This window comes from Herpetosiphon gulosus, assembly GCF_039545135.1.
Taxonomy (GTDB): Bacteria; Chloroflexota; Chloroflexia; order Chloroflexales; family Herpetosiphonaceae; genus Herpetosiphon; species Herpetosiphon gulosus.
Map to the genome: position 1 here is coordinate 1 of NZ_BAABRU010000009.1, position 57671 is coordinate 57671.

The 57671-nt window shown below is 50.2% G+C and carries 53 protein-coding genes and 1 rRNA gene; 22 read left to right on the forward strand and 32 right to left on the reverse strand.

Features of this window, described 5'->3' with window-relative positions:
- Window positions 1-98 (reverse strand): 16S ribosomal RNA (locus ABEB26_RS13275); the annotation flags it as partial.
- 636 nt (window positions 99-734) lie between these two features.
- Between ABEB26_RS13275 and ABEB26_RS13280 the strand changes: the two genes are divergently transcribed.
- From ABEB26_RS13280 to ABEB26_RS13295, 4 genes are read left to right on the forward strand one after another with little or no spacing between them, the layout of a single operon-like run.
- Window positions 735-971, forward strand: coding sequence for a hypothetical protein (locus ABEB26_RS13280; protein WP_345722504.1), 237 nt, complete (start codon window positions 735-737; stop codon window positions 969-971).
- On the forward strand, window positions 941-1609 hold the full coding sequence (locus ABEB26_RS13285) for a hypothetical protein (protein WP_345722505.1): 669 nt from the start codon (window positions 941-943) through the stop codon (window positions 1607-1609). The genes ABEB26_RS13280 and ABEB26_RS13285 overlap by 31 nt, the downstream gene beginning before the upstream one ends.
- 34 nt (window positions 1610-1643) lie before the next feature.
- Window positions 1644-2003, forward strand: coding sequence for a hypothetical protein (locus ABEB26_RS13290; RefSeq protein ID WP_345722506.1), 360 nt, complete (start codon window positions 1644-1646; stop codon window positions 2001-2003).
- A gap of 21 nt (window positions 2004-2024) precedes the next feature.
- Window positions 2025-2408 carry a hypothetical protein gene (locus tag ABEB26_RS13295; protein WP_345722507.1) on the forward strand — a complete coding sequence of 128 codons (384 nt, stop codon included), beginning with the start codon at window positions 2025-2027 and terminating at the stop codon, window positions 2406-2408.
- 66 nt (window positions 2409-2474) lie between these two features.
- On the opposite strand, the gene ABEB26_RS13300 is transcribed toward ABEB26_RS13295, so the two are convergent.
- From ABEB26_RS13300 to ABEB26_RS13370, 15 genes are all read right to left on the reverse strand, one after another.
- Window positions 2475-2879, reverse strand: coding sequence for a DoxX family protein (locus tag ABEB26_RS13300; RefSeq protein ID WP_345722508.1), 405 nt, complete (start codon window positions 2877-2879; stop codon window positions 2475-2477).
- 44 nt (window positions 2880-2923) lie between these two features.
- On the reverse strand, window positions 2924-3433 hold the full coding sequence (locus ABEB26_RS13305) for an SRPBCC family protein (protein WP_345722509.1): 510 nt from the start codon (window positions 3431-3433) through the stop codon (window positions 2924-2926).
- A 2-nt stretch (window positions 3434-3435) separates the two neighbouring features.
- On the reverse strand, window positions 3436-3771 hold the full coding sequence (locus ABEB26_RS13310) for an ArsR/SmtB family transcription factor (protein ID WP_345722510.1): 336 nt from the start codon (window positions 3769-3771) through the stop codon (window positions 3436-3438).
- Between the two features lie 241 nt (window positions 3772-4012).
- Entirely contained in the window at window positions 4013-4303 is a 291-nt protein-coding gene (locus tag ABEB26_RS13315; protein WP_345722511.1) for a DUF2218 domain-containing protein, read from the reverse strand.
- A gap of 217 nt (window positions 4304-4520) precedes the next feature.
- Complete coding sequence (locus ABEB26_RS13320) at window positions 4521-5321, reverse strand: ABC transporter ATP-binding protein (RefSeq protein WP_345722512.1); 801 nt, start codon at window positions 5319-5321, stop codon at window positions 4521-4523.
- On the reverse strand, window positions 5318-6424 hold the full coding sequence (locus ABEB26_RS13325; protein ID WP_345722513.1) for a FecCD family ABC transporter permease: 1107 nt from the start codon (window positions 6422-6424) through the stop codon (window positions 5318-5320). Before ABEB26_RS13325 ends, ABEB26_RS13320 begins: the two co-directional genes overlap by 4 nt.
- A 9-nt stretch (window positions 6425-6433) precedes the next feature.
- Window positions 6434-7444, reverse strand: coding sequence for a FecCD family ABC transporter permease (locus ABEB26_RS13330; protein ID WP_345722514.1), 1011 nt, complete (start codon window positions 7442-7444; stop codon window positions 6434-6436).
- Window positions 7445-7650: 206 nt separating this feature from the next.
- Window positions 7651-8742 (reverse strand): ABC transporter substrate-binding protein, encoded by a 1092-nt coding sequence (locus ABEB26_RS13335; protein ID WP_345722516.1) that lies wholly within the window; start codon window positions 8740-8742, stop codon window positions 7651-7653.
- Window positions 8743-8770: 28 nt separating this feature from the next.
- Window positions 8771-13012, reverse strand: a complete 4242-nt coding sequence (locus tag ABEB26_RS13340) for an amino acid adenylation domain-containing protein (RefSeq protein WP_345722517.1) — start codon at window positions 13010-13012, stop codon at window positions 8771-8773.
- Window positions 13005-13862 (reverse strand): isochorismatase family protein, encoded by an 858-nt coding sequence (locus ABEB26_RS13345; RefSeq protein WP_345722518.1) that lies wholly within the window; start codon window positions 13860-13862, stop codon window positions 13005-13007. The genes ABEB26_RS13340 and ABEB26_RS13345 overlap by 8 nt, the downstream gene beginning before the upstream one ends.
- A gap of 11 nt (window positions 13863-13873) precedes the next feature.
- Window positions 13874-15502, reverse strand: coding sequence for a (2,3-dihydroxybenzoyl)adenylate synthase (locus ABEB26_RS13350; RefSeq protein ID WP_345722519.1), 1629 nt, complete (start codon window positions 15500-15502; stop codon window positions 13874-13876).
- Window positions 15502-16689 (reverse strand): isochorismate synthase DhbC, encoded by a 1188-nt coding sequence (dhbC, locus tag ABEB26_RS13355; protein ID WP_345722520.1) that lies wholly within the window; start codon window positions 16687-16689, stop codon window positions 15502-15504. The genes ABEB26_RS13350 and dhbC overlap by 1 nt, the downstream gene beginning before the upstream one ends.
- 37 nt (window positions 16690-16726) lie before the next feature.
- Window positions 16727-17584, reverse strand: a complete 858-nt coding sequence (gene aroF, locus ABEB26_RS13360; RefSeq protein ID WP_345722521.1) for a 3-deoxy-7-phosphoheptulonate synthase — start codon at window positions 17582-17584, stop codon at window positions 16727-16729.
- A gap of 19 nt (window positions 17585-17603) precedes the next feature.
- Complete coding sequence (locus ABEB26_RS13365; protein WP_345722522.1) at window positions 17604-18398, reverse strand: 2,3-dihydro-2,3-dihydroxybenzoate dehydrogenase; 795 nt, start codon at window positions 18396-18398, stop codon at window positions 17604-17606.
- Window positions 18399-18860: 462 nt separating this feature from the next.
- Window positions 18861-19847, reverse strand: coding sequence for an aldo/keto reductase (locus ABEB26_RS13370; protein WP_345722523.1), 987 nt, complete (start codon window positions 19845-19847; stop codon window positions 18861-18863).
- Between the two features lie 305 nt (window positions 19848-20152).
- On the opposite strand from ABEB26_RS13370, the gene ABEB26_RS13375 reads away from it, so the two are divergent.
- Genes ABEB26_RS13375 through ABEB26_RS13385 form a run of 3 tightly spaced genes read left to right on the forward strand, consistent with a single transcriptional unit; the run spans window position 20153 to window position 22307 of the window.
- Entirely contained in the window at window positions 20153-20695 is a 543-nt protein-coding gene (locus ABEB26_RS13375; RefSeq protein WP_345722524.1) for a hypothetical protein, read from the forward strand.
- A gap of 8 nt (window positions 20696-20703) precedes the next feature.
- Window positions 20704-21438, forward strand: coding sequence for a DUF2071 domain-containing protein (locus tag ABEB26_RS13380; protein ID WP_345722525.1), 735 nt, complete (start codon window positions 20704-20706; stop codon window positions 21436-21438).
- 8 nt (window positions 21439-21446) lie between these two features.
- Window positions 21447-22307: a complex I NDUFA9 subunit family protein gene (locus tag ABEB26_RS13385; protein WP_345722526.1), complete on the forward strand. Its 861-nt coding sequence runs from the start codon at window positions 21447-21449 to the stop codon at window positions 22305-22307.
- Window positions 22308-22443: 136 nt separating this feature from the next.
- Here the strand turns inward: ABEB26_RS13385 and ABEB26_RS13390 are convergent, their stop codons facing one another.
- Window positions 22444-23667: a S8 family peptidase gene (locus ABEB26_RS13390; RefSeq protein ID WP_345722527.1), complete on the reverse strand. Its 1224-nt coding sequence runs from the start codon at window positions 23665-23667 to the stop codon at window positions 22444-22446.
- A 448-nt stretch (window positions 23668-24115) separates the two neighbouring features.
- On the opposite strand from ABEB26_RS13390, the gene ABEB26_RS13395 reads away from it, so the two are divergent.
- The 4 genes from ABEB26_RS13395 (at window position 24116) to ABEB26_RS13410 (ending at window position 30412) form a co-directional block, all read left to right on the forward strand.
- Window positions 24116-25123, forward strand: a complete 1008-nt coding sequence (locus ABEB26_RS13395) for a sugar ABC transporter substrate-binding protein (protein WP_345722528.1) — start codon at window positions 24116-24118, stop codon at window positions 25121-25123.
- Between the two features lie 101 nt (window positions 25124-25224).
- Window positions 25225-26520 carry a hypothetical protein gene (locus ABEB26_RS13400; RefSeq protein WP_345722529.1) on the forward strand — a complete coding sequence of 432 codons (1296 nt, stop codon included), beginning with the start codon at window positions 25225-25227 and terminating at the stop codon, window positions 26518-26520.
- 36 nt (window positions 26521-26556) lie between these two features.
- Window positions 26557-27660, forward strand: coding sequence for an STAS domain-containing protein (locus ABEB26_RS13405; protein WP_345722530.1), 1104 nt, complete (start codon window positions 26557-26559; stop codon window positions 27658-27660).
- 67 nt (window positions 27661-27727) lie between these two features.
- Window positions 27728-30412, forward strand: coding sequence for an ATP-binding protein (locus ABEB26_RS13410; RefSeq protein ID WP_345722531.1), 2685 nt, complete (start codon window positions 27728-27730; stop codon window positions 30410-30412).
- 9 nt (window positions 30413-30421) lie between these two features.
- On the opposite strand, the gene ABEB26_RS13415 is transcribed toward ABEB26_RS13410, so the two are convergent.
- The 5 genes from ABEB26_RS13415 to ABEB26_RS13435 all read right to left on the reverse strand — a co-directional run bounded on the left by ABEB26_RS13415 (window position 30422) and on the right by ABEB26_RS13435 (window position 35358).
- Window positions 30422-31291 carry a PHP domain-containing protein gene (locus tag ABEB26_RS13415; protein ID WP_345722532.1) on the reverse strand — a complete coding sequence of 290 codons (870 nt, stop codon included), beginning with the start codon at window positions 31289-31291 and terminating at the stop codon, window positions 30422-30424.
- A gap of 18 nt (window positions 31292-31309) precedes the next feature.
- A complete protein-coding gene (locus tag ABEB26_RS13420; protein ID WP_345722533.1) occupies window positions 31310-31597 on the reverse strand; it encodes a DUF1905 domain-containing protein in 288 nt (95 codons plus the stop codon).
- Between the two features lie 68 nt (window positions 31598-31665).
- Entirely contained in the window at window positions 31666-33408 is a 1743-nt protein-coding gene (locus ABEB26_RS13425) for an STAS domain-containing protein (RefSeq protein WP_345722534.1), read from the reverse strand.
- 24 nt (window positions 33409-33432) lie between these two features.
- A complete protein-coding gene (gene torT / locus ABEB26_RS13430) occupies window positions 33433-34572 on the reverse strand; it encodes a TMAO reductase system periplasmic protein TorT (RefSeq protein WP_345722536.1) in 1140 nt (379 codons plus the stop codon).
- 138 nt (window positions 34573-34710) lie between these two features.
- Window positions 34711-35358 (reverse strand): RidA family protein, encoded by a 648-nt coding sequence (locus ABEB26_RS13435; RefSeq protein ID WP_345722537.1) that lies wholly within the window; start codon window positions 35356-35358, stop codon window positions 34711-34713.
- A 298-nt stretch (window positions 35359-35656) separates the two neighbouring features.
- Between ABEB26_RS13435 and ABEB26_RS13440 the strand changes: the two genes are divergently transcribed.
- From ABEB26_RS13440 to ABEB26_RS13450, 3 genes are all read left to right on the forward strand, one after another.
- The gene (locus tag ABEB26_RS13440) at window positions 35657-35971 is read left to right on the forward strand and encodes a hypothetical protein (protein ID WP_345722538.1); all 315 of its coding nucleotides are present in this window, start codon (window positions 35657-35659) and stop codon (window positions 35969-35971) included.
- A gap of 146 nt (window positions 35972-36117) precedes the next feature.
- Entirely contained in the window at window positions 36118-36513 is a 396-nt protein-coding gene (locus tag ABEB26_RS13445) for a cupin domain-containing protein (RefSeq protein ID WP_345722539.1), read from the forward strand.
- Window positions 36514-36576: 63 nt separating this feature from the next.
- Window positions 36577-37245 carry a VOC family protein gene (locus tag ABEB26_RS13450; RefSeq protein ID WP_345722540.1) on the forward strand — a complete coding sequence of 223 codons (669 nt, stop codon included), beginning with the start codon at window positions 36577-36579 and terminating at the stop codon, window positions 37243-37245.
- 61 nt (window positions 37246-37306) lie between these two features.
- Here ABEB26_RS13450 and ABEB26_RS13455 read toward each other — a convergent pair whose 3' ends face one another.
- The 4 genes from ABEB26_RS13455 to ABEB26_RS13470 all read right to left on the reverse strand — a co-directional run bounded on the left by ABEB26_RS13455 (window position 37307) and on the right by ABEB26_RS13470 (window position 40237).
- Window positions 37307-37747: a hypothetical protein gene (locus ABEB26_RS13455; RefSeq protein WP_345722541.1), complete on the reverse strand. Its 441-nt coding sequence runs from the start codon at window positions 37745-37747 to the stop codon at window positions 37307-37309.
- A gap of 9 nt (window positions 37748-37756) precedes the next feature.
- Window positions 37757-38740, reverse strand: a complete 984-nt coding sequence (locus ABEB26_RS26940; protein ID WP_486348308.1) for a J domain-containing protein — start codon at window positions 38738-38740, stop codon at window positions 37757-37759.
- A gap of 6 nt (window positions 38741-38746) precedes the next feature.
- Entirely contained in the window at window positions 38747-39721 is a 975-nt protein-coding gene (locus tag ABEB26_RS13465) for a hypothetical protein (protein ID WP_345722542.1), read from the reverse strand.
- A 75-nt stretch (window positions 39722-39796) separates the two neighbouring features.
- Window positions 39797-40237 (reverse strand): hypothetical protein, encoded by a 441-nt coding sequence (locus tag ABEB26_RS13470; protein ID WP_345722543.1) that lies wholly within the window; start codon window positions 40235-40237, stop codon window positions 39797-39799.
- A gap of 243 nt (window positions 40238-40480) precedes the next feature.
- On the opposite strand from ABEB26_RS13470, the gene ABEB26_RS13475 reads away from it, so the two are divergent.
- Window positions 40481-47956, forward strand: a complete 7476-nt coding sequence (locus ABEB26_RS13475; RefSeq protein ID WP_345722544.1) for an RHS repeat-associated core domain-containing protein — start codon at window positions 40481-40483, stop codon at window positions 47954-47956.
- A 60-nt stretch (window positions 47957-48016) separates the two neighbouring features.
- Here ABEB26_RS13475 and ABEB26_RS13480 read toward each other — a convergent pair whose 3' ends face one another.
- A complete protein-coding gene (locus ABEB26_RS13480) occupies window positions 48017-48553 on the reverse strand; it encodes a DinB family protein (protein WP_345722545.1) in 537 nt (178 codons plus the stop codon).
- A gap of 206 nt (window positions 48554-48759) precedes the next feature.
- Between ABEB26_RS13480 and ABEB26_RS13485 the strand changes: the two genes are divergently transcribed.
- The 4 genes from ABEB26_RS13485 (at window position 48760) to ABEB26_RS13500 (ending at window position 53155) form a co-directional block, all read left to right on the forward strand.
- Window positions 48760-49395 carry a TetR/AcrR family transcriptional regulator gene (locus ABEB26_RS13485; protein ID WP_345722546.1) on the forward strand — a complete coding sequence of 212 codons (636 nt, stop codon included), beginning with the start codon at window positions 48760-48762 and terminating at the stop codon, window positions 49393-49395.
- 30 nt (window positions 49396-49425) lie between these two features.
- Window positions 49426-50790, forward strand: a complete 1365-nt coding sequence (locus tag ABEB26_RS13490) for a cytochrome P450 (protein ID WP_345722547.1) — start codon at window positions 49426-49428, stop codon at window positions 50788-50790.
- 126 nt (window positions 50791-50916) lie between these two features.
- Window positions 50917-52659 carry a protein O-mannosyl-transferase family gene (locus ABEB26_RS13495; protein ID WP_345722548.1) on the forward strand — a complete coding sequence of 581 codons (1743 nt, stop codon included), beginning with the start codon at window positions 50917-50919 and terminating at the stop codon, window positions 52657-52659.
- Window positions 52660-52942: 283 nt separating this feature from the next.
- Window positions 52943-53155, forward strand: coding sequence for a hypothetical protein (locus ABEB26_RS13500; RefSeq protein WP_345722549.1), 213 nt, complete (start codon window positions 52943-52945; stop codon window positions 53153-53155).
- Between the two features lie 21 nt (window positions 53156-53176).
- On the opposite strand, the gene ABEB26_RS13505 is transcribed toward ABEB26_RS13500, so the two are convergent.
- The 5 genes from ABEB26_RS13505 to ABEB26_RS13525 all read right to left on the reverse strand — a co-directional run bounded on the left by ABEB26_RS13505 (window position 53177) and on the right by ABEB26_RS13525 (window position 56601).
- Window positions 53177-53977, reverse strand: coding sequence for a hypothetical protein (locus ABEB26_RS13505; protein ID WP_345722550.1), 801 nt, complete (start codon window positions 53975-53977; stop codon window positions 53177-53179).
- A 2-nt stretch (window positions 53978-53979) separates the two neighbouring features.
- On the reverse strand, window positions 53980-54273 hold the full coding sequence (locus tag ABEB26_RS13510) for a hypothetical protein (protein WP_345722551.1): 294 nt from the start codon (window positions 54271-54273) through the stop codon (window positions 53980-53982).
- Window positions 54274-54392: 119 nt separating this feature from the next.
- Complete coding sequence (locus ABEB26_RS13515) at window positions 54393-55550, reverse strand: RNA-guided endonuclease InsQ/TnpB family protein (RefSeq protein WP_345722552.1); 1158 nt, start codon at window positions 55548-55550, stop codon at window positions 54393-54395.
- Window positions 55551-55552: 2 nt separating this feature from the next.
- On the reverse strand, window positions 55553-55960 hold the full coding sequence (gene tnpA / locus ABEB26_RS13520) for an IS200/IS605 family transposase (RefSeq protein WP_345722553.1): 408 nt from the start codon (window positions 55958-55960) through the stop codon (window positions 55553-55555).
- A 2-nt stretch (window positions 55961-55962) separates the two neighbouring features.
- Window positions 55963-56601, reverse strand: a complete 639-nt coding sequence (locus tag ABEB26_RS13525) for a hypothetical protein (protein ID WP_345722554.1) — start codon at window positions 56599-56601, stop codon at window positions 55963-55965.
- Window positions 56602-56789: 188 nt separating this feature from the next.
- On the opposite strand from ABEB26_RS13525, the gene ABEB26_RS13530 reads away from it, so the two are divergent.
- The 3 genes from ABEB26_RS13530 to ABEB26_RS26950 all read left to right on the forward strand — a co-directional run bounded on the left by ABEB26_RS13530 (window position 56790) and on the right by ABEB26_RS26950 (window position 57566).
- Window positions 56790-57050 (forward strand): helix-turn-helix domain-containing protein, encoded by a 261-nt coding sequence (locus ABEB26_RS13530; protein ID WP_345722555.1) that lies wholly within the window; start codon window positions 56790-56792, stop codon window positions 57048-57050.
- Window positions 57051-57184: 134 nt separating this feature from the next.
- Window positions 57185-57391: an HNH endonuclease gene (locus ABEB26_RS26945; RefSeq protein WP_407928474.1), complete on the forward strand. Its 207-nt coding sequence runs from the start codon at window positions 57185-57187 to the stop codon at window positions 57389-57391.
- On the forward strand, window positions 57375-57566 hold the full coding sequence (locus ABEB26_RS26950) for a helix-turn-helix domain-containing protein (protein ID WP_486348309.1): 192 nt from the start codon (window positions 57375-57377) through the stop codon (window positions 57564-57566). The genes ABEB26_RS26945 and ABEB26_RS26950 overlap by 17 nt, the downstream gene beginning before the upstream one ends.
- Window positions 57567-57671: the final 105 nt, after the last annotated feature.

Here is a 57671-nt window from a genome sequence, read left to right on the forward strand (position 1 = left end):
TCAGCCGTGCGCCACTCATTCCGAAGAATGCGTTCGACTTGCATGCATTAGGCACGCCGCCAGCGTTCGTCCTGAGCCAGGATCAAACTCGCCGACAAGTGACCGTGGTCACTGCGTGTTCTCCTTGATTAATGAGCCGGAGAACGGTGGCTCTGCTTGGTAGATCCCTACCAAAGCGTGACGGTGACAAAAAACAAAAACTATGATGCATGGAATGTGCTGCGGACGCAGCACCCATCAGTTGGAAAGGTGCGATTTTGGCGATAAAAAATCCGCCGCTGCGATTGAAGCAGGAAAGCGGAGCATTTTCGTCAAATGTGTGATGTTGAGCAAACATCGTGCTGTCGGTCAACAGCCTGTGGATTCTACCACCATCGCCAGTTTTTGTCAAATTAGCGTGTGTGGGTGAGTGCAGCAGGTTGGTGTGTCGTGACTGGCGAAACCAGGCATGCGTTGACAGCTCGGGGATTCTACCGCAGATTAAGACCCTTGTCAAATCCCACGAAGCTAGCCGAAACCGCGAAGGCCACGCATTACCCAAATGACACGAATGCTTAGTATTTCAGCCACCGATTGACACAGCTGTTGATGATTATGCTGCTGTTCCTAACGTGCCTACCTCCATTCCCGCAGCCCCTCCTGATCCCTGACCTCTGAATCCTAGTCCCTACTCTTTTGCCTTTATAATTGGGTTACTACGGCGATTGAGAAATTTTGAAGGAGAGTAATGATCAATGAAACAGCGATTAAGCAAAGCGCTTTGGGGAATAGCATTGCTGTTTGGCATGCTCACAGGTTGTACATCTAACCAAATAGTGCTACCAAGCACAACTCCAACAAGCCAACCAACCGCACGAATATACCCAACTGCTTGGCCAACGACAACACCCTTTGTCAGTCAAGCACTGCCAACAGTAACAGCAACACCGATTCCTAGCGATTGGCCTTTGCCACCAATCCGATCTCAGTAACTGCGTATATCGATTTGTTGACCGATTTTGTCAATGCCCAGCCAACTAATTATGAGCATTTGGGTGAGGTATTGGAGCTATGGACAACCTCCAGCAACCAAACCATCATTCAGCAGCCTGAGGGCGAATATTATCGCAAATTTGATTTTAATCGTGATGGGCAAGCTGAAATTCTCATCACGTTACCGACAAATCATCCAGCCATCTTGATCCTACTAACACCTGATAGTAATGGGATGTATCAGCCAATGTGGAAACTCGTAAGTGATTACCCCAACGACTATCGGATTTGGCTAGTGCGCGATCTTACCGCTGATGGCAATGTCGAAATTGTGATGAGTGCCGTGGCTTGCGGCGCTCATACCTGCTCTCAGACTATCAACATTTTACAATGGCAAGCAACAACGCTTAACTCTATTTTGGAGCTGAACGCAGCCAATCCAACAGTGCTCTGGAGCGACCTAACCGCTGATGGCACAATCGAATTGATTGTGGATCGGGGCAAAATTGGTTCAGATGGCGCGGGCATGCAACGCAAACAAACCGAGATTTATCAATGGGATGGATCGCGCTATACCCTTAATTCAATCACACCTGATTCCAGTTGTTTCGCAACACCCATATTGGCAATTGATTGATGGTTTTACTGCGCTAGCCGATGACAAGCCTGATTTGGCTCGGCAATTATTCAGTTCGGCGATTAATGCCCAGCCACCGCTCCCCGCCATTGGCATCGAGGGCAGCAATCTGCAATTAACTATTACAATCGCCCGCTTTCAAGCAATGTATACAGCCTTAGTAGCTGGCGATACGGCAACTGCCGAAATGCTGTATGACCAAGCGCAACAAAACGATGGTGATTATCGCCAGTGGACAGCAGCATTAATGCCAATGTATCAACAAACTAATGATCTAGCAGCAGCCTGTTTGGCAGCCCAAGAGAGTGTCAAAGAGGATCAGTATCTGATTGGATTTAGTTATCAACACCGCGCTTTGCCAATTCGCTCATTACTTTGCGGGCAACTGCCCTAAATCTATTATGAAAGGGCACGCATGTTTCAAACGTTTCTTAGCGCTGATCTCACCGATCAATATTACATACTTCAGGCTTGCATTGATTTTGAGCCCAGTTTGATCGTCAGTCAAACCCATACTGTACTAAAAACCCTGCTAGCAATTCTTGACCGTCCTTACGCTGCCGCTCCGGAGTTGGGATTAGTTGGCATTGATTGCGTTAGGCTGACGCACAAGAACTTAACCATTAAGCTTTGTTTTAACTATGTTGACTATGATGAATATCAACATCATCAACGGGTTAATTTTGTATTTCATCTTTTGGCAATTATCGATCAGCAGTTCCCACTCGATCAGAATCAGTTTTATAGCATACTTAAGTTTTGGCTCGATGCCTATCAAACTGAATACCTTGATGATTAAAAGTTGGGCTACCCTCAATCCAAGAAAAAAGGGCAGCCCAATCAAGCATTTCAACTCAATCCACGATTAATCGTGTTCTCGCAATGGGAAGACCGCTCGCAGCCGCGTATCGCTCAGATACAAACCACCCCACAGCATGCCACCAAGAATCAGCGGAAACACCAGCGAAAAGAGCGGGTCGCCCACGCGCACATGACTGGCGATAGCCCCACCAAAATAACCCGTCAGTAGCACTGTTCCCAAAATTGCCGTGCGCGGAATAATCGCCAAAACTGTACAAACCAGCAACAAAATCCCTAAGCTCAAAGCAATTCCATCGGGGTAGCCCAGCGCCGCAAACGATTTAGCCACAGGCGCAGGATTAAACAGCTTGAAACTGCCATCAAACAGCAGAAACGCCGCTGCCAAACCCCGCAAAATCCGGCTTGCCCACACGATTGGCTTTGATGGAGCGCTCATCACAGTTGCCATCAATCTCATCCTTTCGCTAATGCATGGTTTGATCAACCCTAAATTTAGGCCTTGATTGCTGCTGCCTCAAGTAGCTCCAAGGCAATGCTTTCCAGCATATCGAGCGCCGTTTGCATACCCGATTCCATGCCCGAATTGACATGGCCATCGCGATGCTCTTGACAGCTATGTTGCACCAGCAAGGTTAAACTTGAACCACCATCACGTTCGCTAAAGGTTATTGTATTAAGTGCTTCACCATCGGGCATGGCTTCGTAGACTTCGGTACAAACAATCAACTCATTAGCAGTGAGCTGCTGATAAACCCCATGAAACGCCACCTCAAAACCCGTTTCCGTCACAGTTACCCAACGCCACATTCCACCAACCTGTAGATCAATATCGGCAATTGTGACTGTGCCATGACCCGCCGACCACCAACGTTTGACCAACTCAGGAGTCGTCCAAGCGCGATACACCAACTCTTTAGGCACATTAAAATCACGATTAATTTGAATTTGGGTGTCGATTGGGAGCGTTACGACTGCCGAATGCTTATTTACCAAGGTTGCCATGGTTAATCCTCCTCATGATTCAGTTCTTCGAGCAATTCATCCAAAGCATCAAACCGCTCATTCCACATTTGTTCATAGCGGCGAATCCAGTCGTGAATTGGTTTGAGGGCGCGACCATTCAATCGGTAGTAGCGTTGCCGACCATCATCACGCACCAATACCAACCCAACTTCACGCAATACATGAAGTCGTTTGGAAACCTGCGGCTGAGCCAGCCCAAGCTGCTCCACCAGCTCATTAACTGATAATTCGCCATGAACTAAGAGATCAAGAATTTGCCGCCGACCAGGTTCTGCGATCGCATTGAAAACATCGGTTGTTGTTGCTGCACGTGCCATAGAGTTATTATATACCAATATGGGAATATATCAAGAACGAATTTGCTATTTTTGGCGACCAATATCGATCAAGGGGTCAGGATTCAGGGATAAGGGGCGAGTTTTAACCACAAAGAAGCGCTGAGCGATTGAAATATCATCCGATGTTCCCAATCGCCCAACGCTGATAACTCATTGACGCTATACATTCGACTCTAATTTTTACTTGCATCCCCCATAATTCATCTTTTATCCTTTTACTTTACTCAGCTACGGCTGTTTGCCATTCGATTTTGAGTTTTTCGCGGAAGGCAAATTGCTCAAAGTGTTCATCCATAATATGTTGGATCGTTGCGACAGCCTCGCTGGTTGCCGCCTCAATCACAAAAATCAAGCGTTCAGCTTCGGCTTGCATAGCACATGTGCCCATTGCAAAATAGGCCATGCCTTGTTGATCGTCATATTCAACCTTGATTTTGTGAGCATAGTGCTTACACAATTTTTTGATATAGCTCGAACCAAGCGCGGTCGGAATAGTTGCCTGTGATTGCATGGAATGCTCCTTATGTATTAGTTAATTGATCCACGAAGGACACGAAGGACACGAAGCCATACGAGGGGTCAGGATTCAGGGTCTAGGGGTCAGAGTTGAATTATCTCGCCCAAGGATCAATATCTGATCCCTAATCGCTGGCCCCTGACCTCATAAATTCGCTCTGCGCCGCTGCGTTAAAACCTAATCCCTCATCCCTGAATCCTGAGTCCTACTCTCACTTCTGACTTTTCTGTACCCCAACAATAATCGGTGTGCCACTAATGGGATCAGGGATTAACCGACAATGGACACCATAGAGTTGATGAATTAATTCGGGGGTAACCACGACGTTTGGCGCACCGGCAGCGATGATCGAGCCAGCACACATGGCAATCAGATGATCGGCGTAGCGACAAGCACTGGCCAAATCATGCACCACCATTACCACTGTTTTGCCCTCAGCCGCCAATTGGCGAATCAGCTCAAACACCTCAATTTGATGCCCAAGATCAAGCGCGGCGGTCGGCTCATCGAGCAACAACAATGGGGTTGATTGGGCTAGTGCCATGGCGATCCAAGCGCGTTGGCGTTGGCCGCCTGAAAGCGTCGTCAGCGGTCGATCAGCCATCGCCATCAAGTCGGCAGTAGCAATTGCCGTCACCACCGCCTGTTGGTCTTCTTTTGACCACTGACGCAACAGGCCAGTATGCGGATGGCGGCCAAAACGCACCAAATCGGCCACGGTCATGCCGTCAGGAGCAACGCCATCTTGGGGTAACAAAGCCAAGGCTTGGGCCATCTCACGCGGCGAAAGACGCGCAATATCCTGCCCATCGAGCAAAATTTGGCCTTGCTTGGCCGGATGCAATTTAGCCAAACCCGCCAGCAAAGTTGATTTACCACAGCCGTTTGGGCCGATAATCGCCGTAACCTGGCCATGAGGAATTGAGGCATTCAGCTGATCAATAATTGTGGTACGTTGGTAGCCCAAGACCAAATTTTGGGTCTGCAACGCCGCTGGGGGAGAAACGCTCATAATTGTTTGCCTCTAGGGGTTCGCAACAGGAACCATAATAAGTAAGGACCGCCAACTAAGGCTGTCACGATGCCGACCGGAATTTCAGTTGGGCTGAATACGGTGCGCCCAAGCAAATCGGCCAACATGGTAAAGCATGCGCCAGCCAAGGCCGAAGGCACAATTGGCACGGTGCGCGGGCCAGCCAAGCGCCGACCCAACTCGGGTGCTGCCAAGCCAATCATGCCAACCGGACCAGCGACGGCAACCGCAAGCCCTGTCAAACTTCCCGCCAACAAAATCGTGAAGAAGCGCAACCGAGTAACCCGCACCCCCAAGCTTTGGGCAACTGCATCAGGCAACCGCACTAAATTTAGGCGTTTGCCAACAATCGAAGCGAGCGGTAACAAGACCACCACGCCCCAGGCCAGCAAGCTTACGGTAATTCCTGAACGATCATTCAAGCTCCCAATTGTCCAAGGAAAAGCATCGTTGGCAGCATCGATTGGGGCACGCGCTAGCATCAAATTGGTGGCAGCTCCACAAATTGCGCCCAAGCCCAGCCCAGTGATTAAGAAACGATAGCCGCGGGTGCCAGCTCCACCACTCAAGGCAAAGGTTAAGGAAAGCATGGTAATTGCGCCGATTAAGGCCATACCTGAAGGCACGAGAGTTGTGCTAACCCCCACAACCGAAGCAACCGCAAAGGCCGTCGCAGCATTATCGATCCCAATCGTATCGGGGTTGGCCAACCGATTGCGACTGAGCGTTTGTAATAAACAGCCAGCCATGCCTAAAGCAGCCCCAGCCATGCCCCCAGCCAAAACCCGTGTCAGCCGTAAATCGCGCACAATAAAGATATTTTTAGTCTCGCCTTGATTAAACAAGGCTGCCAAGGCATCAAGTGGGGCGATTTTGACCGTGCCACTGCCAAGGCTCAAACCAACCAAGACCACGGTCGCAATCAGCAAGAGCAAACTTGCCAACCAGGCCCGTCGATCCAACAGCAGGCTCAAACGGCCAAAGCGCAACAACCACAAGCCAGTTGGTTGGCCGGTAAATGACGAAGGTAGGTTTAGCTCGTGAGCAGCACTCGTGGTTGGGTTCAGCGAAAGTCGATCCATGCCATTCTCCTAGAGCGCTGGTAAGCGTTGGCTGCGCACAATCAACACCAAAATCGGCGCACCAATTAATGCTGAAATTACACCTAGCGGGGTTTCGGTTGGCCGCGCAACAATCCGCGAAAGTACATCAGCCAACAGCACAAAACTCGGGCCAAGCAGCACCGCCAATATTAAAGCTCGCCGAATATCAGGCCCAACCATCGCGCGGGCCGCAATCGGCACCACCAGCCCAACAAAGCCAATCGGCCCAGCCATCGCCGTGGCTGAACCAACCAGTAAGGCGACACTGATCATCACGCCAGTGCGAACCAATTTGGGGCGTTGACCAAGGCCACTAGCAACTTTTTCGCCCAGTGCCAAGGCCGCCAATGGCCGAGCAAGCAGCAAGGCAACCGCCAAACCCACCAATAAAACGGGAAGTGCTGGGGTAATGCTGCTCAAATTACGCCCAGCAATTGCGCCAATCGTCCAAAAGCGCACTTCGTCGGCGGTGCGTTGATCGGTCAGCAGAATCACTGAGGAAACCGCAGCGAGCATGCTGCTCAAGGCTGCGCCCGCCAGCACCAAGCGAATTGGATCATCGCCGAGGCCACTCATGCGGGCAACCCCGAGCGCGATGGTACAGCCAACCAACGCCCCAAAAATGGCAACGCCAACTTGTAAATTATTCAGGCTGGCTCCGAGGGCAATCGATACGACTACTGCAGTCGCCGAGCCTGCACTTACCCCCAACAAGCCTGGTTCAGCCAAGGGATTACGGGCAGCAGCCTGCAATAATGCACCAGCCGAGCCAAGTGCCACGCCGACCAACATGCCGATAATCGTGCGTGGTACGCGCAAATCGAGCACCGTCAAACGGGCTTGATCATCGCCAGCGCCTTGGAGCACGGCAAATACTTGGGCCAAGCCAATTGCATTATCCGAGCCAACTCCAAGGCTCAATAAAACAACAATGGCCAGCAAGCCAAAGGCTGCCAGCACTCCAATCAGCATGCGTCGCGAGAGCAAAGTCGTAGCCATAATCATTTCCCAAGAATGTTTTAATTGGGGGCAGTTCAAGGGTAGGTTTTAACGCCCCTCACCCCAACCCCTCTCCCACTGCGGCGGGCGAGGGGCTTTTGGTTTATCCCCCTAGCCTCGCATGCGGGAGAGGGGGACAGGGGGTGAGGGCATACAATGGACTTCGCAGTTCCCTAACCCCCGATCCCTAGCCCTTGATCCCTCGATTATTGTGCAGCAGGAACGCCAGCGACAATATCGCTCAAGATGGCATCGGCGGCCAATGGACCAAATGCGCTGCTCCAAAGTTGAGCGCTAACGGCCACAACTTGCTTGGATTTTTCAGCTTTCAATTGGCCAAATGCAGCTTGTTCGCGAGCGCTTGCCAAAGCGCCATCGCCTTCAGCATTGAACGTGGCCACAAACAACCAATCGGTATCAACGGTTGCCAATTGTTCCAAGCTCAAAACATCGGTGTGTGGTGCATCAGTGCCCAAATCGATCGCCACTTGAGGCAAGTCCAAGCCCAATTCTTCGATCAAGACAACCGCTGGCAACAAACGACCCATCACCAATGGGCCTTGAGGCATCCAACGGATAACTGCGCCAGTTGTGCCTTCTTTGATTGCCAATTTGGTTTTGGCATCAGCAACTTTAGCATCGAACTCTTTCAACCATGCTTCGAGTTCGCTGGTTTTGCCCAAAGCTGCGGCATATTCGCCAGCGGCATCTTTCCAAGCGCCAATACCGTTGGTTGGCACGATGGTTGGAGCAATCGCGCTCAATTTTTTGTAGGTTTCTTCGTCGATCCGGTTGTGGGTCAAAATCAAGTCGGGGGTTGCCGCAATCACTGCTTCGAAATTGATTTCGCCAGGGTTACCGACAATCGCAATTCCAGGCACTTTATCGGCGATGTAGGGAGCAACGCCTTCGCTCAAGCGTGAGCTAATGCCACCAACTGGGATAATACCCAAGGCCACAGCCGTATCCAACGCACCTTCATCAAGCGTCACCAACCGAGCAGGAGTTGCTGGCACTTCGACCGTGCCATAGCGGGTTTCAATGCTACGCGTGCCGCTAGCACTGGTTTCTGTAGTTGCTTCGGCGGTTGGCGCTTCAGCGGTTGGCGCTTCAGTTGCGGCTGGCACTTCAGTTTGCGCTGGCACTTCGCTTCCCGCAGGAGGAATGGTTGCTGCTGAAGCCTCGGTGGCCGCAGGTGCAGTGGTGGCAGTTGAAGCCGTGGTCGAGCCACAAGCAGCCAAAGTCACAAGAGCAAGTAGGGCCAATAATGAACGAAAACGGATTGAAAGGGATGTCATTGGTGAAAATCCTTTGTATGCTAAAAACTTAGCGAATACCAATACTAGTCTGGCGTAAATCGGGCGCGGGCAATAAACCCGTTCGAATACACCGCTCAAGATAGCCAAAGAAGCGCTCGCGATCGATCACAGGCACGGCAATGCCATGCGCTGCCAGCGTTTGCAGCAAGCGTTTGTTTTCAATCGTACCAATTGCGTTGGGCAGTTCCCCGCCATCAGCCTGCCGCTCGAAGAAGGTCAGCGTTGCCTGACTCATCGCATCGTCGGCGTTGCGCAACGCTTGATACCATTGCTCAACTCTGCACAATTGCACGGCATAGCCATACTCGCCAACCCAGCCCAAAAGTTGAGCAAAACTGATTGGCTTGCTGGGTGCAAGATTATAAACTCTCACCCCGCGATGGTTACGGCTAAATTGCACGATTGTCTGTGCAGCAAAATCAACTGGATTCCAGATTTCCTCGACAGGCAGGCTAGGCAGCAAGCCACGCGGCACACCTGCTTGGACAATCCGCCAGAATAAATCATCTTGATTGACAAAATTGCTTTGAATTGGGCCAACCACCCGCCCCAAACGATAGACGGCAACGGGTAAACCACGGGTGGCCGCTTGTTCGAGCAAGCGTTCGGCGACCCATTTGCTTTGGCTGTAGCCATCGCGAAGGCCAGCATGCGCTGCCACAAAATCTTCGGGCACGCGGTGCATTACGCTTTGCGGTGGCGAAACTGCCAAGGTTGAAACGTAATGCACTGGGGTGCAACGCACTGCTGCCAAACGTAGCATTTCGCGGGTGGCGTTGACGTTGACCACCCGCAAGCTGCTATATTCGCGTACCACGCTGACCATCGCAGCATTGTGATAAATCAAATCGCAGCGTTCGATCAAGCTTTGCCATTGCTGATCGTCAAGCCCAAATTGGGACTGAGCTAAATCGCCCTGCCAGGCATCAACCCGCTCGGCAAGCTGCTCGGTCGCTAATTCGTAGTGGTGCAAACTTGCTTGCAAACGCTCAAATGCTGCCACATCCGATCCAGCCCGCACCAAACAAATAACGTTGACCGTGGTTGTATTAAGCAATTCGGCCAACAGATGCGCCCCGACAAAGCCAGTTGCCCCAGTCAACAACACCGTTTGGATTGGTCGTGGCTGGGCATTCAGTTGCTTAGGAACAATCTGCTCGGACAAATTGGCATCGCTCACAAATTGCAGCGCGGCCTCGATTGCCTGCTCAAATTCAGGGTCAAGCGCCTGGCTCAGGCTTGCAATCGTGGGATAGCGGAAGATCAAGGCAGCAGTTACTTCGCGGCCCAAGGCCATACCCAAACGATTAGCAACCTGAATGGTTTGCAGCGATTGACCGCCCAAAGCAAAGAAATCGGCTTCGTCGTTGAATTCGGTTTGGCCCAGTACTTCGGCCCAAACTTGGCGAATTAATGCTGGTATATCGTTGGCTGCGGTATTCACCACAACTGGCGCTGGTGCTAAGGCCGCCACCGCTTTGCGATCGATCTTGCCTGCACTACTGCGCGGCAAGCGTTCAACAATCGTGATCGCTGCCGGAATTACCGCTGCTGGCAAATGTTGGCTAGCGTGATTACGCAATTCAGCCACGCTCAAACTGGCATCGCTGACAACAACCGCTGCAAACAAGCGCTTGCTAGCATTGCCAAGCTGCTGGCCAATTACCGCTACTTCGCGTACCGCCGTATGCCGCAAAAAGACCGATTCAATTTCGGCGGGCGTAACGCGCTGGCCGCTAATTTTGAATTCGTCGTCGCTGCGGCCCACAAACTGTAACTGCCCCTCAAGCAAGTGCACCCGATCGCCTGTGCGATAGGCGCGGGGAGCATGCGGCAATTGGCTGAGTTGGCTAAAATTCAGCGCATCCAAATCGGGACGTTGATAATAACCCATTGCCAAACCATTGCCCAGCAAATACAAATCGCCAACATCGCCTGCAAAAATCGGTTGCTGGTCGCTACCCAAAATAGCTGCTTGTACGCCAGCCAATGGTCGGCCAATCGTAATTAGTTGGTTGGGGTCGCTCAATTCGGCCACGGTTGCCACCACAGTCGCCTCGGTTGGGCCATAGGTGTTAAACAAACGCACATTCGGCGCAACCGCGTTTAACCAGCCTTGAACCCGCTCTGGCAGAGCCGCCTCGCCACCGATGATCACCACCCGCAAGCATTCGGGCAACTGCACCGCGCCTTGGGCCACACTATCGGCCAATTCATGCCAAAAGGCGGTGGGCAAATCGAGCACACTAATCGCATGCGTTTGGCAGGCGGACACAAAGCGCTGTAATGATTCGAGCATGGCATCGTTGCGCAGCACCAAGGTCGCACCTTGGCAGAGCGTCACGAAAATCTCTTCAACGCTGGCATCAAAAGCGAATGGCGCAAATTGCAGCACCCGATCAGCCTCAGTTATTGCGTAACGCTCAGCCGCTGACTGTACAAAACCCGCCAAGGCTTGATGGCTAATCACCACGCCTTTTGGCTCGCCAGTTGAACCAGAGGTATACATGATGTAGGCAGGTTGGGCCAAATCGACCCGTGCCTCGAACCATGCATTCGATTTACCAAGCTGCTCGACCAACAGCAAATTAGGCAGATCAAGGGCTTGTTGGGCCAAAACCAAGGCTGGTTGGGCTTGAGCCACAACACTCGCCAAGCGGCTTTGTGGCCATTGTGGGTCGAGTGGCAGATAGGCCGCCCCACAACAGAGCGTCGCCAAGATCGCGACAATCGCCTCACGGCTACGCGGTAAGGCCACCCCAACCACGCTGCCAGCAGTTACCCCGCGCTGCACCAATTGGCCAGCCCACGCATGGACGTGGCTCGCCAACTCGGCATAGCTCAGTTGCTCAGTGTCGGTAACCAAAGCCAAGGCATGCGGTTGCTCCTTAGCATTATCTAAAATTTGCTCGATCACGCTGGTGAGTGGCAAGCGCAACTCGCCACCATCAAGCACAAGCGGCGCTGGCAAAACCTGTTGCTCAGCCACAGGTATGCTTGGATTTGCCAGCCATCCATTTAATAGGTGTTGAATCGCTGCAAAATGATATTCAAGCGCTGCTTGGCCATAGCAAGCCGGATTGGCCTCAAGCGTCAGATAGAGTTGGTTGCCACGCAAAATCACGTTGAAAGCCAAATCTTCGACTGGGCCAGCGGTAAGCGTTGTGCTTTGGGCTTGGCAATCGCCGAAATTCAATGGATGATCGAAGGGCATAATGTTGACGACCGGCCCAAATAAGCGTCGTCCAGCGCCAACAAAGCCCAAATCGCGGCGCAACTGTTCGTAGCGATAGCGGCCATGCTTGCGGAAGGCATTGCGTTCGGCGGCTACCACAGCAGTTAATTGCGCTAAATCGTGATCAGCGGAAACCTTGAGGCATAGCGGCACAATATTCATGGCCATACACGGCACACGCAACGCCACCGAACCCAAGCGGCTCATCAAGGGCATGCCCAAGACTACGCTCTGGCTGTTGTTCCAGCGAGCCAAGTAAGCTGCCACCACCGCCATCAAAACATCAGGCCATGTACTACGAGTAGGCTTGGCAATCGCGGTTAATTGCTCGATCAAATCACTCGCTAACGCCGTGCTCAAACGAATGCTCCGTGGCTGCGATAAGCCAGTTTGCTCGGTCAGGCTGACGACTTGTGGGTTAGCAGCAAAGCGATTGAGCCAAAACTCGCGATCCAGCGTGGCTTGAATCGAGGCTTGATACGCTTGATCTTCGGCAATCACTGGAGCTAAATCGCCAAAGCTTGGGCTTGGCGTGGCTTTGATTTGTAAGGCTGAGTAAATTTCGGCGACCCGCTTGGTGAGCAAGGCAAAACTATAGCCATCTAAGGCGATATGATGCGCCCGCAAATACCACCACACCTGATCGTCGGCAATTTGCAAAATGGCTGTGTTGAACAACGGGCCAGTCGCCAGATCAATCACATTGCCCAAATCGTGCTGCATCCAAGCCAAAGCACGAGCTTCAGCATCAGGCAAATCGCGTAAATCATGCACGGTCGGGTTGATTGGCTGTGGCTCAACCAACGCATACGGCTGATCATGCTCAAGCCCAAAGCGCAAATGCAGGGTTGCGGCTTCAGCAAAGGCCTGCTCAATCGCAGCGGTCAAGTTAGCAAGCTCAACCACACCGCGCAAGGTCACATATTCGGCTGTGTTATACAGCGGACTACTCGGATCGAGCTGTTGACCCAGCCAAATGCCATGTTGTGCCGCCGATAGCGCCAGCTTAGCCATGAGCTTGCTCCAGGAGTGGCGTGGCAAAGCGACGTTGCCACCATTCGGCCAAGGTTGGGGTTTCGGCCAATTCGGCAAAGCCAACCTCGCAGCCTGCTGCCCGCCAGCGCTCGGCCAAGGTCATCAAGCGCACTGAATCCAAGCCCCAATCGAGCAAGTTATCATCAGCACCGATGCTTTCAACATCATCGAGCAAATCGTGCAACTCGCTGCGTAATTGGTTGTAGCCCAATTCGCGGACCAATTGCTCGGTCGTAGTGACCACAGCGCAACGGCCAGCGGCATAGTGCAAGGCCATGCGATGCTCGTCAAGCGTGAAATCGGCGACAGCATCGGCCACAAAGAATGGCTGAATATCTTGCATAAAGGCATCGCAAGCGGTCAACAAACAGCCAAGATGGGCATAAACCCCACAGACAATTAGTTGATCGCGGCCTGCTTCACGCAACAATTCGCGCAACGGCGTGCGTTGAAATGCGCTATAGCGCCATTTGGTAATTACTTGATCGCCAGCCCTCGGCGCAAGCGGCGCGACAATCTCCGGTGGCGTGCCAGTGCTCAAGCCTTTACCCCAAAATGTGCTCAACAAACCCCGATCTTCGGGCGCTTGGTCGCCTGGTTGGGCCGAATAAAACACCGGAATGCCCAAGGCATGAGCGTGATCACGCAAGCTGGCAATCGAACGCAACACGCTGCTAATTGGCTCTTCGCCAGCAGGAAAAGCATCGATAAAATAATTTTGCAAATCGTGAATTAACAAGGCTACGCGCTGTGGCTCAGCCGCCCAAGTGGCGCGGTTGGTTGGTAATTCAGTTGGAATTGCATAAGCCGCAATTGATGGTAACGCCATAATTTATCCTTCTAGGCTGGCACACGACCAGCACTTAATTGCTCACGTAACAGCCGTTTGTTGATCTTGCCAACCCCAGTTTTGGGCAAACTCGCGACGATTTCGACCCGATCTGGCAATTTGTATTCGGCAAGCCCACGGCTGCGCAAAAATTGCACCACCTCGCGGCGGTTGATATTCACGCCGTTGCTGACAATCACCGCACAAGTACGTTCGCCTAAAAATCGATCAGGCAAACCCACCAGTGCCACATCGTGAATCGCTGGGTGATTGAGCAGATGTTGCTCGATTTCTTCGGCGGCGACTTTTTCGCCACCACGATTGATTTGATCTTTGGCGCGGCCTTCGACTGAAACATAGCCAGCGGCGTTCAGTCGTGCCAGATCGCCAGTACGATAAAAACCGTCGCTGGTAAAAGCCCGTTGATTATGTTCCGCAGCGCGATAATAGCCGCGAATCGTGTAGGGGCCCCGGGTAATTAGGTGGCCAAGCTCACCCAGTGGCAAATCTTTATCTTCATCATCAACAATTCGCACTTCATCCAAAGGCGAAATTGGGCGGCCTTGGGTGGTGCAAATCAACTCAGCCGGATCATCAAGCCGCGTGTAATTAACCAAACCCTCAGCCATGCCATAGACTTGTTGCAATTGGCAGCCAAGCTCAGGCTGTACACGGTGGGCGGTATCGGCACCAAAGGACGCACCACCGACCAAAATCTGCTTGAGGCTGGTTAACTCGGCCTTACGATTAGCCGCAGCATCGAGCCACAGCAAGGCTAGCGGCGGCACCATTCCGGTGATCGTCACGCCTTCGCGGGCAATCAAGGGAAAAGCCACATCAGGGCTTGGTTGCGGCGCAAGCACCACTGTGCCGCCCGCCGCCAAGGTTCCCAAGGTTCCAGGCGAACTCATCGGGAAGTTGTGAGCCATTGGCAGCACGCACAAATAGACACTACTAGCATCCAGCTCACAGATTTCAGCGCTGGCTCGCACTGAGTACAAATAATCGTCGTGGGTACGGGCAATCAATTTGGGCACACCAGTGCTGCCGCCCGAAAGCTGAAACAACGCCACCTCGGCAGGATCAAGCGTGGGAAATTCGCTTGGCTCGGCATCAATCTCAGCCAAAGCAGTGAATGGTCCAGCCTCACCCACCACCAACACATGTTCAAGCGTTGGCGCGACCACTTTGATCTCAGCCGCCAAGCTGCGATAATCGAAACTACCAACGTTATCGGCAATCACATAAGCTACCGCCTCGCTGTGCTGGCAAAAATAGCCAATTTCAGCCAAGCGATGGGCTGGCAGAGCCATCAACGGAATCGCGCCAACCCGAAAGAGCGCAAAACAAACCACAAACCATTCGGCACAATTGGGCAATTGCACAACGACGCGCTGTTTTGGTTGGATGCCGAGCTGTTGCAAACCCGCCGCCAAGCGATCAACCCGTTGATCAAGCTCGCGATAGCTCCAACGGCGTTCGCCACACACCACAGCGGTGGCTTCGCCCGAGCGCTGCGCCCACTCGCGCAGCGCTTCGCCAAAGGTCTGATCAACCCAATAGCCAGTCTTGCGATAGCGTTCGGCAAACTCGGCGGGCCAAGCGGTTGTGCCCTCAAGGCCAAGCGTCAGCTCAGCCATTAGGCCACCTCGCCTTCGCTATCGATACCCATCGCCAGTAACATCGTGCGAAATTTTGCCCCAGTTTCGGCCAATTCAGCTTCAGGAGTCGAACCAAGCACCACTCCAGCGCCAGCAAACAAGCGCAACGATTGATCAACAACTTCGGCACAGCGAATCGTCACAATCCATTCGCCATCGCCTTGGGCGTTGCACCAACCAACCATGCCCGTGAAAAAGCCCCGATCAAACGGTTCGATTTCACGGATGGCGGCGCGGGCGGCCTCGGTAGGCGTGCCACACACTGCTGGAGTTGGGTGCAACGCCAATGCCAGACCTAAAGACGAAGGCGCATCAGCGTTTAATTCGCCAATCAAGGTTGTCGAGAGATGCCACATTGTCGCTGTGGAAATGACGGTTGGCGATGGAACTTCGAGGTTCGTACAGAATGGCGCTAAAGCTGCTGCTACCGCATCAACCACAACCTTATGTTCGTGTAAATCTTTGGGTGATACAAGCAAACCTGCTGCCCGCCGTGCATCTTCCTCGGGGTCGGCACTGCGGGGAATCGAGCCAGCTAAGGGATTGGCGATCACTTGATTGCCATTGCGGGCCAGTAACAACTCAGGGCTAGCCCCAACCAACGCACGGCGGGTTGGCAATGGCACAGCAAAGGTGTAGCCAGTTTTGTTATTACGCGCCAAATTCGCCAAAATCAAATTCACATCAAGTGGTGCTTCGGCGGTCAATTGCAACGAGCGTGAGAGCACAACTTTTTGCAAATCGCCAGCCTGCATTTTGGCCAAGGCTTGCGCCACGCCCTGTTTGTAGTGCTCGGGCGCAGGCATTGGCTCGATGTTGCAATGGGGCAAACGTTGGTTATGCCAGTAGGGTTGCGCCTCGGCGTGCAACGGGCCAGCCCAAGCCACACGTGAAGGCAAAGCCAAATAAGCCGCAGCATCGGGAGCAAAAGGTAATGCCCCAACCACCACTGGATTAACCTCGCCACCACGTTCAGCCCGTTGCAAGGCCTCGTTAACTCGTTGCTCAAGCTCAGGCAAAGCGGTTTGGCTAATCAAATCAACATAGCTCAGTTGAGCCAGCAAGGTATGATTGGGCGATGCAAAGAAAAAGGCCGATTCTGCTTGATAGTTGTCTAGCAATTGCCACGCCGATTCGCGTAGCCGTTCTTGTTCAAAACTGCTCATGATCGTCATCCTTAATTGCGTGCTACACAGCGTTGGCTTAATTCAGACCCACTTCCCGCGCGACTGGCTGGGCGTATTGTTGATTGATTTTTTCCATCAAATCAGCAAAGTGTTCGTGGTTCAACGATTGGGGGCCATCCGAGCTAGCATGGTCAGGATCATGATGAACTTCGATCATCAAGCCATCGCCGCCAACCGCCAAGCCTGCCAAAGCCAACGGCGCAACCAAGTACCATTTGCCAGTGCCATGGCTAGGATCAACAATCACTGGCAGATGGCTGCGATGTTTGGCCATCGCCACAGCATTCAAATCGAGGGTGTTGCGGGTAGCATTTTCAAAAGTACGAATGCCGCGCTCGCATAAAATCACGTTGCGATTGCCGGTAGCCAGCACATATTCGGCGGCCAGTAGCCATTCTTCAATCGTGCCAGCCGGGCCACGTTTGACCATGACAGGGCGGCCAGTGCGACCAGCGGCTTCGAGCAAAGCAAAATTTTGCATATTGCGTGCGCCAATTTGAATCACGTCAGTGTATTCGGCCACCAAATCGACATCGGCGGTGTTGAGCGCTTCGGTAATAATTGGCAAGCCTGTTTCGGCACGAGCTTTGGCCAAAATTTTTAAGCCTGCTTCGCCCAAGCCACGGAAGGCATAGGGTGAGGTGCGGGGTTTGAAAGCCCCGCCGCGCAGCATATGTGCTCCGGCTTCGGCCACAGCGTAGGCCGTGTTGAGCAATTGGCTTTCTGATTCAACTGAACATGGGCCAGCCATTACGACTGGTTGGCCGCCGCCAATCTTGACCGAGCCAAGATCCACAATCGTGGTTTGGTAGGCATCGGTGCGAGCAGCAAGTCGATACGGCGCGGGCTTGGTCGATGCGTTTGCATTGCTCATGAGCGAGAGATCCTTGTATCTAAGCACCAAGCGTTGCGCCGCCATCAATGCGCAAATCGTGCATGGTGATGTGGCGAGCACGCTCGGAGAGTAAAAAAACAACAGCGTTGGCAATATCGGCAGGCTTGGCAATTCGCCCCAACGGAATCCCCAAGCGAAATGTCTCCAATGAGCCAGCAATCACCCGTTGCGGGCCAGTTTCGTCGTGCCACAACATGCGTTGCATGGCGGTGTCGGTCGAGCCAGGTGAAACGACATTACAGCGAATCTTATGTTGGGCTAATTCAAGGCCCAAGCACATGGTCAAGGCAGTCGCAGCAGCTTTCGAGGCAGCATAGGCCGCCATCTGCATGCGCGGAACGCCAGCGGCATTCGAGCCAACCGTCACGATGCTACCAGCTTGGCGTGGAACCATGCGCCGAGCAACCGCCCGCGTGAGGTTGAACACGCCCGTGGCATTCACATCGAGACTAGTCGCCCAATCTTCATCGCTTAATTCGACTACAGGAGCCATGCGCAAAATGCCAGCAACATTCACCAGCAGGCCAATCGGCCCAGTCTGTTTTTCGATCGTGTCAACCAATGCTTCAACTGCTTGGGCCTTACGCACATCGATTGTGCGCGTGCTGAGTTGGCCTTCGCCAATTTCCAAGCGTTGGTGCAACGCCTGCAAAACAGCCGATTGAACATCCAGCGCCACTACATGGACACCATGGCGACATAATTCTTGGGCAACTGCGGCTCCAATGCCTTGAGCAGCACCTGTCACCAGGGCTACTTGGTTTTTCAGTTCGGGGTATTCAGAAAATTGCACAAACGCTCCCTAACCGATCAGGCGTTGCCTGCAGTTTGAATGGTGATAACTGATGATGACAGTTGCCTGTTTTAGCTCAATTGTTCAGCTAAAAGCTTCCAGAATCTATCACCAACAATTGGATTATGTCATTAACACAATTTAGTCGGATATAACTGTTTTTATTCAAGGCGCAGTATACGCAACAGGCTCGTATTTGTCAAACGTAGGTTAATGGGTCAAGGGGTCAGGATTCAGGGGCTAGGGATCAGGTAGAACATAGAGCATAACTTTAGGGATTGTGGATTAGAGTTCAGGGATCAGGTTTTAACGCAGAGCTTGTTCGGAGTCAAGGGCTAGGGATCAGGTTCTGGAAAGAGAAGCCTTCGTGTAACTTCGTGCTCTTCGTGGATCGAAGAACATCATGTCAATAATCCACCACGTTCCCTAATCCCTAGCCCCTGATCCCTAACCCCTAGCTAATTACCAGCGCTCGTGAACCAACGGTCGAATCAGACGATCATAAATGGCTTGGGCTTGGGCCATCGTCGCGGCATCGAGCGGGGTTAGCTCGGCAGCAGCGGCGTTGGCTCGCATTTGTTCGGGCGTTTTGGCCCCAGGAATCGCCGTCGTCACTGCATCGAACATCAAAATCCAGCGCAAGGCAAATTGAGCCATGCTGGCATCGATTGGCACTAAAGCCCGTAATTCCTCAACCGCTTGCAATCCGGTGGCGTAATCAACTCCTGAGAAAGTTTCGCCTTGATCAAACGATTCGCCATGGCGGTTATAGTTGCGATGATCGCTGGCTTCAAAATGAGTTGCAGCAGTGATTTTGCCTGATAGTAAGCCGCTAGCTAACGGAACCCGCGCCAAAATACCAACCCGTTTGGCTTTGGCTGCCGCAAAAAATTGCTCAATCGGCTTGTAGCGCAAGAGATTAAAGATGATTTGCACGCTTTGCACATTGGGATATTCAATTGCGGCCAAAGCCTCATCGACGCGCTCAACGCTCACGCCGTAGTAACGTACCTTGCCAGACCGCACCAAATTATCGAGCACCTCGAAGACTTCGGGCATTGAATAAACTTCGGTTGGCGGGCAATGCAGTTGGAGCAAATCGAGGGCTTCGGTGTTCAAATTGCGCAAACTACGCTCGACAAAAGCCGTTAGGTTTTGGCGATTATAGCCAGCCGCTGTATGTGGATTCAAGCGGCGACCCGCTTTGGTTGCTACGACAATCTCGCCTGGACGTTCACGCAGCACTTGGGCAATTAAACGCTCGGAGTGCCCATCGCCATAGACATCAGCTGTATCAATAAAATTCACTCCAGCATCAATCGCTGTGTGAATTGTGGCCAACGAGGTAGCATCGTCGGTTTTGCCCCAAGCATCGCCGCCAATCGCCCATGCCCCAAAGCCAATCGTCGAAATCTGCCAACCAGTTCGACCTAAATCACGATAATCCATGCAAGCTCCTCAGAAGTAATGATGAGCCATTTTAGCATGCCTAGAACAGAGAGGACGAAGGTACAGGGTTTAGGCATTGGAGACTAGTTGTCGGGGAGCAGCATTTAACCAAGCGGCGCAGAGCATTAAAAAGGAGAAAGGATGAATTATAAGGGAGGAAGAAATAATTTGTGAAATTCGTGCAATTCGTGGCTAAACATCAGCCTTCGTGGATCATAGGCAATTTTTCCGCCCTTCAGACTGTAACGAGCTTGTAACATAGACAGTCTAAGCTTAGGGCATCAGTTGGATTTGAGGTGCTTTCGATGCAAACATTTTTGCAACAATTACGCCAGCCCAAACAATGCTTAACCCAACAGCTTAATCAACCATTCCAACAATGGCCGTATCGCGCTTGGTTGTGGCATAGCGGTTTAGCGGTGGGCGGCTCGTTGATCTTTGGTGGCTCGCTCAATCAAGCGCTACCGCAATGGTCGCAACGCGGCGCGGCTTGGTGGTTAACCCTATCCTCTGGGGCTGGTTGGTTGGTGCTTGGACCAGCCTTATTGATCGCCAGCCGAGGCAACATTAATAGTTGTATTCAGGCATGTTTGGTGAGTATGAGCTATGGCGAGACAATTTTGTTAATTGCGGCGCTGTTCAACTATTTGCTCAAAACTCAAGCCTATGCCCAGCAACGCAATCTGTTGTTGGTGTTGATTGCCAACCTGAGCATGGCCACAGCGCTTGCCGAACAACTCAGCGTGATCAAGCTCGATCGTTGGCAAACCTGGATACTGTGGATGTTGCTACTCAATGGCACAGGCGCAGTTTGTTTCTATCGCTTGCGCCATCTTTTAGCGAAATGAGGTTGCTCATGCCGATTTTACACAACCCAATTACGATGCAAGGCCAAATCGATCGCTGCTGGCTTTTGACCTACCGCATGCCGATTGATCAATTTCAGGCCTTGCTACCAGCCGAATTAACCGCCACCGAATATCAAGGATTCGGTTTTTGGAATATTGTGATATGCCATGTTTCGCATATGCGTCCGTGGTTTGCACCTCACCTCTTGGGGTTTAACTACTGGCATGCCGCCTACCGCATTTATGTCAATCTAAAAACTCCATATGGTATAGATCAAGGCTTGTATTTTGTACGGAGCGATTGCGATCAGCCACTATTAGCATGGGCTGGTAATTTGGTAACTAACTTCAATTTTCATCATACGCCAATTGTTGTTAAAAGTTCTGCTGAGCAGACCAGTATTTCAGTTGATAGTTCAGTCGCCGCAGCCACTATCAAAATCAATCAGCAAAAACCAGCCCAACTTGCCAGCGATTCAATCTTTGATAGCCTTGAACAAGCTGCGGCGTATCTCAAATATCCGCCGCGAGGGATTGCGATTAGTAAGCCAGGCCAGGCCAATATTGTACGGATCGAGCGCGATGAAGCAGCTTGGCAACATCAACTGCGCCATGTTGAGCAAGCTGATTTTCAATGGCTCAAACACTATTCGGTGCAGCCTGAAATTTGCTATGAAATTCAGCCGATTGCCTATCGCTGGTTGCGCGGCTATCGACGTAAGGTCTTACTGAACCAGCAATGAGGTGAGTGATGCGCATTTTTCTGACTGGGGCCAGTGGCTTTATTGGGCGACATGTGGCGGCGGAATTGAGCCAAGCAGGCCATCAATTAACCTGCTTGGTACGCCAAAAACCACCAACCCCGATCAACTCAGCCGCGCAATATGTGGTAGCCGAATGGCTCAAACCGGCAACATGGCTCGATCAACTTGCTGAACACGACATAGTAATTAATTGCGTGGGAATGTTGCGCGAAAGCCGCCAAGCCAGTTTTCAAGCAGTCCATACCGATATACCAATCGCGTTATTCAAGGCGGCAGCACAACACAAGCTGCAAAAAATTATCCAAATTAGTGCCTTGGGAGCTGAGGTTACAGCACCACAAGCGTTTGTCCGTAGCAAAGCCCTAGCCGATCAATTTCTGATTCAACAACCTATACCTTGGGTGGTGTTGCGTCCAAGCTTTGTCTATGGAGCGGGATGCTATTCGATAGAGCTATTTCGGCGCTTGGCATGCTTGCCCATCACCCCGATTTTGGGCGATGGCCACTATCAAGTTCAACCGATTCAGATCGGCGATTTAGTTCGAGCAATCAAGCAAACGGTCGAAAAGCCAACAATCGCCAATTGCATAATTGAGGCTGGCGGTGGTGAGCAATTAAGTTTTCGGCAATTACTTGGGCGGTTGGCAGCCAGCCAACATCGCCAACTACGCCCGTGGTTTGTGCCAAACTGGTTAGCCCAAATTATGGCTCAAATTGGTACAACCACAGGATTAGGGCCAATTAATCGGGCTGAATTAAGCCTGTTGCTGCAAGGTAATACCTGCGATTTAAGTGCTTTTCGGCACTATTTTGGCTTTGAACCAAGCCGATTTGAGCCAAACGCCTAAAACCAAAAGCCCATGGTCTAGCTAGTCCCATGGGCTTTTGATCTGATAGGTTGCTTAGGTTTTTACAGGATCATGTGAACACTTCCACACATCAAGCGGTCAGCTGACCACTTAATTCCGTCAGGCGAGAGCCGAACTATTGAACAGCTTTGTAGATGTTGATCCGACCGCAAGTCCAGCGCGTGCCAGTACCGCTAATTTGGTCGGAGCTTGAGCAGATTTTGCTCTTGATTTGGCTGTTGGTCAAGCCTTTTGATGACAACAAGCCAGCCAAACCTGCAACGTGCGGGGTAGCCATTGAGGTACCATTGATCGTGTTGTAGCCACTGTTAATCCAGGTTGAGTAGATGCTCGAACCAGGGGCGGCTACTTCGACCCACGTACCATAGTTTGAGAATGATGAGCGGGCATCGGTTGAAGTCGTTGATGCAACCGCGAAACAGTTGGTATAAGCAGCTGGGTAAGCGCTAGTAGTGCTTGAGGTGTTGCTGTTACCAGCGGCACAAGCCAAGAACACCCCACGGCCCCAAGCGTAGTTGACGGCATTTTGCAAGGCCGTTGAACCACCGCCACCAAGGCTCAAGTTGATGACTTTTGCGCCATTGTTAGCAGCGTAGGTGATGCCATTGGCCACGCCAGCCAACGTACCGCTACCACTGTTATTCAAGACGCGAACGCCCATCAAGCGACAGTTGGGGCAGGTTCCTGCGCCACCAGTGCTATTGTTGGTTTCAGCAGCAACCGTCCCAGCGACGTGCGTACCGTGGCCATTACCATCATTTGGCGTTGAGTCATTATCGATGTAGTCGTAGCCAGCGACAATTTTGGCATCCAAATCAGGGTGAGTGCTTTGAATCCCAGTGTCAACAACCGCAACGACAACGCTGCTGCTACCGCGAGTAATATCCCAACCAGTGTATGCTTGGGTTACACCCCATGCCCATTGTGAGCTACGACCTGGGTCGTTGGGAGTGTAGGTTGAAGTATAGATAAAGTTGGGTTCGGCATATTCAATGTTGCCATCTTTGAGCAAGCTTTCAACCATGGCTTGGCGCATCGCCAAACTATCGTTGCTCTTCAAGCTAGCAAATTCGACGACTTCAGCGTCAAGCGCTTCGATCCGATCGATTTGCACTGCGCCCAAGGCACTCAAGGTGTTGGCGCGGCTGGCTTTTGAGGTTGAATTCTTGAATTTGATGACAAATTGTCCAGGAACAGCAGGGGCATTGAGGTCGAGACCAACGGCATCGCCAATATCGACGGGTTTTTCTACATCGCGTGACTGGGCGAACGATGAATTTGAGCCAGCAAACGCACTAACCGCCAAGATCAACATGCTCGAAACAAACAGACGCTTCAAAGTTGCCTCCTCAACATGTGGGTTGATTTTAACCAAAATCGTGCAGTACCAAACCAACAGCGGCTGTACCTACACCTTTACACATCGTTGTCATGAAGGATCGGTGAGGCCGATGATCCTGATGTTGCGTCCTCCTTTTACGCAGTCAGCAAACGAACCTAACAACACTATCAAGCTCCGTATCAGTGGATTAGTTATATATTAAAGGATCTTAACCGATTTGTCAAAAAAATTTAATAACCTTTATGCAGATATGTTAAAAAGCGCTTAAACGGGTTTAAGCATACTCCTAGAGCAGGATGGGACTATTGAGGCTAGACACAAATGCTACAATTGCGATAGTTAACTTGCTCGTAAATTTTGACGAATTTAATCAAGATTAATGTGAGAACACAGCAATTTCGTCTCAAGCCTTCGTCGTGTTCCCCATGTGCAAAAGGATCATCCAATGGAAAAGCCAACCAACAAGCCGCAAGTTCTGGTAAACTCCGTCGGATATTCCCGCCGTGACTTCCTCCGTTTCAGTGCGTTTACCACTGTCGGGCTACTCGCTGGCTGTGGAACAACCAGTGCTACCCCCGTTAGCACCGCTACCCCAACTAAACCCAAAATTGGACTCGTCATGAAATCGTTGAGCAACGAGTTTTTCCAACAAATGCAAGCTGGCGCTGAAGAATATGCCCGCCAAAATGCAACCCGCTTTGATTTCACTGCCACTGGCATTAACGATGAGCGCGATTTCGCCACCCAAATTGCTTCCTTCGAGCGCTTGGTTAATGAGCAATATGCTGTGATTGTGTTGGCTCCCGCCGATTCGATTGCCTTGGTTGCTCCAGTTGCCAAAGCCGTCAAAGCAGGCATCGTGGTGATCAACATCGATGTTGCGCTCGATGAAGCAACCAAAAAAGCCGCTGGCATCGATCTAGCCTTTTTTGGCCCCGATAACCGCGCCGGAGCCAAAATGTCGGGCGATGTGCTGGCCAAAGCCTTAGGCACAGGCGGCAAAGTCGCCGTGCTCGAAGGCAATCCAGAGGCCGATAATGCCGTCCAACGCCGCCTAGGCTTTGATGATGCTATTGCCGATGGCAGCTTAAATTTAGTTGTTGCTGAAAGTGGTCACTGGGAAACCAGCGAAGGTCAAAGCATCACCGCCGCCTGGCTCAAAAAGTACCCCGACCTGCAAGGAATCATGTGCGCCAACGATTCAATGGCTTTTGGGGCAGTCCAAGCGCTCGAAGCTGCCAATATGCTCGATAAAATCAAAGTCGTGGGCTTTGATAATATTCCTGCTGTGCAACCGTTGATCAAAGATGGTAAAATGCTGGCGACCGTCGAACAATACGGTGCTCAAATGGCAGCGATCGGTATGGACTACGGCTATCGCACCCTCAAAGGCGAGAAATTTAGCGGCTGGATTCGCACCGAGCTAAAATTAATCACCAAAGATAATCTCTAGACAATTAGTTATTCAGGTTTATTTGCTTGCAATGAAACTCCAAGTTTAGCACTTGGAGTTTCGTTATGGCTGCAATTAAATGAATTATGAGGAGAAGACAAATGTTCAAGCGTTGGTTTTTAATCATGGCGTTGCTCTTAGCAGGCTGTAGTCAAACGACAACTCCTAATCCAACTCAAACCGAGGCTGTCAGCACACTCGAGGGCTACGCAATTGCAATTCCTGAATCGTATAAAACTCATATTTTTGGATTGGATGATCGCTATCCAATAGGAAGTAATTCGGCAACTGATGAGCTTTTAACCACTTGGATAAAAAAGCAACCATATACCAATATTATTGGGCGTGACGTTTTTATAAGTGATCGCCCATTTGAGACTGTTTATCAAATCGTGGCCCAAGATCTCAATCGCTTCGATTGGAAAATGCTTACTAGTTATAATGAAGGCTATGTTCAGCTGGTTTATACTAAAGTTTTTGATGGAACAACTGTCGCTTTAGATACACTAATTATTGCCGGGAATGCCAAAGATCAACCATCAAAGGTTTTATTGATTCAAACCTTAACCACTGATATTCCAACAAAACCAACCCCAACTGTCAAACCAACTCAATCCTCAACGACATCAACTCGAACAATCGAAGGCTACGAAGTTGCAATTCCCGAGTCATATGACATTCCAACATGGGGTGACGCTTATGCGTTTGGCTCTGATGAAAAAATTGATCAATTATTAATAAATTGGCATGCAGCAGAACCCTATACGAATATTCTAGGCCGAAACGTGTTAACTAGTACAGATCGCCTTAGCTTAGTATATGCAACTATTAGCTCAAATCTTAATAATCGCGAATGGGAGCGGATTAGCAGCCAAGGTGATGATCGCTATTCGCATATTGTTTATAGTAAAACCATTGATCAAACACCAGTTGCTCTAGCAATGATCACAATGCAGGTTAATACTGATCAAGTTTTGGTAATCCAAACATTAACGACTGATATTCCTGAAAAACCAGAACCAACAACAATACCAGTACCTAGAATTATTATGCCTGAAGGCTCAGTTAATTATGCAACTGAAGATCCTACATTAACTGAATATTATGCTATTTTGCAGCAAGCAATCGCAATAGAATATCCTGATCAGACCAGTATTATTGAGCAAAAACTATTTAGCACAACATTTAGGATTGATGAATTACAAAATTTTTATGACCAGCTAGACTTAACTAGGATTCGGCTTTATGGAATAATAAGTGATAGTAAATTTAACAATGTAATTCTAGGCTATAAGGAAACTGAAAGAGCTAAACCCTATACGATTAGTTATGCAATTCTTGATATACCCAATCAAGGCAATTCATATCGGTTAGTTCTCGCAACAGTTTTTCAATAACCAAACCTTATTCATTTAGTTGGGTAGCATAGCACTATGCGTTTTAAGGCTTTACTCGCAGGACTTTTCCGAATCAACCACGCCGACGCAAATATTCGACGGCGTGGTAAGGCCATCGTCGGTATTACCTTTTTTTTGGTTTGCTGTATCACATTAATTGGCATTTTTAGCATTTTTGCTGCTGGTTGGCGCGAAACTGCCTTACTCACTAGCCCTTTTGGGCTGCTTGGGCTAGCAGCAATTTGGCTGGCTCGCCGTGGAATGGCTAATCGCGCCGCCGGATTATTGATTGCCGCCGCACTTGTGGCCTTGGTCGCAGCGCCAGTATTAGCCAATCGGGTGGCTTTTACGCCATTTTTCTTTCTCTTGCCAATTTTGATGGCCTTTGTCACGCTTTCGCCACGTGGTTTGCTGTTCGCAAGTGGCACAAGTGTGGCTTCGGTTGGATTATTAGCCTGGTTAACTCAGAATATTCCGCAAACATTACCACAAAACAGCGAGGTATTTGGCTTAGCCAGTACCCTGTTGTTGATAATTATTGGCTTGGGCTATGTTGGCTCACGCACCACCCACCAAGCCATCCAGGCAATGAATTTAGCTCAACAGCAGAGCCGCGAATTAACCAACACTTTGCAAGTCGAACGCGATCAACTCAGCCAACGGGTCGCCGAAAGTACCGCCGAATTACGCCAGAGTTTGGCAAATTCAGAGCAGTTGATCGCCGAACAAGCGCATTTATTGGCTGAAAATGATCAGCAACGTTCAACGATTCGTTCGTTGAGTTTGCCAATCTTGCCATTGCACCAACACATGCTGCTTGCGCCACTAATTGGTACGTTTGAGCAGCAGCGTTTGCACGATATTCAAACCCAGCTTTTACAGGCAGTTGAGGCCTATCAAGCCAAAATTCTGCTCTTGGATTTAACTGGAGTTGCGGTGCTCGATCAGGCGGGGGCTGCTATGCTTCAGCGGATTGTCCAAGCCAGCAGCTTGCTTGGGGCAGTTGTCGCATTCATCGGCGTGCAGCCTGAGGCGGCTCAGGCGATTGTGAGTATGGGCCACGAGCTTGGCAATGTACGGGTTTTTCGCGATCTGCAAGCGGCAATTCAGCAACATAGTCGGCTGTTGTTCGATAGCTAGTCAGCCTTAGGGTATACTACCAATTGTTTTGCAGGCTGCGTTAGCGCAACCGATAGAGACGTGTACGATGGACGATCGGCCAATCTTCCCTGAATGGATCAAACAGGCGCGTAAGCAATTGGGTCTTGGCAGAGCTGAGCTAGCCCAACAAGTTGGTTGTTCATTGGCCATGTTACGTCAGCTTGAGTATGGTACGCGCCGCCCTTCGCGTCAGTTGGCCGAACGCCTCGCCAGCTTTTTGCAGATTCCGGCTGAACAGCAAGCGCTTTTTGTGCAAACCGCGCGGGTGCACCAACCACCTAGCCCAACCAACCCCATCCCGCTGGTGAAACGCCTGCCTGAACCAATCCAACCCTTGATTGGCCGCGAGGAAGTATTGACCAATGCCAGCCAGCTATTGCTACAGCCAAGCATCCGTTTGCTGAGCATTGTTGGGCCAGGTGGGGTTGGTAAAACTCATTTTGCAACCCAGCTTGCCCAGCAGATTCAAGCAAACTTCAGCGATGGGAGCTTTTTTATTGGCTTAGCTTCATTGCACGATGCTGAACAATTACCAACCTTAATTGCCCAAATGCTGGAAATTCCCCAACCAACTCATCAATCAACCTTAGAGCAAGTGATCAACGCGATTGGCCAACGCTCGATTTTACTGGTGCTCGATAATCTTGAGCATGTGATGATGGTTGTACCAATTATCAGCCAATTGCTCGCTCAGTGTAGCAAGCTCAAAATACTGATAACCAGTCGTTTTGCCTTGAAATTGCACGATGAATACCTAATTGATTTGCCACCGCTGGATGTGCCACAACACCCACTTGAGCAACAAGCTAGCGCCGAAACCAGCTACTCCGCCGTGGAATTATTTGAGCTGCGTGCCAAAATGGTGCAGCCTCTATTTAGCCTGACAACCCAAAATCGAGCAATCGTTGGCGAAATTTGTCGGCGCTTAGATGGCTTACCTTTGGCAATCGAGCTTGCGGCGGCACGAATTCGTGGCCTGCCACCTCAAGCAATGCTCGCACGGCTGGATCGACGCTTAGAATTATTCGATCAAGTCAATAGCGATTTGCCCGAGCGGCATCAAACCTTGCGCAATTTAATTGCTTGGAGCTACACCCTGCTCACGCCCAACGAGCAAACCATTTTTCGCACGCTCAGCCTGTTTGCCAACCATTGGACATTGGATGCTGCCGAATATCTATGTCAAGGTCAAATTGCCAAACCCCAAGTTCTCACAATCTTGCTCAATTTGCTTGATAAAAGTTTGGTGCGCGAAGAAAGCTCAAACGATGGTCTCGCCACCTTTGCCATGCTCGAAATCATTCGCGAATATGGGTTAGAGCAGCTTGAACAAACCAGCAAGGCCCAAGCGTTGCGCTGGAGACATGCCCACTATTACATCCAACTTGCTCAACACGCCGAGCAACAACTCGGCCAACAAGAAGCACGATGGCTTGAGCGCTTGACTTGGGAACGTAGCAACCTTTGGGATGCCCTCAATTGGCTCGTGGCACAACAAGCAGCCGAACCATTGCTGCACCTGATTGGTTCGCTCTGGAAATTTTGGCAAATTCGCCATCTCTGGCGTGAAGGCTTGCACTGGATTAAATTGGCTTTGGATTTGCCAGTGGTTAATAGCGAAGCCTATCAACAAGCGCGAGCCAAGGTGCTGTGGGGTGCTGGTTGGTTGGCAGTCGATTTGCATCAGCATGATTTAGCTCAAGCCATGTTCGAGCAAAGCCTGCACCTCGCCACCAGCCTCGATGATCAACAGGGAATTGCACGAGCTTTGCATGGCGTTGGCTTACTGGCCGAGTGGGCGGGGCAGCGCGATTTTGCCATGCGAGCCTATCAAGAAAGTTTAAGTCTCTTCCACCAACTCAACGATCAGGAGGAGATTGCATGGTCGTTGTTTCACTTAGGAGCAGCACTGCAATCGCAAGGGCAAGCCCAGCAAGCTCGCCATTTTTTAGAAGCAGCCTTAGCAACCTCACGCCGCTTGGCCCATTCGTGGAGTATCGTGCATCAAACCAAAGCACTCGGCCAAATGGCGATTGATCAAGGGCGTTATACTGATGCCGAGTTATTGCTCAACGAAAGTTTAACCTTAGCCCAAAACCATCAATATCAGCAAATTTATCTTGAAATTTTGCGGCATCTTGGGCGTTCGGCACTAGAGCAAGGTCAGTATCAACAAGCCCGCGAGCGGTTTCAAGCCAGCCTTGAGCAAGCCCAGCGACTCAAAGAACCCTCGGCGATTCGCTGGGCCAGCATTCACCTCAACTGGCTGGGTATTCTCGCAGGCGATTTAGCCCAAGCTTATGCGTTTGAGCAACAATTAGCAATCTTCGAGCGCGACGAGCCAGCTTGGGCAATTGCTTGGCTCAAGGCGCGTTTGGGCACAATTGCTTTGCTCAAACACCAGCCTGAGGTAGCCCAAAGCTGGTTTCTGGCTAGTATTCAAATCTACCAAGCCAACGACTTGCCATGGGGGTTGGTCGAATGTCTTGAAGGTTTGGCCCATAGCCTGTGTTTGAGCAACCACTCCAATCAAGCCGAAGCCTGCTTGCAATTGCTGAGTGCCGCTGAACAGCAACGCCAAGCCCTGCCACGGGTGCGCTCAGTGCCGGAACAAGCAGCATGGCAAGCCAGCCTTGCATGGTGTCAACACCAACTTAGCCCCGAACAATTTGCCCAAATTTGGCAAACTGGGGCGACCCAAAAGCTTGAACAGTTGCTTAAACTTTTTTAATCACGAAACTCAATCAGCTTGAACGATAATCCCCAAACGGTTCAACAATACTCGATAATCAGCAGCTCGATAGCGAATCGGTGGCTTGTTGGGGCTATGCGAATCGGAGCCAGCACTAATTAAAAGCGCGTGCTCTTGAGCATAATTACGGTAGAGTGCGGCTTGTTCGGCAGTATGCAAAGGATAATCAGCCTCAATTCCATCCAAGGACACTTCGGCCCATAACGCATCGAGCAACACTTGATCAAAACAGACAAAGCCATCGCTGCGGCCTGGATGGGCCAATATGCAGATTGCCCCACTCTGTTGCGCCGCTGCCACCACTGCCGCAATTGGGTTGGTCGCAAAATCGCAGCCTGAGGCTTGCATCAGTTGTGAAAATTGGGCTGGCGCAAGCGTTGGGTTCTGTTGTTTGACCAAGGCCGCCAAAGAATGGGGTTGTTGGGCTGAAGGTTGGGCCAGAATCATGGCAAGCTGTGGTTGATGTTGAGGGGTCAAATAGCCTTGATCACAACAATAAGCAAAGGCATGATTGATGATTGCTTGCTGGCGTTGATGCAGCTCAGCGGCAATCGCCATAAGTGGATTTGGCTCAAGCCCAAAGCCAAAACACAGCAGATCAACCAACTGCTCGCGCCAAAGGCAAGACATTTCGGCAGCAACCAACAAAGGCATACCCTCGGCCAACGCCAACGCTTGGATTGCTTGCGCCATATCAGGTCGATCGTGGTCGGTGATAGCCGCCAAACCAAACCCTTCGCGCTTCAAATGTTGAATCAGCTCAAGCGCCGCCCACTGGCCATCGCTGGCCGTTGTATGCAATTGCAAGTCGATCGCAGCATCGGCGGCTAAAATCAAATTTGTGATTGAAGATTGCACAAGCGTCATCCTAATCCCTCATTGACCAATCTCAAGCTGAATGTTCACCACATCGCCTTCGTTAAGCTGCTCGGCCAAACGAATTGGCTTTTTGATCGGCACAAGATACAGGCCATCTTTGGGAATCAGCGAAGTGCTCCAAGTTGTTTGACCAATTTGGACTTGGGCCGGAATCACGCCCCAGCCATAGGTCACTAGCCCAGCAACCGCCTTGATTGCTTGGCTCTGTTCAAACGGAACAGTGACGAAATACCATGGAGCTGGCCCTTTCCAAAACCAAATTGGCCCAGTAAAATCAAACGTCACACAAACCTCCTCGGATTAAATCAAGAACCCATGCACGATGCATGGGTCTGATTGCAAGATTCACAAATTTACGAACGGGTTAGTTGGGCGACGGCTGTGCGCAAATCGGCTGAGGTCTGGACTGAACTCAAATCGACCGACAACGTCGTCAGCATTTGGGCAACTTCGGGAGCAACCCCCACCAAAATCACACTTGCCCCCAACAAGCGTAAGCCATTCATCATGGTCAACAAGGCTTGAGCAGCCTGTTCATCCATCATTGGCACACCCGTAATGTCAATCAACACTTTGCGAGCGCGTTCACGTTCAACTCGGGTTAAGAGAATTGAGGTAGCTTGTTGCACCCGTTCGCCATCCAAACTACCAATCAAGGGCATCACCAACACCCCTTTTAGAATTGGAATGACTGGTGAGGCAACATCACGCAGCAGTTGCGATAACTGTTGACGTTCAGCGAGTGAGTGTTCGAGATTAACCACCACTTCACTTAGGCGTTGCATCGCGGCTTCTCGCGCAGCTTCTTTAGCCTCGGTTTCTTGGCGCGAAACCTGTAAAGCAGCGGTCATGCTATTAAATGAGCTAGCTAACTGACCTAATTCATTGCTACTCTCAACCTCAATGGGCTGGAGATCGCCGTCGGCAACTCGATTGGTCGCCCCAATTAAACCAGTCAGCGGCTTAAGAAATTGGCGACGCAGAATCAAAGCCATCCCAAAGCCAAACAAAATAACCGCAATCAAGGCCAAACCGATGCTCAAGCCAAGGCTTTGGTTGGTAATCGTGGCAATTTGGTTGGCAGTTTCAGTCGTCCGCGCTGTAATTTCATCCAACGGTGAAGCTAAGCCCAGCCCCCATGGAATACCGCTAATCGCCGCATAGGCCACCACATAGCCGCGCCCACTCAGGCGCACTGTGGTTACTCCATCGCGGCCTGCCTGTAAATCACTGATCATTGATGAACTGGGCAGGTTGGCTTGATTAGTCAAAATTTGCTGAACAACCCCCCCCTGACCAGCCTCGGTCACCGCCACAACTTCGCCATTACGGGTAATCAAAAAGGCAAAACTCGATTGATCAACAATTAACCCCTTGAGATAGAAACTCAAACGATCAAGGCTGACATCAACGCTGACTGTGCCCAAAAAATCGGCATTGGCATAGACTGGCGCAGCAACCGAGATCAAGGCTTGCGATTGATCAATCGATTGATGCACCTCTGTCCAGACTAAGGCGCGGCTTGGGTTATTCTCGGGCAAACTTGCTTGATAAGCCGCCTCTTGGCTAGGCAACCAGTCCGCTGGTGGGTCGTTAGGAGTCATGTTGGGATAGGTGCGCAAGGTGTTGGCCGTCAGATACGAGATGCGCACAATTTCAGGCACGCTGATTTGCAAGCTTGGTAAGACATCTTCGAGCCGTTGACTATAGCGAATGTCAGCTAATGCTTGAGCCTGATCAGGATTAGCAATTACTAAGACCGTGGTTGCCCCGCTTGTATATTGGCGACCATTACGGGCTACATTCAACTCAGGCAAGGTGGGAATTTGATTGGTTGGCTGTTGCAAATAGGTGCGGGTGGTGACCGCTAATTGTTGCACACCGCGGACAGTTTGCCCAGTGCTAGCAGCATGGCTTTGGGCAATCCGCAGGAGATATTGTTCAGCTTGGGCTTGCAGCGCAGCGGTGCTATCGTTGGTGGCTTGGTTGCGCACTGCCACCAAGCCACGAGCATTAATTGCTAAATTGAGCAACGCCAAGAGCGATGTTCCCAATAAGAGGATAACAATAACTTGCCTGCGTAAACTATGGAGCATCGTCCATCCTCCACCTACAACAACCTATTGCGACACACGCAGCGTAATTTTGAACGTTTCGGGTGGGATCGAAGTCGTTGGATCAAAGCTGGTGAGCGATGCAGTATCGATCACAAAGCTCTTCGGGCCAACATGGGCCATGAATTCTTTGCCTTCCAAAATGCGAACCGTTTGATCGATCGCTATTCGCGCAATCGTAACTGGTGGAGCCACCGCCGCTGCTTGGATACCGCCACTCTGCAATTCGGCATATACTTCTGGGCTAATGTAATATGCCATAATTTTGATTTTATCTTGCAGCTTGCGTTCGCGCAGAATTTCAGCAGCAGTTACCGCAGTTTGGCCAGTACCTACAATATAATCGATCTCAGGATGTGCGATCAAGACCTCTTCGATCAATTTTGCTTGCTCTTCTTTACCAGTATCGCCATATTTGGTTTCGACAATGTTAATTGCGCCACCAGTAATAGTAGCCTTAAACTTCTCATCGGCGGCTTTCGACCAGCCAGCCTTTTCGGGGCCAGGGAACCACGCGACATCAACAGCATCGCTGCCCTTAGCATGTTTTTGCACTAAATATTTGGCAATTTCTTGGCCGCCTTCGCCTGGAACCGACAGCGATTTGGCGGTAATGGCCTTCGACGAAATATCATTCATAAAGGCAATTACTGGAATTTTTTGGCTTTGCAGTTCAACAATTAAGTCGTTTAGGCCATCAAGCGAGATCGCCCCAATCACCACCGCCTTGGCTCCATTGGCCACACATTGGCGAATTTGGGTAATTTGGGTCGGCAAATTGCCATAGCCGCCAGCTTCAACAATTTCAACATTGATCCCTAAGCGTTCGGCTTCGGAAACTACACCATAATTAACTGCCAACCAATAGCTATCCTTGATATGCGGAATTGAAACACAAATTGTCTCAGCTTTATCGGCAAGCACCAAGGGCACATAATCGGTTGATGTACGGGGGCTAGCAAAATCGAATGGTGGATTCCAGACTTCAACTTGATAGCTGGCGCTGGTGCTGGTTTGACTGAGCGCGACGGTTGCACTAGGCACGGATGTTGGTTGGGCGGTTGGCTGAGCCGTGCCACAAGCAGCTAAACTAGCAGCCAATAAACTGCCAAGAACCCATTTCGAGCGTTTGGTTGCAGTCTGCATAGGATCTCCTTCTTACTTAAACCCTAGTGCAACAATGTTGATGAGCATGAGGCGGGCATTGTGGGGAAACGTGGCTAAACAAAGATGGGCAGGCCTATGTAAGAGATTGTCTCACACGAGGCCTGCCCACACAAGAGCTTATTTAATTTCGACAATCAACTCGATTTCGGTGGCCATATTGAAGGGCAATGCAACTTTACCACCAGATGAACGGGCATGTTTGCCAGCTTCGGGGCCAAAAATTTCGACCAAGAAGTCTGAACAGCCATCAACCGTTTTGCCAAGTGCGCCAACAACTGGGCCAGAAGTTACATCGTCATAGGTTGGAGTAACATTGACTGTTCCGGTAACCATCACAATGTGTTCAACTCGATCGAGGTCGCCGATTGTTGATTTCAGGAAGCGTAAGCCACGGACACAGCTCAGCATCGCGGCTTCTTGGGCAGTTGCCAACGAGAGGGTTGGCAATTCGCCTTTGAGGAAACCACCACTGCCAGTCAAAATTTCTGGGCCAGCCGATGAAATAAAGACCGTTTCGCCTGATTGTGAAGCATACACATAATTGGCGGTTGGTGGGGTTAGCGCTGGCAATGAAGCTACGCCATAACGAGCTTCAACATAGGCTTCGACTTTTTCAAAGACACAATCAACACCTGGTCTGCGACAACGATGTTGTTCAGCTTGTTGGGCTTTGTCGAGCGCTTGGCCTTCCGAAGCCAGTGAGATCGAGCTAAACGTAGCAGCCATTACCATTACGAGCAGGAGTTTGAGAGAAAAACGTTTCATAGATGGACTCCTCAGCACAAGGTTGATGTGTTTGATCGATCAATTCATCAATCATCAGTCATTGGGTATATAGGTCAAATGGGTCAGTGGATAACTTTGAGTTTACCTGACCTCAGGCCAAAGTCAACATTCCCAATAGTCCTATCCAAAAACTACCTTTAATGGGACTAGTCTAGCCTAGAATAGGCTAGGTACTTCCAACAAATTGTCCTAGGGCTAAAGGGTTAAAAATCTATCAGAGAACTATTTTGGCCCAGCTACGGTAGAGTAAGCAATACTGTTAATCGAGGTTTGAACTATGCCAATATTTATTCATTTTGAGTTTATGTGGATGCCGCCTAGATTCGGACATCCAATTCCACCCTATGAAAATATGATGACTCAGATCCGTTGGCAACATTACATGGGTTATCCAGAGAACGAGATCCGATCTCTCAAATGGGAATATTTTGACTATGATCTAATGACCAGCCAAGGATATGCGAAATGTCGATTTCTTTCTGATGAGTCCTTACCTGAAGGCTGGCTTGAACCTGGTTTATTTATTGAACTAACATCTGGAGGGGATCGAGTTTTGGCAATCGGTAGAATTGTCGAGGAACGCAGGACATAAATTAATTAATCATAAAAGCTGGTCGAATTGTAACATTCAATCAGCATTTATTTTTTAATCGCGTTGGCCTCAATTTAACGAGTAATGAACCTCGCCAGTCAAATCCGAGTATCATAGATCATCAATTGAGCACGGAAGGATTGTCCATGAGTGAGCCATTTATGCCAATTTCCGTCGTCTTGCCCGAAGCAGGCACAACCCTGATTGGCGATATTCGCTGCAAAATTCCGAGCGCTGCTACCAACGATCAATGCACAGTCTTGGAAGTTACCTTGCTACCAGGTCAAGGCGCAGTGATGCACCAGCATGAAATTGAAATGGAGATTTTAGTGGTTCAAGCGGGGCGCTGCACGGTTGGCGATGAACGCAATCAATGGGTACTTGAGGTTGGTGGCATTGCCCACTTTCCACAACGCACGCGCCATTTCTTTCGCAACGATCACCCCGAAACGTGTGTGATTTTGATCACGGCTATTCCAGGTGGGCTTGATCGCTTTTTCGAAGCGTTAGCGGCTCAAGCCAAAAATCCAGCCGAAGACTGAGCCAAAACAGCAGAGCCAAGGCTATACTGCCAATCTCAGCCAGCTAAAAATCTGGAGGTGGTTATGCCAACAACAATTCCAGCCCTACCCTGCGCAGATTTAGATCAAACGCTCGCATTTTGGTCTAGCCTTGGCTTTACGGTCAGTTACACCCAGCGCAAGCCTAACCCCTATGCCGTAATCAACGCCGATGATTATTGTCTGCATTTTTTCGGCTTGAAACAACTAGCACCCGCCGAAAATTACAGCACTTGTTTGATCATCGTGCCAGAAGTTGAACACTTACATGAACAATTTAGTCAACACCTACGGGCTAGTTTGGGCAAAGTGCCTGTGCAAGGCTTTCCACGCATTTCACGCATGAAACCTGGCCAAAGCCGTTTTACCCTTACCGATAATGCTGGTAATTCGATTATTTTTATCAAACAAAGCGTCGAGGATGCGGCGGCGGCCCAAGCCTACCAAAACCCTGAGTTAAGCCCATTGCAACGAGCAATTGCGGTTGCCGCTCGTTTGCGCGATTTCAAAAATGATGACCTAGCCGCCGCCAAAACGCTTGATCATGCCCTTGTCCGCTATCGCGATGCCCCAAATTTCGATTATGCCCAAGCTTTGCTTGCACGCATCGAATTGGCTCAAGCCCTTGAGCAAGCCCAACAACTTGAACAATTAACTGCCCAACTCAACTCACTCGATCTCAGCCCTGAACAATACCAACAACTCGGTTTATAGGCGATCTATTGTTGTGAGTCACTCCAACTACTTAAAACCATTGAACACAATGACTATGACTTTACCCAAACTGCTCAAGCTGCTCGTCGGCAAAGCAGCGCTCTAAAATAGTGCGGGTTGCTTGCACAAAATCGCGCTCATGCGAATCGACCGGATGCACCACACAGGTCGTAATATCGCAGTGCAAGCCCGTAATCAAGCGGCCTTGGGCTTGTTGTTCAGTCAAAACGTTAAGCAAGATTTGGCCAACCACATGCACTGCCCAACGCAATTCATCAAACGCCAAAAAACGCCCATCACGCAAAGCCAAATCACGAAAGCTAATCAAACGATTGGGCTGCGGAATCAGCCGCATACCAACAATCGCAAAGCGCTCAACATTCGGAATTTGGCGCACATAGCGTTCATACTCAATGATTGTCTGTTTTAAGCGCCAGCTTGGTTGATCAGGCGTGGTTGCTACAATCACTCGTTGATGGGGCACACAACGTGGCATCTGCATGCTGCACCTCTAAACCTTGGCTTGTTGGCGCATGGCATACACATAGCCCACCAAGCCACCAATCAAACTAGCCCCAACCACCAAGCCAATCGCACTGCCACCATGAAGTACCAACAACAGCAGCAAGCAAACCCCAGCACTACCACCAAAAACTTTGATTCGCAAATCATCCGACCATGCTTGAATCAAGTTTGGAACAAAGTGCACCGCCAACAATGCGCCCACCACCATCGCTATAAACCCAACCAAGGCTAACTTGATGATTGCCCCAACCACGGTTGTAGCGACAATCGCGCCAACCCCGCCAACCAGCGCCAAATCAAGCATCGGTTTGTATTGTGGGGCAAGACTTGTGCGAATCTGCTCCTCAAAATCTTCGCCATTGACCTGCGCTTGATCGTATTTTTCGAGCCATTCTTCGGCCCAGCGCAACTCGGTTTGGGCAGCAGCATACTCGGTTGGGTTAGTACTGGCATAGGCGGTTTCAGCCAAAGCTTGGTAGGCCGCTTCAGCTGCCGCCATCGGATTGCTCATAATTTGCTGGGCGGTTAATTGAATCACCTGCCAATCGGCCCAAGTTGCTTGCGAGCTAGCCGAGGCTTGGCAAATAATTCCAATTTTTTGGGCAGGATAAGCAAAATCAAAGCGAAAACTATTGCCTGCAATTTCAACCGTATGATTTTCGTACAAATAAACCGCTGGATGGGCTGCATGCCAAGCCACTGCAAACAAATCGTTGATCGCATTACCACTCGATTGTTGGCGTTGTTGCGGTTGATCACGCTGGCCGCTCAACTCGCGATCATAGGCTTGGCGCTTTTGGGCATCTTTCAGCACACCATAGGCAATATTCAAGGCCTGCATCAAGGCCGTGGCATCGGGAGCTTTATTAATATCTGGGTGATATTGGCGAGCCAAACGCCGAAATGCTGCATCGATCGTGGCGGCATCGGCGTTGCTGGCAACCCCTAGCACCTCGTAGTGCGTTTTCATAAAAGCTTATTCACTCGCTGCTAAACCAAAAAAACCACGTAATTGTTGGCGATAGGTCGCATGATTTCCCCAAAGATCGTGATTCAATTTGGCTTGATGGCGCAACAAACCAGCCAATTGCTGTTGATTTGCTGCATCTAATTTTTGTAATGTTTGCTCGATCAAACGCTGATTTTGTTGTTCAAGCTCACGCCAAAATGACTCATGCAAAATTTGTTGACCAGCAACTTGGGCTGCCGTCAACTGGCTAAAATCAGCAAATACCGCCTGTTGCTGCAAATAGCCCAAGAAGCGACAAGCCACACTATTGAGTTTATCCTGCTTGAGTTCATCGATCCAATCGCTGGCATCATCGCTGAATTGGCGGGCTAAGGTCAAGGTTTCAAGCGCCTCGATCACCAGATTCGCCTCAGCACCAAATGGATCAGCGCCCGCTAGCCAAGCTTGTGCTCGGCTACAAAAGAAAAAAGGCTGAGCACGAGCCAACAACACCGTTTGATCAAAGGTTGCCAACTGCTCAAAGCCTAACACGCTTAATTCGCTTAAATGATAGCGCAATTCCTGCTGATGCCCCAAGGCTGATTGAACTGTTAATTGGCGAAACAAGGGCCAGATTGGGCTTTGGGTCACACCCAATTCAGTATACAACTCAACCTGACGCAGCAAGGCCAGATGCGCCCCGAGCAACAATGCAGCAGCGCCATCACCATCCAACAGCTGATCTTGTGCCCAATAATACCACCAGCCATACAATTGAGCCGCACCAAGTTGAGCATACATTGCGGTTGATACTGGAAATTGTTGGCCCAACCAAGCTGGCAATAACGCCGCAATCTGGCTAAATCTGCCCTGTTTGAATTCAGCAAACTCTACTAGCAAGGATTGGCTCAAGCCTGCGGGCAATGCCGCCAAATCGGCCTCGATTAAACGACAAACCGCCTGATACTGCGCTTGATCATCAAATGGCTCGATCAAATTCATGCGATTTCCTTTGCATCGTTTAAACACAAACAGCCTAGAGTATTTGCTCTAGGCTGTTGTAGCATGGGATAAAACTTATCTTTTGTGAACCACTAACTCAGGCCGACCCATTGCTTGCAGCAGCCGTGGATACATCTCATACATTGGGGTGACCGCTGGCAAAAGCTTGATAATTTTGGGAATCGGGCCTTTGGCAACAATCTGACGGCGAGTTAATGCAGCCATCAAATTGATTGTGCCATGCCAAAATTGGTGGGCAATATCGGCCTTCATCGACATCACCACATCGGGCTTTAACCCAGGCACTTCGCCCCAAACCACATCGAAAAAGGCTCCCTCTTGGCTTGGCTGACGATCAGCCAGAATGCTCACAATCCCATCGGGATCATCGTAGCGATACTGAATTGAGAGGCCAGATTGCTTAATTTTGGGCGCAATTTCAGGATCGCACTTGGCCTCATCGTACAACGCACCAAGGTACTTGATCAGTTCTTCTGAATCTTTAAACACCGACATGAATGATGCTCCTCACGTATACAGGCGGTTCGGAGACGTGACGAGGGGAAAGTGCTTCGTCGCGCTTTTTGGCGATTATAAAGGCCATGCTGCACTTGCGTCAAGCCCAAGCTTTGATCACCTCGGAGTAAATTCGGAGTAGATTCGGAGTGCTAGTCCCACTCTTTGACCCACAAATCGCCTACATTCTAGCTGATCGCAGAGCATGAAGGTAACGTACTTGCAAGCATCGTAGGAGGATGTATGCCCGTAAACCGCCCCTATCGTCGATTGATTCACGCTGGAATGCTCTTGAGCATGCTCTGGTCGCTCTTCCCAGCGAGCCAGCCAGCCACCGCCCAATTTGATCAATCCAACAAAACAGTTGAGCAAGCAATTGCTCCCGATACTGGCCTTGCGCGTGACCCGCAAACTCCGCGTCTCGCAACCGCACTACCCCAAAAAGCCAGCAGCAGTGCTGATTTTATGCCTGTGGCTGCCCAAAGCTTGAGGATTCAGCCGCAACTTAATCAGGTGGTCAGGGCCAAACTTGATAGCGCCAAAACCACTGCTGTGCAATTTGAGCAAGCGCCGTTGAGTTTGTTGGTCGAGGCCGATACCTTCGCACCCGCTACCCGCTTGGAGTTTCAAGCCCAAGCCTTACCAAGCTTGACCCAGCAACTTCAACGCAGCAGCAAAAGCGAAGGCTATTTGCGCGACCAAGCTGAGCAAATTACGCTCTATCGCTTTAATATCGAAGCCCAAACCAACGATCAAGCCGCCGACTTCAAAAAACCAGTGCGTATGGTGCTCGATTTGCGCCAACTCATGCGCGATGTTCCCAGCAACTATCAACAGTTTTATTTGGCATATCAAGATGAGGCCGATCCCAACCACTGGATCGAAGTGCCAATTACCTTGCATGATGCCAAGGGTTTGATCAGCGCCGATGTTGATCATTTTTCAACGTGGGCGGCTGGCACACGGCCAGAGCGTTGGAATCCCAGCTGGGTTCCGGCGGCAGTCGCCAGTTTTAGCGGCGCTGCCACCTATGCCTACCCAATTGAAGCGCCAATGGGTCGCGGCGGGCTACAACCAAACGTCGAATTAAGCTACAACAGCCGTAGCCTCGATGGCCGGATTCGTGATGACACTGGTGCAGGCCCACTAGGCGATGCTTGGTCGATCAGCGATATTAGCATTGCGCGGGTTGGGGTAAAAACCGAATTCGTCGCGGGCTTTCCATCAAACAAACATCCCGATAATTTCCGTTTGACGATCAACGGCGCTGGTCATGAACTTTTCCCTGAGTTTCCCAACCAAACGGCCACCGCCAGCAGTATGCGCTATTTCGCCAAAGATGCTCCAGGTTATTACATCAAACGAGTGTATAGCACGGCCACCCCCAATACCGATGGAATATATTGGATTGTGGTAACGCCAACGGGTGTGACCTATCGTTTGGGCTATTACCCTCACGCCGAGGAGCACCAAGTTTGGAATATTGGCTATTGGAATGTTCAAGGTCATCAAGGCCGCCCCAATAATGAGCGCTCGGCTTTGGCTTGGCATGTCGATACGGTCACCGATCGCGCTGGCAATCAGATGACCTATCAATATGTCAACTGGACAGTCACTGAGCCAATTGAATGGTATCCTGAAGGCTCAAGCCATAAATCGACCTTGCAATTAACCACCTGGAAGAGCCGCATCGGTAGCATTAGCTACAATTACCCAAATCGGGTAACAGCCTTGCCAGTCAGCGATACGGTTGCTCAATTGAGCACGACCCCTGCTAGTCGCTTGGTGTTTACCACTAAAACCCAATTTGCCTACCTGATCGACACAATTTATGTCTATCATGGCTCGTTAACCACCCCAATCAAAGAATATCGAATTAACTTGTCGGGCCACTTCGTCAATAGCCCCGACTGTATGAACCAAGATACCCAGCCAAATATTCCGCGCTCAACCCATACCCGCGTAGTCAATGCGATCACCGTGGCTAGCGGGGTGGATGCCGACCCAGCCACTGAAGATGGTTGGACTTTACCCGCCACAACCTTTACCTACGAAGCCAAACCACATTACAACAACAATTGTTTCTATTTCTACTACCTTAAGAGCATGCGCAGCAATTATGGTGGGGAAATTAGCTTCAATTATGCCTCAGATAACCGTTGGATTGGCGAGTATAAATATCTAGGCTATGATCGCTATGTTTGGCCAATACTGGGGCAAAGCTATTATGTCGTCGAAACTTTAGCCAACGATGGCCGCAATCCTGCCGTCAAAACCACCTATAGCTATAGCCAACCCTGTTATGGCCAATGGTCGAGCAACGTTCCCGCAGGCGCAGTTACTTGTGGCGCGAGCGATGCTCCCGAATTTGGCACAATCACTGGGTTTGCCACGGTTAATCAACGCAGCTACGATTTTAACGGCACCACCTTGCTCAAACGCAACGAAACGATCTTCTCGCAAAATAGTGCCACTACCAGCGGCAAGCCCATGATTCAGCGCAATTTTGCTGGCGATGGCACGTTGTTGGATGCAACCCACAGCACCTATAACACCGATAGCCTGAATGGCTTGCCCAATATGTTCACCTATTTGAGCGAGGTTAAGCGCTATCAATATAGCAATGGCCTCGAAATTTCTACCAAGCGCACCTTTGGCTACGATATTGCCAAGCAAGCTGGCGTGCAATATGGCAATCTTACTGATACCTGGCTCTACGCTAGTGCAGCCGCTCCTACGCCCTACGAAAAACAGGTTACCCATTACACTCCCAACAATGGCCGTGCCACTGGCGGCCAAGCTTGGATCGTCAATGCACCCACAGCCAGCGGTCGCTACGATCAACAAGGTACATTTTTAAATGGCACTTGGACCTATTATGATGGTGCTAGCACTAATGCCACTGCCCCAACTCAAGGCTTGGTAACCCGCAGCCGCCAAACTCGGCCAATTGCCTGTGCCGAGATTCCGAACCCAAGCGGCTTGCCGCAACCAGCCGACTTCAATTGTGTCCATGCCTTCCAAACCATCGATAGCGATATGACCTACGATAGCTTTGGTAACCCCAAAACGACCACGATCTACAGTGGCTTTGGTTATCGTTCGCTCAAAGCCAACTTTAGCGATTCGCTCGATTGGAAGCCAACTGAAACTGGCCAACCAAATGTGAGCCAAGTGGCGACCCTGTGGTACGACAGCGATTACAATCTCTATCCAGTCAAAACCACCAACGCCTTGAATCAAGCTACAACCTATGAAATTTATGGTTTCCGCAACGATGCTGGCAACATCGCCGCCGTTGATGGTTTCCAAATTCAGACTGGCTTGCTCAAAAGTATTACCAACCCCGATGCCACGGTTGTGCGCTACGAATACGATCCATTTGGACGTTTGGTCAATACCTTTGATAGCTATAGCTTCACAGGCTTTGGCGATAGCACCAAGTGGAACGGCAATCCAGTTATTCGCTATCGTTATTGGGATAATTATTGGAACGACAGTGTGATTTTTGCCAATCCTGCTGCCAACCAACCATTCCTGATCAGCGATGAAAAGCGGCCTGGCAGCTACGCCAACCCTAGCAGCACCGGCAATTTCGCCTACAACGACCAAACCATGTACGATGGCTTTGGCCGCGCCATCCAAAGCCGCCATATTTGGGCCGATGTCGATGGACAAACCAAGCGCCAAGAAATTTATAGCACGACTGCCTACAATGCACTCGGCCAGATGATCTGCCAAACTGCGCCGTTTAACCTGCCGTTCTATAGTGATCGTGGCTTGGTTTGGCCAGCGTCGCCCTTCGTCACCACGCCATGTAGCAATAGCAGCATGGCCAAGACCCTGACAAGCTACGATGATTTTGGGCGAGTTAAACAAACCACTGCCGCCGATGGTAGCCTTAACAAAGCCAATTGGAGTTTGGTTAACAACATCACCGTTGCTGGCGAAAATCTCTTCTGGCAGCACCAGCAAATTAATCCCAAGAATCAATTGGAAATGCGCTTGATCAACAATCAAGAGCAGTTAGTTTTGCGGCGCGAATATCGTGGGCCTTCCGAAAGCCCAATCGTTTATAGCGATACCCAGTTCGAATACGATACCCTTGGCAACATCAACAAAATTAGCCGCCGCCAGCCGACCAACGCTGGTAATGGAGCCTTGCTCGCCCCCGAAGCAACGATGATCTACAACGGTTTTGGCCATAAATTGCAAATCAACGACCCTGATATGGGCACAATCAAATATCGCTACAATGCGAATGCGCGGATTATTGAGCAACGCACGCTCAACAATGCCTTGCAACCAAGCGATGATGATGTGGTTTGTTTCTATTTCGATGCACTACAACGCAATACCAGTAAAAATACCACTAACGTTGGAGCCAATTGTCCCAATACACCTATTTTGAATGGGGCGTTGTGGCTAGCCAACTCCAACTACTACACGATTGGCGCAGGCAAAATTGGCAAACTCCAATCAGTTAAATGGAATCGCGATGGCAATGGCGCGGTTGATGGCGAAACCTTCAACTATAACAGCCTTGGATCAATCACCAGCCATACGCGCACGCTCAATGGCGTAAGTTTTAGCATGCAATTTGGCGGCTTCGATGCGCTCAACCGTCCAACCACAATCACCTATCCCGATGGCGAAGTCGCGACCATTACCCATGACTTAGAAGGCGAAAATAGCCTGAGTTTGGGCAACCATGGCCCACTCGTCGCCAATGTTGAATACAACGCCCTTGGCAACCTTAGCCTGATTGACCGTGCGAACGGTGGGCATAACACGGTCTTTAATTATTATGGCGCAACTGGCACGGCCAATACTGGCAATAGCAATTTCCGCTTAGCCAGCATCAATCATCAACATAGCCTCTTGCCAAGCTATACCTACGAGTACGATCAAATTGGCAATATCAGCCGATTGTATGAAAGTGGCTCGCTCTCAGGCAATACCTACTTCAATTATGATGAATTGAATCGGCTCACCAGCACAAGCGGTATTTACACTCATCTTTATGCTTATGACAAGCTGGGCAACTTAACCAACAACAATGGCATCACCCAAACCTACAATGGCACGGGCAATCAGCCGCATGCGCTGCGTTCAACCAGCCAAGGTAATTTCTTCGAGTACGATCAAGCGGGCAACATGATCGTGCGCAACGATGCTGGCGGCCTGTATCAACAAGCCTTCGATGTTGAACAACGCTTGTATGAAGTGATCGATCAGCACGATCAAACTACGCGCTTCCGTTATGATCCCAGCGGCCAGCGTACTACCACCTTCGCTGCTGATGGCACAGTTAGCTATGATCCCTTCCCGAATTATCAACGAACGACCGTCAGCACCAGTAACTCAACCGTGGATAGCCTGAATGCAGGCATCATGTGTAGCGATTACAACCCAGAAACCCGCAGCTATGGCGGCGCTGGCTATATTATGTACAGTGAAATTCCAGTCAAACAGCGCTTTGGCAATTTACCAGTGGCCAATATTAGCGAACACTTCATCTGTGTACGCAATAATGCTGGGGTCTGGGAATACGATAACGACGCTGGTTTCTATCCATTTAGCCCCATTGCCAGCGACTTGTTGGTTGCCAATTTCAACTATGATGGCACGACAGTCAACCCATATCTCAACCAATCTGGGGCGATCAACGGCCTGCGCTATGGCTATACCACCAGCAACATGGCCTTTAGCAAAGATGTCTTTAATGGAGCCAGCAACCCAAGCGAGTTCCAAATTGCTGGAACCCACTTCAAAACCTATTCATTTGCCCAAAGCGTTGCCAACCATGGCTATGGCGTTGCCTGCCAAGATGGTGCAACGGGCACGGGCTACCTGATGTATAGCGCTGAATCAGTGCATAGCCGCTTTGCCCAGCAAGCACCTGATAGCAACAACGCTGCCCACTTCATCTGTGTGCGGCACAACGGCCAAACCTGGCAATACGATAATAATCTTGCCTATTTCGCCTTCACGCCACGCCAAAGCGACCGTTTGATCGGCGCAATCGATTTCAGCAACGATAGCTTCACTAGCTATGTTGGCCAAACTGGCACGATCTTGGGCATTCAAAAAGGCCTGAGCAGCAGCAATCTCAGCATTACAGTCAATCAATGGAATGGCGAAAGCAACTCTGGTGAATTTGGGCTTGCTGGCTTGAATTTCACCCCCCAAGCCTACGAAGTAACGATCACGTCGGCAGGCATGGGCATCAATTGTTTGGATAGCGCAACGGGCACTGGCTATATCATGCATAGTCGCCAAGCCTTAAACCAACGCTTTAGCCAATCGATTCCAGCCCAACTTGCCAGCAAACACTTTGTCTGTGTGCGCTACAACAGCACACTCAGCACATGGCAATACGATGATGGCAGCAATTATCATGGCTTCACGCCACGCCCAAGCGACACCTTGGTTGCCAGCGTCAATTTCAGCACCGACCAAGTAACCAGCCTTGTGGGAGCAACCGACAGCGAATTTGGCATAACCAAAGGCTTTGCCAGTGGCATTAGCATCGTAGCCAATCAATGGGGCGGCACGAACAATGCTGGCGAGTTCCAAGTTATTGGCAACACGATCACCACCCATACGATTGATATTGCTAGCAAAACCGTCGCCATCGCTGGCACACCAATCGCTACCCGCCGTAAACATAGCGTCGCCACAACCTTGGTTGATCAAGCGTTGGTGTTCGTCTATGTTGATAAGTTAGGCAGTGCCAACACCTTGATGGATCAAACTGGCACAGCGATTTTGAACAATGTACGCTATCTGCCATTTGGTGAGGAGCGCTTAGGCCTCAACTCAGCCTATAGCAATCGTGGCTTTACGGGCCATCAAGAAAACCGTGATCTCGGCCTAACATATATGAATGCACGCTTCTATTTGCCGAGCACTGGCCGCTTTATCAGTGCCGACAGCATGATTCCTGAGCCGAGCAATCCCCAAAGTTTCAATCGCTATAGCTATGTCTACAACAACCCAATCAACGCGACTGATCCTTCGGGTCACTTGCCAGGCGATAATGAGCAGCCAAATCTTCCACCATATAGCCCAATTCCTCATATGGAATATAGTGCCTACCTAAAATGGCTCAATTTCTGGGATGACTATACGTATGATGATAATCCGTACCTTGTTATCAAACAAGGCGATCAACTTGTTGAGAGTTCAGTAGCAGTAAAAGCTGGGCCCGCTAGCATCAGCCAAGATAACGTTAGCGTCGCAGCAAATTTGGGGTTAATAGGTGGAGAGGTATCAATTCCAGCATCATATGAGCGGGATTCAAGTGGCAATTTCTTGGAAACAATGTGGGAAGGAACGTCAGGAAAGATCTTACTTGGTCCACAAATTGATTTGGGTATTGTAGAGGTAATGCCCTTAGCCTTGGGAATTGACCCATTTACGGGTAAGATTACGCTTGAAACAAGTGCAGGGATCGGGGCGCTTGAAGGCAGTAACACAATTAATCCTTTTGCAAAAACTGATACTATCTATGTTTTGCAAATCAGCGATGAATTGCATGACAAGCTGATGGGTCGAGATCCATGTGCCTTGAGTGTTTCGTTCCAAGATCAACAAGCAGCATGGACTGAATTAATCAATGTGGTTAACAGCTATGGTTTTAATGGCACCGACCCACGCTGGACAATCGATTCAATCCCAAAATATATCTACAATGGTGAAGAAACTACTCCATAATTAAGTTCACATTTGTTGGTAGGCCGTCGATCAAGGTTGATCGACGGCCTTTTTTAATGCTTATTCCGGAATAATTCCATGCGCTCGTTCAAAGGCAATTCGTAAGCTGCCAATTTGACTGCGATGTTCGGCTTCGTGCTGGCAAAGATGATGCAGCACCCATTCAGGCGTAACTGCATAGGCCGCCAATTCACGCACTCGCCGAAAATCTGCTAAATCTATGTGATTAAATGTGGCCAAAAGTAATTCGCGCACCTGTTCGAGGCGGGCACAATGTTGAGCTAAATCTTGACCAAAAACTGGAGTTAATAAGCCTTGTTTGGTTCGATGGGGGTAGGGTAATAAACTCGCAGCTGGCTCAGGATAGGCATCCAAGCCCAACACTTCATCATACAACCAGTCGGCTTCAATCAGGGCAATATGATACAGCACACTACCAATCGTGCTATCACCATGGGCTGGTTGCCAATCAATCATGGCCTCGCTTAGTTTGGCAATTTCCTCGTTCGTGCGCCGCCGAGCATCTTGCAAGGCCCAGAGCCACACGCCAATTTCGGCCACCGAATGGGTTGATTCAACAATTTTTTGTTCGCGCAAAGGCGTTCTCCTTAAATAATCATAAGCCCTAGTATGCGTAGCCCAAGCCTCATTGTCGTCGTTCTTCAGCCCGATCAAACGCCAGATTTTCGAGTAAATTTGACAATTTGAATTCCCATGCTATATGATGACTTATCAGTCATAATTAATGACTAATAAGTCATCAAAAAGAACTATGAGTCTCAATACAAAACAAGGAGGTTTGGATGGATCAACAATCGACTTCAAGCCCTCCGCTGCCCATGCGTTCGTTGCGTGAACGCCAACGCGAAGAACGCGCTGCGCTCATTCTTGAAGTAGCCCAACAAGTTTTTAGTGAAAAAGGCTATATCGAAACCTCGATCGATGAAATTGCGGCGCGAGCGGGCATCGCCAAGGGCACAGTTTATTTGCATTTTGCCAGCAAGGAAGAGCTAGTAGTGGCCTTGTTCGAGCAACAGTTCAAGCAATTTTTGCAGCAAATTGAGCAGATACTTGGCGAAAGCTTACCGATGCGCCTGCGGCTTGAGCACTTACTGCTCGATGTCTATACGCGGATTCAAGCCCAAGGCAACCAAGTCTTGATCGATCTCAATCCGCGATTGGGATTAACCACCAGCCTGATCAACAAACGGCCTGATCTTGCCGCTTACAGCACCCAAGCCATGGAATTGATTAGCGGATTGATCAGCGAAGGTCAAAGCAATGGCGAACTTGATCCCAATGTGCCAAGCATGGTGATGGTAGCAAGCCTGGTTAATATGCTCTCGCCCAATAGCTACGAACGCCTGCTGACCAGCGGCCAGATCACGCCAGCCGAACTGGCGGGCTATCTCAGTCGAAGCTTTTTCCCCAACCTTTAAATCATCGCTACTAACATAGGAGTTTTGAAGATGACGATTGCTGTTCGTTCGCTACCGCATCGGCGCAGCCGTTTTGCACTGGATATTGCACTCGAAGTTAAACGCCAAGGCACATTGCAATTTTTTGAATCGACGTGGCGACGCTATGGCGACCTTGCCCATCTACAACTTGGCTCGCAGGATATGTTTTTAGTGGTGCATCCTGATCATGTTCGGCGAGTGATGGTCGAGCAACGTGACACGTATTCAAAAAAGGCCAGCTATGAAGGTGTGCGCAAATTGTTGTTAGGCGATGGCCTAGTAGCCAGCACTGGCAGCCTATGGCGGCGACAGCGCAAATTGATGGCTCCATTTTTCACGCCTCGGGCAATTGAAACCTATTTGCCAATCATTGTTGAGGATGGTGCATGGTTTCGCGAACGCTGGAGTGCTGCGGCTAAACGCGGAGAGCCACTCGATATTCTAACCGAAATGTCGGTACTCACCGCCTCGATCATCTTAAAAAGTATGTTTAGCCTTGAGGCTGATGATACGATTGCTTGGGTTAAACATGCGGTCGAAACCATGATTGGCTTTGCCTCAAGCCGCCAACTGAACCCAGTTCATGCGCCACTTTGGATGCCAACGCCTAAAAATCGCGCCTATCTAGCGGCCCGCCAACGGGTTAATCAGTATATTCAGGGCATCATTGCCGAGCGCCAACGCCAAGCACCCGACCAATGGCCCAACGATTTGCTGACCCGTATGATGCAGGCCCGCGATGAGGAAACTGGCGAACCAATGTCCACAATCTTGTTGCGCGATGAAGCAATTACGGTCTTTTTTGCTGGCCACGAAACCACTGCCCGCACCCTATCATTTTTGTGGTATGCCTTGGCCAACAATCCTGAGGTCGCCGAACGCATGCAGGCCGAAATCGATAGCGTATTGGGCGATGCTGCGCCAACCCTTGAACACCTCAAACAACTGCCCTATACCTTGCAAGTAATCAAAGAAACCTTGCGGCTTTACCCCGCCGCCCCGATCTATGCCCGTGATGCGGTAGCTAGCGATGAATTCGCTGGCATTAAGGTGCCAGTTGGCTCACGCATGACGATCATGCCCTATCTTACCCATCGCCACCCTGATTTTTGGGATGAGCCGCTGCGTTTCGACCCTGATCGCTGGTTACCAGAGCACGAAGCCCAGCGTCACCCCTTTGCCTACCACCCATTTGCCGCTGGGCAACGGATTTGCATCGGCAATAATTTCTCGTTATTTGAATCACATGTGGTGGTTGCTATGTTGGCACGTCATTTTGCCCTACGCAGCGTACCAAATCACACCCCGCAAGTCTGGATGGATGGTACGCTTGGCTCGCGTAACGGCTTGCCCATGTTCGTCACTCAGCGCTAAACCACCAAAACAAACTCAAGTAACGGCTCATAACTGGATAATTATGGGCCGTTGTGTTGCGCTTGCTTGACATCTAAGCTTGGCAAGTCGATAATCCTAGCCGAGAAGTAGGCCGACACGAACACTATGCAATTTACGGTTAAACAGCTAAAATTTGGCACACCCATAGCTCCGCTCATCCTCTTTGGATTAGGGTTACTCCTTTACAGCACAACCTTACTGCCTGGGCTTGGTGGCGGCGATACTGCTGAATTTCAACGGGTTGGGCCAACCCTTGAAATTGCCCATAGCACTGGCTATCCGCTGTATAGCATGCTGACATGGCTTTGGAGCAAATTATTGCCCGTTGGCAGCATTGCATGGCGGGTTAATCTTTTTTCTGCCGTTGTCGCCGCACTTAGTCTCACGCTGCTTATGCAAACAGCATGCAGATTAGGCCTTGCGCAAGGCTGGGCTTTGGCTTGCGCCGGAATCCTAGGATTATCACCAACCTTTTGGCAGCAGGCAACTCAAGCCGAAATTTATGCTTTGGCTGGGTTATTACAAATTGGCACGATCTGGCTGATTGTTGCATGGCAGCAACAACGAGCACCGTTTTGGCTGCTTGGGCTGGCCGCAGGCTTGATGCTGGGACATCATCGCACTAGCATTTTTTTGTTGCCTTGGATGTTGATCGCGGCCTGTTGGCAGCAACGGCCTAGCCTGCGCCAAATGCTCTTGGCTATCGGTGCTGGTGGATTAAGTTTCGTTGCATATTTCTATATTGTGTGGCGTACTCCTGCTTGGCAGAATGGCTGGAGTGTGTTGCATGAGTACCTGCTTGGGAGTGCAGGCGGAGCATGGTTTGACCCACAACGAGCGCTTGAACAAGGCTGGCAACGGATATTCGAGGTTCAAATGCAGCTGTTTGGGCCACAATTAACTTGGCTTGGTTGGGGTTTGGCTGGCTATGGTTGGTGGCAAGCTTGGCAAAAACAACCTGCCTTAGCGGTTATGCTCGGCGGTAGCTATTGTAGCATCCTCGGCTTTTGCCTAGCCTACTTTGTTGATGATCTCGCGGCTTTCGGGCTGAGTGCCTATATAGCGCAAGCCTTATTAATTGGTTTTGGTTTGGATGCCTTACCTTGGAAACGTTTGGGGTTTGGCTTAGCTATAGGGATAAGTGGCTGGCTCGCTTGGCACACTTGGCCTCAGATTAACCAGCAAAATACGGCTCAGCTTGAGCAGCTTGCTCGCCAACGTTTAGCCGAGCCGCTGGCAGCCCATAGTTTGGTGATTGGCGATGGTTGGAGCATTGAAAGTTTGCGCTATTTGCAAGCAGTTGAGCAGCAACGGCTTGATCTTGAATTCAGCTTCCAAGCCGATCAACAACGGATTCGTGATCAATTGGCTCAGGGACGGCAGGTTTATGCGCTCCAAGCAATTCCTGAGTTAGGCTTGCAACATCGTAAAGTTGGTGATTGGTGGCAGATAGCGAATATTCCACAGCAATTTACCCATCAAACGAATATTGCATGGCAGAATGGTATTCAATTAACTGGATTGGAACTGCCAAGCCAAGCCCAAGGCCAATTACTGATCGGGCTGCGGTGGCAAACCCAAGCCCAATTACCAAGCTTAATTCGGTTTGTGCATGTACTTGATCAAGCTAATCGTTTAGTAGCCCAAACTGATAGCCCAACCAATCCTAGCAGTCAAGTCTGGCCAATTGGCCAAGCGCAAAGCGACTTGCTAGCGGTGAATTTGCCGCCTAATTTGCCAGCAGGCCAGTATCTGATCATTGTTGGATGGTATGATCAAGCTGGTCAGCGGGTTGTGCTTAATCCTCAGCAAGATACCTATCAGCTTGGCAAGGTACTGATTAATTAGCAGCAATATCTCAAATTTGAGCCAAACGATTAACCACTGGACGATTTCCCATCAAGCAGCTATACTGGGCAGTACCTCCCCTATCAGCAATCTGGCCATCAGCGAAGAAGGCTCTGGTGGTCGAATCACTAAACGCAACGAGGCACTGGGGATAGCAACCACCGGATCAAGCACTTAACGTACGATCTGGCGTGGGTTTGACCAATGCTTGCTACCACCCATCTGATTGGCTTAAATCCCCCCAACTCAGCGTAGAGTTGACGTTTCAAATCAAGGAGTTTGTATGTCAACTAGCAACCAAAACTTGCCAAACCTCGCCGCAATTGCCCTCGATGACTTGGCGCTCGGCCCACAAACCATCTCAACTCGCAACCATGCCAAGCACTATTTGCCACAATTTCAAACTGGCTTTACGCCGATTGTTCCGCTGATTGCCGACACCAATGATCTTGAATGTGAGCTAAGCGAAGCGCTCGATTCGCCACCTGATGTCTAGATCGTGGTCGCCAAATACCTATTAGCGCGGTGGTAGCGAGCTAATTGGCACCAAAAATTCGCCATAGAGTTTCAAGCGTTGGCTACTTGTGCAAAGAATAATCAGTTTGGGAGCGATTTCGAGTAAACGGCGCAACCACAAAGCATCATCAGGATGGGCCTGATATCCCAATAAGATTAGCAACCCATGGCGGCCTTGAAAAAGTTGACTCAGTTCGGCAGCGCTTAGCGCAGGTTTAAACTGCCCATAGTCAAGCAGGCGCATGACTAAGGCTTGCTCTAGTCTGTTGGTTAAATCAATCCATAAACAGCCATCCTGAAAAGTTGCCTGAACCTCATGGGCAACCGCAAGCACCAACTGCTGTTGCAAAGCCCAATCATCGCCAACAACATTAATCAAGCGCACGCCCTGCCCAAGTAATTGCAGCATCCTCTGATAGGCAGGTAAACTTCGATCAACAGCCACACTTGCTGGCAAACGTGCGGCTCGCTGCAATTGCTCAAAGCCTGAGCTGGTAGTTTGAAACAACGGATGGTGATTGAGCGCATGGGTTAGGCTAGCGATCAACTTGCGTTGATGCCGATGAAACGTTGCTTTATGAATATGTAACTGCTGGAGATAGTCATCAACTGAAGCACCAGGCTGGGCTAAAATCACCAGCAACAAACGCTGCTCAGCCTCCTTCAAGCTGATAGTTTTTAATAATTCATACCATTGCTGAATTCCGCCACAAGCTAGCATCAGTTGGGTGATTGGTGGCTGATCAAGCACCTTTTCCGGTGTATAAATCAAATCAGCCACCTGTTCCTCAGTTAATAGCATCTTCAATTCCCATCGAAATCGATAAACCAAAATTCACGATTGCCAAAAGTGGCATGATGCATCGCCAACAAGTCGGTATAGCGCACGACCAAAGCTTCAGGGTACGCCAAAATCACCTCTAAAACCCGCCGTTGCTTGGCTTTCAACGGAAATTCAAGCAACTGTTGGCGCATCTGCGGTAATCCACCCGCTTCGGCAATAATGGTAGCCCACCTATCATGCTGTAACAGCCGTTGCGGATAATGCAACAGATCATGCACAACTGCGTCATTCCATTGAAGTGATGCTTGTGTCATAGGATCGTGCGCTCTTTCAGACAAAGCTAGATATTCATTAACAAGAACTTAATTGAACCTGCGAGTTTATGGTGAACTACCACGCCCACAAGGGGCGTGGCTTCTGCCTTCAACGACGGCTACCAGCGTTTCACTGGGTTTACACCATCTCCAGCAGCGTTTTGGCTTTCCGTCGTCCCAACGGCAAGCAGGCGTAGCCCTTCATGCAGCATGTTGATCGCCGCGTTGCCATCACGATCATGGGTCGTGCCACAGGCGTGGCATGTCCAGATTCGATCCGCTAGCGTCAAGGCGTTTTTGGCATGGCAGCAGTGACAGGTCTTCGATGAGGCGTAGAAACGCTCTACCTTAATCACCCGTCGTCCATGCCATTCCGCTTTATCGTGCAGCATTTGCATGAAGGTACTCAGGGCGGCATCACTGAACGACTTGGCCAGCTTGGTTTTCACAAGGCCTTTGATATTCAGATCTTCGATGCACACCACGTCGAATCGTTGAACAATCCCCAACGCATGCTTGTGCAGCCAATCGGCGCGTTGGTTACTGATTCTCTGGTGAATTTTGGCAACGCGCTTCTTTGCTTTGGTGCGGTTGCTACTGCCCTTTTGAGCGCGAGATAGTTTGCTCTGAGCGCGGGCAAGTTTCTTCTGGTTTCGGCGGTAGAACTTCGGCGGCGCAGTTTTCTCGCCTGTTGACAGGGTGGTGAATGATTCAAGCCCCACATCGATTCCCACAGGATGATCATCTGTAAGTGGAGTATCATGGCGGTCGATATGACAGACAAATACGACCCACCATGCGCCCGTTGCATCTTGTTTGATCGTTGCACCCTTCGTTATGCCTTGCAAGGGGCGATGAATAACCGCCTTCATCAGCCCGATTTTTGGCACGCTGATGGTGTGTTCATCAACCACGACCACACCTTGCGGGAACCGTAGGCTGTGCGGGGTGATTTTGCGCGACTTGAAGCGCGGATACTTTGCGCGTTTGGCGAAAAAGTTGGTAAAGGCCGTTTCTAAATCCATCAGCGCTTGTTGCAACGGTTGCGAATGGCAATCACGCAAAAAAGCCGTTTTGGGCTGACGTTTCAGATCAACCAACATCGCCGCAAGCCGTTGATAACTCAGTCGTTGACCCGTTGTTTGGTAGTGGGTTTGCTTGCAGTGCAATGCCCAATTCCAGACAAAGCGTCGGCAACCTGCCCACTGTACCAAGGTTTCGACGTGGGTTGGTGTGGGTTGAAGACGGTATTTGTAACAACGGGTCAGCGTTCGCATGATTAGGCTTCCTTTTGATTGGCGCTATACATGGCAATGGTTTGGGCGGAAACCGTTCCCGCCGAACCGTAATAGCATCCATCAGTCCAAAGCCCACTACCCCAAAAATGGCGGCGTTTCAGCGTTGGGAACGTGCGAAACACATCCACAGCAAGGATGCTTTTCAACGTCTTCCCAATCACCATGGGTGCGGTTGTGGGCGGTGCTGAGAGAAACAAATGCACATGATCGGGCATCACTTCAAGGGCTAATTGATCCCAACCATAGCGGGTGCAGATTGTTGGTATGACTGCCTTGAGGTGATCGGCAATGCGTCCCTTAAGCACGCAATGCCGATATTTGGTAACAAACACCAAATGATAGTTAAGGTTATACACACTGTGGGACGTGCGTTTGGTTGGCGTTTGCATCGTTAGGCTACGTCCGCCGCAACAGTTTCCTTCTCGCGACGAGCCTTTGCCAGATGGGCAACAATCGACGGTGCAGCGTCAAACCCCTCACTATTCTCCTTTGTCTCCATGTCACCATACAAGAAGTGCTGACGATCCATATGTGCGCGTTCAAGCAATGGCCCAACGTGGGGGAGTTTGGTAAGAAACAGATAGAGTGCATAGGTATCATCGGGGCAAAGTCCGTAGGCAGGTTCATCACGACGGGCTGCATAGACCGTCAGAGCGCCATCGGTTCCAACGGTAAATTCAATACCGCCGATGTTGTACGAAAAGACTGGCACAACATCCACCTGTTGGGCATTGGCTTCAGCTTCAACGGTCACGACTTCAGCACTATCGGTGGCAGCTTCTTCATCAGCCAAGGCAGTGACAACTTCCAAGGCAACTTCAGCATCTTCAGGGGTTAGGTCGCTAATATCGGCGTGTGAGGCACGGCGCAACATCTCGTAGACCAATTCGTTTAAGCGGCTTTCGCCTTCGCTATAGGAGCTGGCATAGCCGATCAATTCGCCGTTCAGGTACAAGGCGAAGTCTTTGGTTAGACGGTCGTAGCGGATTGCTTTGGTGAATGCTGGTGTGGTAGAATTGTTGGCGGTCATTTGAAAGCCTCGATCTTTCTGTGACTATGCCCTGTTGATGTTCACAGCACCAACAGGGCGCTTTTGTTTATTGATAAGAAAAGTATAGCACACTCTATAGAGTTATTCAATAGAGAATTATACATCATTGACTAGAGAGATGTATAGTCTTATACTGTACCTTGGACTGTTCTATTAGGAGGCGGCAAATGACCTATCTGCGAATCAAAGAACTTGCCGAGGAACAGGGGTTGAACATAACAACCTTTGCACGTAAGGCTGAGTTGTCCTACACAACAGCCCACAATCTCTGGCACGACAGGACAGATCAACTCAACAGAAGAACTCTTGACCGCGCCGCAACGGCGTTAGGGGTAACTGTTTCAGATCTTTTCGGCGGCAAGCCAGGTGTGCCACAGGAAGCCGATCAAGGGGCGGATGAGGGCGACACCAAGCGCAGTGGGGTATAACAATGGATGGCATAACAGATGAATTGATAGCAGCATTTTGGGCAAAAGTAGATCGTTCTGGTGGTCCTGATGCCTGTTGGCCTTGTGGCAAGGGATACAGCCCTCGATCTATTGAGATTTCGCCGGGCAGATATATGGTCGCAAACAGACTTGCCTACGCGCTTACCTATGGGGCAGTTGATAGCAAACTGGTGGTTCGACACCGATGCGCGAATAGTGTTTGCTGTAATCCCTCGCATCTCGTGTTGGGGACACAACGCGATAATAGCCTTGATTGGGTCGTGCGTAAGCGATTGGGCGTGAAGCGGGGTGTATTACTCATCCATGAAGAAATCATTTAACATGTCACAGTTGCAGCGCCAAAGCGGTCTGACCATTGGAATGATCCGGCGTTACTGGTATAACGAAACAACTGAGGTAAATCTAGAGGCGCTAGACAAGTTGGCAACATTACTAGGTGTTACACCTGGTGAACTACTGAAACACGGAGAGCACAAAGCCGAGGATAATAATTGAAGCCCTCACGCTGCTACCAACAGCCGAGGGCGCGGCTACACCGAACCAAGGAAGGCATAGCGACGGCTATTATACCCGATAATAGTCGTTTTTTGACTGTATGAG

What these genes read in the sequence shown, in the direction of transcription:
- ABEB26_RS13510 (WP_345722551.1), bottom strand. Translation starts at nt 54,273, where the DNA reads ATGACACAAGCATCACTTCAATGGAATGACGCAGTTGTGCATGATCTG.
- ABEB26_RS13495 (WP_345722548.1), top strand. Translation starts at nt 50,917, where the DNA reads ATGCAATTTACGGTTAAACAGCTAAAATTTGGCACACCCATAGCTCCG.
- ABEB26_RS13330 (WP_345722514.1), bottom strand. Translation starts at nt 7,444, where the DNA reads ATGGCTACGACTTTGCTCTCGCGACGCATGCTGATTGGAGTGCTGGCA.
- ABEB26_RS13505 (WP_345722550.1), bottom strand. Translation starts at nt 53,977, where the DNA reads ATGCTATTAACTGAGGAACAGGTGGCTGATTTGATTTATACACCGGAA.
- ABEB26_RS13400 (WP_345722529.1), top strand. Translation starts at nt 25,225, where the DNA reads ATGTTCAAGCGTTGGTTTTTAATCATGGCGTTGCTCTTAGCAGGCTGT.
- ABEB26_RS13515 (WP_345722552.1), bottom strand. Translation starts at nt 55,550, where the DNA reads ATGCGAACGCTGACCCGTTGTTACAAATACCGTCTTCAACCCACACCA.
- ABEB26_RS13435 (WP_345722537.1), bottom strand. Translation starts at nt 35,358, where the DNA reads ATGAAACGTTTTTCTCTCAAACTCCTGCTCGTAATGGTAATGGCTGCT.
- ABEB26_RS13380 (WP_345722525.1), top strand. Translation starts at nt 20,704, where the DNA reads ATGCCGATTTTACACAACCCAATTACGATGCAAGGCCAAATCGATCGC.
- ABEB26_RS13475 (WP_345722544.1), top strand. Translation starts at nt 40,481, where the DNA reads ATGCCCGTAAACCGCCCCTATCGTCGATTGATTCACGCTGGAATGCTC.
- ABEB26_RS13310 (WP_345722510.1), bottom strand. Translation starts at nt 3,771, where the DNA reads ATGGCACGTGCAGCAACAACAACCGATGTTTTCAATGCGATCGCAGAA.
- ABEB26_RS13370 (WP_345722523.1), bottom strand. Translation starts at nt 19,847, where the DNA reads ATGGATTATCGTGATTTAGGTCGAACTGGTTGGCAGATTTCGACGATT.
- ABEB26_RS13350 (WP_345722519.1), bottom strand. Translation starts at nt 15,502, where the DNA reads ATGGCTGAGCTGACGCTTGGCCTTGAGGGCACAACCGCTTGGCCCGCC.
- ABEB26_RS13340 (WP_345722517.1), bottom strand. Translation starts at nt 13,012, where the DNA reads ATGGCTAAGCTGGCGCTATCGGCGGCACAACATGGCATTTGGCTGGGT.
- ABEB26_RS13300 (WP_345722508.1), bottom strand. Translation starts at nt 2,879, where the DNA reads ATGGCAACTGTGATGAGCGCTCCATCAAAGCCAATCGTGTGGGCAAGC.
- ABEB26_RS13295 (WP_345722507.1), top strand. Translation starts at nt 2,025, where the DNA reads ATGTTTCAAACGTTTCTTAGCGCTGATCTCACCGATCAATATTACATA.
- ABEB26_RS13395 (WP_345722528.1), top strand. Translation starts at nt 24,116, where the DNA reads ATGGAAAAGCCAACCAACAAGCCGCAAGTTCTGGTAAACTCCGTCGGA.
- ABEB26_RS13530 (WP_345722555.1), top strand. Translation starts at nt 56,790, where the DNA reads ATGACCTATCTGCGAATCAAAGAACTTGCCGAGGAACAGGGGTTGAAC.
- aroF (WP_345722521.1), bottom strand. Translation starts at nt 17,584, where the DNA reads ATGAGCAATGCAAACGCATCGACCAAGCCCGCGCCGTATCGACTTGCT.
- ABEB26_RS13470 (WP_345722543.1), bottom strand. Translation starts at nt 40,237, where the DNA reads ATGTCGGTGTTTAAAGATTCAGAAGAACTGATCAAGTACCTTGGTGCG.
- ABEB26_RS13315 (WP_345722511.1), bottom strand. Translation starts at nt 4,303, where the DNA reads ATGCAATCACAGGCAACTATTCCGACCGCGCTTGGTTCGAGCTATATC.
- ABEB26_RS13375 (WP_345722524.1), top strand. Translation starts at nt 20,153, where the DNA reads ATGCAAACATTTTTGCAACAATTACGCCAGCCCAAACAATGCTTAACC.
- ABEB26_RS13320 (WP_345722512.1), bottom strand. Translation starts at nt 5,321, where the DNA reads ATGAGCGTTTCTCCCCCAGCGGCGTTGCAGACCCAAAATTTGGTCTTG.
- ABEB26_RS13465 (WP_345722542.1), bottom strand. Translation starts at nt 39,721, where the DNA reads ATGAATTTGATCGAGCCATTTGATGATCAAGCGCAGTATCAGGCGGTT.
- ABEB26_RS13455 (WP_345722541.1), bottom strand. Translation starts at nt 37,747, where the DNA reads ATGCAGATGCCACGTTGTGTGCCCCATCAACGAGTGATTGTAGCAACC.
- ABEB26_RS13385 (WP_345722526.1), top strand. Translation starts at nt 21,447, where the DNA reads ATGCGCATTTTTCTGACTGGGGCCAGTGGCTTTATTGGGCGACATGTG.
- ABEB26_RS13500 (WP_345722549.1), top strand. Translation starts at nt 52,943, where the DNA reads ATGTCAACTAGCAACCAAAACTTGCCAAACCTCGCCGCAATTGCCCTC.
- ABEB26_RS13305 (WP_345722509.1), bottom strand. Translation starts at nt 3,433, where the DNA reads ATGGCAACCTTGGTAAATAAGCATTCGGCAGTCGTAACGCTCCCAATC.
- ABEB26_RS13345 (WP_345722518.1), bottom strand. Translation starts at nt 13,862, where the DNA reads ATGGCGTTACCATCAATTGCGGCTTATGCAATTCCAACTGAATTACCA.
- dhbC (WP_345722520.1), bottom strand. Translation starts at nt 16,689, where the DNA reads ATGAGCAGTTTTGAACAAGAACGGCTACGCGAATCGGCGTGGCAATTG.
- ABEB26_RS13490 (WP_345722547.1), top strand. Translation starts at nt 49,426, where the DNA reads ATGACGATTGCTGTTCGTTCGCTACCGCATCGGCGCAGCCGTTTTGCA.
- ABEB26_RS13525 (WP_345722554.1), bottom strand. Translation starts at nt 56,601, where the DNA reads ATGACCGCCAACAATTCTACCACACCAGCATTCACCAAAGCAATCCGC.
- ABEB26_RS26940 (WP_486348308.1), bottom strand. Translation starts at nt 38,740, where the DNA reads ATGAAAACGCACTACGAGGTGCTAGGGGTTGCCAGCAACGCCGATGCC.
- ABEB26_RS26950 (WP_486348309.1), top strand. Translation starts at nt 57,375, where the DNA reads ATGAAGAAATCATTTAACATGTCACAGTTGCAGCGCCAAAGCGGTCTG.
- ABEB26_RS13450 (WP_345722540.1), top strand. Translation starts at nt 36,577, where the DNA reads ATGCCAACAACAATTCCAGCCCTACCCTGCGCAGATTTAGATCAAACG.
- ABEB26_RS13280 (WP_345722504.1), top strand. Translation starts at nt 735, where the DNA reads ATGAAACAGCGATTAAGCAAAGCGCTTTGGGGAATAGCATTGCTGTTT.
- ABEB26_RS13405 (WP_345722530.1), top strand. Translation starts at nt 26,557, where the DNA reads ATGCGTTTTAAGGCTTTACTCGCAGGACTTTTCCGAATCAACCACGCC.
- ABEB26_RS13335 (WP_345722516.1), bottom strand. Translation starts at nt 8,742, where the DNA reads ATGACATCCCTTTCAATCCGTTTTCGTTCATTATTGGCCCTACTTGCT.
- ABEB26_RS13440 (WP_345722538.1), top strand. Translation starts at nt 35,657, where the DNA reads ATGCCAATATTTATTCATTTTGAGTTTATGTGGATGCCGCCTAGATTC.
- ABEB26_RS13410 (WP_345722531.1), top strand. Translation starts at nt 27,728, where the DNA reads ATGGACGATCGGCCAATCTTCCCTGAATGGATCAAACAGGCGCGTAAG.
- ABEB26_RS26945 (WP_407928474.1), top strand. Translation starts at nt 57,185, where the DNA reads ATGGTCGCAAACAGACTTGCCTACGCGCTTACCTATGGGGCAGTTGAT.
- tnpA (WP_345722553.1), bottom strand. Translation starts at nt 55,960, where the DNA reads ATGCAAACGCCAACCAAACGCACGTCCCACAGTGTGTATAACCTTAAC.
- ABEB26_RS13325 (WP_345722513.1), bottom strand. Translation starts at nt 6,424, where the DNA reads ATGGATCGACTTTCGCTGAACCCAACCACGAGTGCTGCTCACGAGCTA.
- torT (WP_345722536.1), bottom strand. Translation starts at nt 34,572, where the DNA reads ATGCAGACTGCAACCAAACGCTCGAAATGGGTTCTTGGCAGTTTATTG.
- ABEB26_RS13425 (WP_345722534.1), bottom strand. Translation starts at nt 33,408, where the DNA reads ATGCTCCATAGTTTACGCAGGCAAGTTATTGTTATCCTCTTATTGGGA.
- ABEB26_RS13485 (WP_345722546.1), top strand. Translation starts at nt 48,760, where the DNA reads ATGGATCAACAATCGACTTCAAGCCCTCCGCTGCCCATGCGTTCGTTG.
- ABEB26_RS13445 (WP_345722539.1), top strand. Translation starts at nt 36,118, where the DNA reads ATGAGTGAGCCATTTATGCCAATTTCCGTCGTCTTGCCCGAAGCAGGC.